The sequence below is a fragment of the Mycobacterium sp. E2699 genome (assembly GCF_001666745.1).
Classification (GTDB): domain Bacteria; phylum Actinomycetota; class Actinomycetes; order Mycobacteriales; family Mycobacteriaceae; genus Mycobacterium.
In genome coordinates this window covers 1-55,460 of the sequence record NZ_LZJH01000134.1, presented here as the reverse complement: position 1 = coordinate 55,460, position 55,460 = coordinate 1, and the positions used below count along the sequence as shown (strand labels likewise).

General features: G+C 69.9%; 55 protein-coding genes, 1 pseudogene and 2 riboswitches (1 of these 58 running past the window's edge). Of the genes and pseudogenes, 32 read left to right on the top strand and 24 right to left on the bottom strand.

Going from position 1 to position 55,460, the window contains the following annotated elements; all coding sequences use genetic code 11:
* The 3 genes in view from purT to A5696_RS22875 are tightly spaced (at most 7 nt apart) and all read left to right on the top strand, a layout consistent with a single transcriptional unit that may run on beyond the window.
* A protein-coding gene (purT, locus tag A5696_RS22885; protein ID WP_067883277.1) for a formate-dependent phosphoribosylglycinamide formyltransferase crosses the window boundary here: on the top strand, positions 1–422 show its final stretch. It extends 790 nt beyond the left edge of the window; 422 of the gene's 1,212 nt are visible here — the last part of the coding sequence; its start codon lies beyond the left edge, outside the window; the stop codon is at positions 420–422.
* Positions 419–835, top strand: a complete 417-nt coding sequence (locus A5696_RS22880) for a rhodanese-like domain-containing protein (RefSeq protein WP_067883276.1) — start codon at positions 419–421, stop codon at positions 833–835. Before purT ends, A5696_RS22880 begins: the two co-directional genes overlap by 4 nt.
* A 7-nt stretch (positions 836–842) precedes the next feature.
* A complete protein-coding gene (locus A5696_RS22875; protein WP_067883275.1) occupies positions 843–2,057 on the top strand; it encodes an O-succinylhomoserine sulfhydrylase in 1,215 nt (404 codons plus the stop codon).
* Here the strand turns inward: A5696_RS22875 and A5696_RS22870 are convergent.
* Positions 2,054–3,433, bottom strand: coding sequence for an NAD(P)/FAD-dependent oxidoreductase (locus A5696_RS22870; protein WP_067883274.1), 1,380 nt, complete (start codon positions 3,431–3,433; stop codon positions 2,054–2,056). The genes A5696_RS22875 and A5696_RS22870 overlap by 4 nt on opposite strands.
* Positions 3,434–3,444: 11 nt before the next feature.
* Here A5696_RS22870 and A5696_RS22865 point away from each other — a divergent pair, with 11 nt between their 5' ends.
* Positions 3,445–5,007 (top strand): HNH endonuclease signature motif containing protein, encoded by a 1,563-nt coding sequence (locus A5696_RS22865; protein ID WP_067883273.1) that lies wholly within the window; start codon positions 3,445–3,447, stop codon positions 5,005–5,007.
* On the opposite strand, the gene A5696_RS22860 is transcribed toward A5696_RS22865, so the two are convergent.
* Positions 5,004–5,258 (bottom strand): hypothetical protein, encoded by a 255-nt coding sequence (locus tag A5696_RS22860; RefSeq protein WP_067883272.1) that lies wholly within the window; start codon positions 5,256–5,258, stop codon positions 5,004–5,006. The two genes, A5696_RS22865 and A5696_RS22860, sit on opposite strands and share 4 nt — an antisense overlap.
* A 109-nt stretch (positions 5,259–5,367) precedes the next feature.
* Between A5696_RS22860 and A5696_RS22855 the strand changes: the two genes are divergently transcribed.
* The gene (locus A5696_RS22855; protein WP_067883271.1) at positions 5,368–5,658 is read left to right on the top strand and encodes a hypothetical protein; all 291 of its coding nucleotides are present in this window, start codon (positions 5,368–5,370) and stop codon (positions 5,656–5,658) included.
* Positions 5,659–5,746: 88 nt separating this feature from the next.
* A complete protein-coding gene (locus tag A5696_RS28545) occupies positions 5,747–6,154 on the top strand; it encodes a DUF4190 domain-containing protein (protein WP_067883270.1) in 408 nt (135 codons plus the stop codon).
* Here A5696_RS28545 and A5696_RS22845 read toward each other — a convergent pair.
* Positions 6,151–6,762 (bottom strand): hypothetical protein, encoded by a 612-nt coding sequence (locus tag A5696_RS22845; RefSeq protein WP_067883269.1) that lies wholly within the window; start codon positions 6,760–6,762, stop codon positions 6,151–6,153. The two genes, A5696_RS28545 and A5696_RS22845, sit on opposite strands and share 4 nt — an antisense overlap.
* A gap of 12 nt (positions 6,763–6,774) precedes the next feature.
* Positions 6,775–7,959, bottom strand: a complete 1,185-nt coding sequence (locus A5696_RS22840) for an acyl-CoA dehydrogenase (RefSeq protein ID WP_067883268.1) — start codon at positions 7,957–7,959, stop codon at positions 6,775–6,777.
* A gap of 35 nt (positions 7,960–7,994) precedes the next feature.
* Between A5696_RS22840 and A5696_RS22835 the strand changes: the two genes are divergently transcribed.
* From A5696_RS22835 to A5696_RS22805, 7 genes are all read left to right on the top strand, one after another.
* On the top strand, positions 7,995–8,366 hold the full coding sequence (locus A5696_RS22835; RefSeq protein WP_067883267.1) for a DUF3054 domain-containing protein: 372 nt from the start codon (positions 7,995–7,997) through the stop codon (positions 8,364–8,366).
* Between the two features lie 5 nt (positions 8,367–8,371).
* Positions 8,372–9,277 carry a class I SAM-dependent methyltransferase gene (locus tag A5696_RS22830; RefSeq protein WP_067883266.1) on the top strand — a complete coding sequence of 302 codons (906 nt, stop codon included), beginning with the start codon at positions 8,372–8,374 and terminating at the stop codon, positions 9,275–9,277.
* 154 nt (positions 9,278–9,431) lie between these two features.
* Entirely contained in the window at positions 9,432–10,022 is a 591-nt protein-coding gene (locus A5696_RS22825) for a fasciclin domain-containing protein (RefSeq protein ID WP_067883265.1), read from the top strand.
* Between the two features lie 53 nt (positions 10,023–10,075).
* Positions 10,076–10,564 carry a GNAT family N-acetyltransferase gene (locus A5696_RS22820; RefSeq protein ID WP_067883264.1) on the top strand — a complete coding sequence of 163 codons (489 nt, stop codon included), beginning with the start codon at positions 10,076–10,078 and terminating at the stop codon, positions 10,562–10,564.
* Complete coding sequence (locus A5696_RS22815; RefSeq protein WP_067883263.1) at positions 10,561–11,658, top strand: LLM class flavin-dependent oxidoreductase; 1,098 nt, start codon at positions 10,561–10,563, stop codon at positions 11,656–11,658. Before A5696_RS22820 ends, A5696_RS22815 begins: the two co-directional genes overlap by 4 nt.
* Entirely contained in the window at positions 11,655–12,776 is a 1,122-nt protein-coding gene (locus A5696_RS22810) for an LLM class flavin-dependent oxidoreductase (RefSeq protein WP_067883262.1), read from the top strand. The genes A5696_RS22815 and A5696_RS22810 overlap by 4 nt, the downstream gene beginning before the upstream one ends.
* Complete coding sequence (locus A5696_RS22805) at positions 12,758–14,113, top strand: NtaA/DmoA family FMN-dependent monooxygenase (protein ID WP_369803381.1); 1,356 nt, start codon at positions 12,758–12,760, stop codon at positions 14,111–14,113. Before A5696_RS22810 ends, A5696_RS22805 begins: the two co-directional genes overlap by 19 nt.
* Here the strand turns inward: A5696_RS22805 and A5696_RS22800 are convergent.
* Both A5696_RS22800 and A5696_RS22795 read right to left on the bottom strand, forming a co-directional pair.
* Positions 14,110–14,541: an SRPBCC domain-containing protein gene (locus tag A5696_RS22800; protein ID WP_255382826.1), complete on the bottom strand. Its 432-nt coding sequence runs from the start codon at positions 14,539–14,541 to the stop codon at positions 14,110–14,112. The two genes, A5696_RS22805 and A5696_RS22800, sit on opposite strands and share 4 nt — an antisense overlap.
* 17 nt (positions 14,542–14,558) lie before the next feature.
* Positions 14,559–15,305, bottom strand: coding sequence for an MBL fold metallo-hydrolase (locus A5696_RS22795; protein ID WP_231964563.1), 747 nt, complete (start codon positions 15,303–15,305; stop codon positions 14,559–14,561).
* A gap of 29 nt (positions 15,306–15,334) precedes the next feature.
* Here A5696_RS22795 and fgd point away from each other — a divergent pair, with 29 nt between their 5' ends.
* The 3 genes from fgd to A5696_RS22780 are packed head-to-tail and all read left to right on the top strand — an operon-like array spanning position 15,335 to position 19,569.
* Positions 15,335–16,345, top strand: a complete 1,011-nt coding sequence (fgd, locus tag A5696_RS22790; protein ID WP_067883258.1) for a glucose-6-phosphate dehydrogenase (coenzyme-F420) — start codon at positions 15,335–15,337, stop codon at positions 16,343–16,345.
* Positions 16,338–18,422, top strand: a complete 2,085-nt coding sequence (gene pta, locus A5696_RS22785; protein WP_067883257.1) for a phosphate acetyltransferase — start codon at positions 16,338–16,340, stop codon at positions 18,420–18,422. The genes fgd and pta overlap by 8 nt, the downstream gene beginning before the upstream one ends.
* Positions 18,412–19,569: an acetate kinase gene (locus A5696_RS22780; protein ID WP_067883256.1), complete on the top strand. Its 1,158-nt coding sequence runs from the start codon at positions 18,412–18,414 to the stop codon at positions 19,567–19,569. Before pta ends, A5696_RS22780 begins: the two co-directional genes overlap by 11 nt.
* On the opposite strand, the gene A5696_RS22775 is transcribed toward A5696_RS22780, so the two are convergent.
* On the bottom strand, positions 19,558–20,742 hold the full coding sequence (locus A5696_RS22775; RefSeq protein WP_067883255.1) for a DUF1501 domain-containing protein: 1,185 nt from the start codon (positions 20,740–20,742) through the stop codon (positions 19,558–19,560). The genes A5696_RS22780 and A5696_RS22775 overlap by 12 nt on opposite strands.
* 12 nt (positions 20,743–20,754) lie before the next feature.
* Positions 20,755–22,071, bottom strand: coding sequence for a DUF1800 domain-containing protein (locus A5696_RS22770; RefSeq protein ID WP_067883254.1), 1,317 nt, complete (start codon positions 22,069–22,071; stop codon positions 20,755–20,757).
* Between the two features lie 96 nt (positions 22,072–22,167).
* On the opposite strand from A5696_RS22770, the gene A5696_RS22765 reads away from it, so the two are divergent.
* Positions 22,168–23,019 (top strand): hypothetical protein, encoded by an 852-nt coding sequence (locus tag A5696_RS22765; protein ID WP_067883253.1) that lies wholly within the window; start codon positions 22,168–22,170, stop codon positions 23,017–23,019.
* A 334-nt stretch (positions 23,020–23,353) separates the two neighbouring features.
* Here the strand turns inward: A5696_RS22765 and A5696_RS22760 are convergent, their stop codons facing one another.
* Genes A5696_RS22760 through glnX form a run of 3 tightly spaced genes read right to left on the bottom strand, consistent with a single transcriptional unit; the run spans position 23,354 to position 27,899 of the window.
* Complete coding sequence (locus A5696_RS22760) at positions 23,354–25,612, bottom strand: serine/threonine-protein kinase PknG (RefSeq protein WP_067883252.1); 2,259 nt, start codon at positions 25,610–25,612, stop codon at positions 23,354–23,356.
* Positions 25,612–26,583, bottom strand: coding sequence for a glutamate ABC transporter substrate-binding protein (locus A5696_RS22755; protein WP_067883251.1), 972 nt, complete (start codon positions 26,581–26,583; stop codon positions 25,612–25,614). Before A5696_RS22755 ends, A5696_RS22760 begins: the two co-directional genes overlap by 1 nt.
* A complete protein-coding gene (glnX, locus tag A5696_RS22750) occupies positions 26,580–27,899 on the bottom strand; it encodes a protein kinase G-activating protein GlnX (RefSeq protein WP_067883250.1) in 1,320 nt (439 codons plus the stop codon). The genes A5696_RS22755 and glnX overlap by 4 nt, the downstream gene beginning before the upstream one ends.
* A 134-nt stretch (positions 27,900–28,033) precedes the next feature.
* On the opposite strand from glnX, the gene A5696_RS22745 reads away from it, so the two are divergent.
* Complete coding sequence (locus A5696_RS22745; protein WP_067883249.1) at positions 28,034–28,669, top strand: NUDIX hydrolase; 636 nt, start codon at positions 28,034–28,036, stop codon at positions 28,667–28,669.
* Here A5696_RS22745 and thiE read toward each other — a convergent pair.
* Positions 28,641–29,309 carry a thiamine phosphate synthase gene (thiE, locus tag A5696_RS22740; RefSeq protein ID WP_067883248.1) on the bottom strand — a complete coding sequence of 223 codons (669 nt, stop codon included), beginning with the start codon at positions 29,307–29,309 and terminating at the stop codon, positions 28,641–28,643. The two genes, A5696_RS22745 and thiE, sit on opposite strands and share 29 nt — an antisense overlap.
* A 28-nt stretch (positions 29,310–29,337) precedes the next feature.
* Positions 29,338–29,448, top strand: a riboswitch (TPP riboswitch).
* Between thiE and thiO the strand changes: the two genes are divergently transcribed.
* The 4 genes from thiO (at position 29,439) to A5696_RS22720 (ending at position 32,228) form a co-directional block, all read left to right on the top strand.
* Positions 29,439–30,446, top strand: a complete 1,008-nt coding sequence (thiO, locus tag A5696_RS22735) for a glycine oxidase ThiO (RefSeq protein WP_067883284.1) — start codon at positions 29,439–29,441, stop codon at positions 30,444–30,446. (Overlaps the previous riboswitch by 10 nt.)
* Positions 30,443–30,640 carry a sulfur carrier protein ThiS gene (gene thiS, locus A5696_RS22730; RefSeq protein WP_067883247.1) on the top strand — a complete coding sequence of 66 codons (198 nt, stop codon included), beginning with the start codon at positions 30,443–30,445 and terminating at the stop codon, positions 30,638–30,640. Before thiO ends, thiS begins: the two co-directional genes overlap by 4 nt.
* Positions 30,641–30,647: 7 nt before the next feature.
* Complete coding sequence (locus A5696_RS22725; protein ID WP_255382824.1) at positions 30,648–31,436, top strand: thiazole synthase; 789 nt, start codon at positions 30,648–30,650, stop codon at positions 31,434–31,436.
* Positions 31,437–31,469: 33 nt separating this feature from the next.
* Complete coding sequence (locus tag A5696_RS22720; protein WP_067883246.1) at positions 31,470–32,228, top strand: SGNH/GDSL hydrolase family protein; 759 nt, start codon at positions 31,470–31,472, stop codon at positions 32,226–32,228.
* 3 nt (positions 32,229–32,231) lie between these two features.
* Here the strand turns inward: A5696_RS22720 and A5696_RS22715 are convergent, their stop codons facing one another.
* Both A5696_RS22715 and A5696_RS22710 read right to left on the bottom strand, forming a co-directional pair.
* Positions 32,232–32,756, bottom strand: coding sequence for a serine/threonine protein kinase (locus tag A5696_RS22715; protein WP_067883245.1), 525 nt, complete (start codon positions 32,754–32,756; stop codon positions 32,232–32,234).
* A gap of 89 nt (positions 32,757–32,845) precedes the next feature.
* A complete protein-coding gene (locus A5696_RS22710; RefSeq protein WP_067883244.1) occupies positions 32,846–33,373 on the bottom strand; it encodes a serine/threonine protein kinase in 528 nt (175 codons plus the stop codon).
* Between the two features lie 270 nt (positions 33,374–33,643).
* On the opposite strand from A5696_RS22710, the gene A5696_RS22705 reads away from it, so the two are divergent.
* From A5696_RS22705 to A5696_RS22690, 4 genes are read left to right on the top strand one after another with little or no spacing between them, the layout of a single operon-like run.
* A complete protein-coding gene (locus A5696_RS22705; protein ID WP_067883243.1) occupies positions 33,644–33,973 on the top strand; it encodes a CD225/dispanin family protein in 330 nt (109 codons plus the stop codon).
* Between the two features lie 10 nt (positions 33,974–33,983).
* Positions 33,984–34,409, top strand: coding sequence for a DUF2752 domain-containing protein (locus A5696_RS22700; protein ID WP_067883242.1), 426 nt, complete (start codon positions 33,984–33,986; stop codon positions 34,407–34,409).
* 11 nt (positions 34,410–34,420) lie between these two features.
* The gene (locus tag A5696_RS22695) at positions 34,421–35,914 is read left to right on the top strand and encodes a M28 family metallopeptidase (protein WP_067883282.1); all 1,494 of its coding nucleotides are present in this window, start codon (positions 34,421–34,423) and stop codon (positions 35,912–35,914) included.
* A gap of 8 nt (positions 35,915–35,922) precedes the next feature.
* Positions 35,923–37,392 (top strand): M28 family peptidase, encoded by a 1,470-nt coding sequence (locus A5696_RS22690; protein ID WP_156738552.1) that lies wholly within the window; start codon positions 35,923–35,925, stop codon positions 37,390–37,392.
* 49 nt (positions 37,393–37,441) lie between these two features.
* Here A5696_RS22690 and A5696_RS22685 read toward each other — a convergent pair whose 3' ends face one another.
* Genes A5696_RS22685 through A5696_RS22675 form a run of 3 tightly spaced genes read right to left on the bottom strand, consistent with a single transcriptional unit; the run spans position 37,442 to position 39,607 of the window.
* Positions 37,442–38,653 (bottom strand): DUF6545 domain-containing protein, encoded by a 1,212-nt coding sequence (locus tag A5696_RS22685; RefSeq protein ID WP_067883240.1) that lies wholly within the window; start codon positions 38,651–38,653, stop codon positions 37,442–37,444.
* Positions 38,650–39,195, bottom strand: a complete 546-nt coding sequence (locus A5696_RS22680; RefSeq protein ID WP_231964562.1) for a hypothetical protein — start codon at positions 39,193–39,195, stop codon at positions 38,650–38,652. The genes A5696_RS22685 and A5696_RS22680 overlap by 4 nt, the downstream gene beginning before the upstream one ends.
* The gene (locus tag A5696_RS22675; protein WP_067883238.1) at positions 39,131–39,607 is read right to left on the bottom strand and encodes a helix-turn-helix domain-containing protein; all 477 of its coding nucleotides are present in this window, start codon (positions 39,605–39,607) and stop codon (positions 39,131–39,133) included. Before A5696_RS22675 ends, A5696_RS22680 begins: the two co-directional genes overlap by 65 nt.
* A 107-nt stretch (positions 39,608–39,714) precedes the next feature.
* On the opposite strand from A5696_RS22675, the gene A5696_RS22670 reads away from it, so the two are divergent.
* Positions 39,715–41,970, top strand: a complete 2,256-nt coding sequence (locus tag A5696_RS22670; RefSeq protein WP_067883237.1) for an MMPL family transporter — start codon at positions 39,715–39,717, stop codon at positions 41,968–41,970.
* A 200-nt stretch (positions 41,971–42,170) separates the two neighbouring features.
* Positions 42,171–43,628, top strand: a complete 1,458-nt coding sequence (locus A5696_RS22665) for a peptidase (protein ID WP_067883236.1) — start codon at positions 42,171–42,173, stop codon at positions 43,626–43,628.
* Between the two features lie 3 nt (positions 43,629–43,631).
* On the opposite strand, the gene A5696_RS22660 is transcribed toward A5696_RS22665, so the two are convergent.
* The 5 genes from A5696_RS22660 to thiC form a co-directional block, all read right to left on the bottom strand.
* Complete coding sequence (locus tag A5696_RS22660) at positions 43,632–44,501, bottom strand: LLM class F420-dependent oxidoreductase (RefSeq protein ID WP_067883235.1); 870 nt, start codon at positions 44,499–44,501, stop codon at positions 43,632–43,634.
* A gap of 19 nt (positions 44,502–44,520) precedes the next feature.
* A complete protein-coding gene (locus A5696_RS22655) occupies positions 44,521–44,955 on the bottom strand; it encodes a MarR family winged helix-turn-helix transcriptional regulator (RefSeq protein ID WP_067883234.1) in 435 nt (144 codons plus the stop codon).
* A 79-nt stretch (positions 44,956–45,034) separates the two neighbouring features.
* Positions 45,035–45,652, bottom strand: a complete 618-nt coding sequence (locus A5696_RS22650) for an alpha/beta family hydrolase (protein WP_067883233.1) — start codon at positions 45,650–45,652, stop codon at positions 45,035–45,037.
* Entirely contained in the window at positions 45,649–46,479 is an 831-nt protein-coding gene (gene thiD, locus A5696_RS22645; protein WP_067883232.1) for a bifunctional hydroxymethylpyrimidine kinase/phosphomethylpyrimidine kinase, read from the bottom strand. The genes A5696_RS22650 and thiD overlap by 4 nt, the downstream gene beginning before the upstream one ends.
* Positions 46,476–48,119 carry a phosphomethylpyrimidine synthase ThiC gene (thiC, locus tag A5696_RS22640; protein ID WP_067883231.1) on the bottom strand — a complete coding sequence of 548 codons (1,644 nt, stop codon included), beginning with the start codon at positions 48,117–48,119 and terminating at the stop codon, positions 46,476–46,478. The genes thiD and thiC overlap by 4 nt, the downstream gene beginning before the upstream one ends.
* A riboswitch (TPP riboswitch) is annotated at positions 48,112–48,222 on the bottom strand. (Overlaps the previous gene by 8 nt.)
* A 60-nt stretch (positions 48,223–48,282) precedes the next feature.
* Between thiC and A5696_RS22635 the strand changes: the two genes are divergently transcribed.
* From A5696_RS22635 to A5696_RS22625, 3 genes are all read left to right on the top strand, one after another.
* Positions 48,283–48,972 (top strand): PAS and ANTAR domain-containing protein, encoded by a 690-nt coding sequence (locus A5696_RS22635; RefSeq protein WP_067883230.1) that lies wholly within the window; start codon positions 48,283–48,285, stop codon positions 48,970–48,972.
* An 81-nt stretch (positions 48,973–49,053) separates the two neighbouring features.
* On the top strand, positions 49,054–49,416 hold the full coding sequence (locus A5696_RS22630) for an STAS domain-containing protein (RefSeq protein WP_067883229.1): 363 nt from the start codon (positions 49,054–49,056) through the stop codon (positions 49,414–49,416).
* A complete protein-coding gene (locus tag A5696_RS22625) occupies positions 49,413–53,237 on the top strand; it encodes a SpoIIE family protein phosphatase (RefSeq protein WP_067883228.1) in 3,825 nt (1,274 codons plus the stop codon). The genes A5696_RS22630 and A5696_RS22625 overlap by 4 nt, the downstream gene beginning before the upstream one ends.
* 13 nt (positions 53,238–53,250) lie before the next feature.
* Here the strand turns inward: A5696_RS22625 and A5696_RS22620 are convergent, their stop codons facing one another.
* Positions 53,251–53,526, bottom strand: a complete 276-nt coding sequence (locus A5696_RS22620) for a hypothetical protein (RefSeq protein WP_156738553.1) — start codon at positions 53,524–53,526, stop codon at positions 53,251–53,253.
* Positions 53,527–53,589: 63 nt separating this feature from the next.
* Here A5696_RS22620 and A5696_RS28745 point away from each other — a divergent pair, with 63 nt between their 5' ends.
* Positions 53,590–53,904: an Rv1535 domain-containing protein gene (locus A5696_RS28745; RefSeq protein WP_369803382.1), complete on the top strand. Its 315-nt coding sequence runs from the start codon at positions 53,590–53,592 to the stop codon at positions 53,902–53,904.
* On the opposite strand, the pseudogene A5696_RS22615 reads toward A5696_RS28745, so the two are convergent.
* Positions 53,876–55,441: pseudogene (locus A5696_RS22615) on the bottom strand (cation-translocating P-type ATPase); the annotation flags it as partial. The gene A5696_RS28745 and the pseudogene A5696_RS22615 overlap by 29 nt on opposite strands.
* Between the last annotated feature and the right edge of the window lie 19 nt (positions 55,442–55,460).

Sequence of the window (55,460 nt, the reverse complement as noted above, 5' to 3'; positions counted from 1 at the left end):
CGCGCATCATCAAGGCGCTCGGCGGGCGCGGCGTCTTCGGCGTCGAGTTGATGATCAAGGGCGACGAGGTGTATTTCGCCGACGTCACCGCCCACCCGCACCCCAGCGTCTGGGTGACCCTGCGCAGCCAGCGGCTCTCGGCGTTCGAGCTGCAGGCCCGGGCCGTCCTGGGCCTGCCGGTGGACACCATGATGATGTCGCCGGCCGCGGCCCACCTGGTCGCCGCCGACCCGGACGGCCGGTCGCCGGCCGTCGCCGCGCTGAACGGAGCCCTGCGGGTTCCGGAAAGCGATCTCCGCATCTTCGGCCCGAGGTCCACCAGGCTGGGGGTGGCACTGGCCACCGCCCCGGACGTGGCGGCCGCGCGCGACCGCGCCCGACAGGTGGCGAATGCCCTGACTGTGCGAGACTCACGCGGATGAGCTACGCAGGAGACATCACGCCCCTCGAGGCATGGAAGCTACTGAGCGACAACCCCAACGCCGTGCTGGTCGACGTGCGCACCGACGCCGAATGGCGCTTCGTCGGGGTGCCCGACCTGTCCAGCCTGGGCCGCGACGTGGTGTACATCGAATGGGTCACCGGCAACGGGATGCCGAACCCCAGCTTCGCCGACGAGTTGAAGGGCCGGGTCCCACCCGCCGACGAGGAGCGGCCCGTGATCTTCCTGTGCCGTTCGGGCAACCGCTCGATCGGCGCGGCCGAGGTGGCGACGGAGCTGGGCATCACGCCGGCCTACAACGTGCTGGACGGTTTCGAGGGCCAGCTCGATGCGAGCGGTCATCGCGGTGAAACCGGTTGGCGCGCAGTGGGATTGCCTTGGAAACAGGGCTGAAGCAGGGATGAGCGACTCGGTCCGTACGCCCAGGGCGTTGCCCGACGGCGTCAGCCAGGCCACCATCGGCGTGCGCGGCGGGCTGTTGCGCTCGGGTTTCGAAGAGACCGCCGAGGCGATGTTCTTGACGTCCGGCTACGTGTACTCGTCGGCGGCCGTCGCGGAGAAGTCTTTCACCGGGGAGCTGGACCATTTCGTCTACTCCCGGTACGGCAATCCGACCGTGACGATGTTCGAGGAGCGGCTGCGCCTGATCGAGGGGGCACCCGCGGCGTTCGCCACCGCGAGCGGCATGGCCGCGGTGTTCACCTCGCTGGGTGCGCTGTTGGCCGCCGGCGACCGGCTGGTCGCGGCTCGCAGCCTGTTCGGGTCGTGCTTCGTGGTGTGCAACGAGATCCTGCCGCGCTGGGGCGTGGAGACGGTGTTCGTCGACGGCGACGACCTCGCTCAGTGGGAGCAGGCGCTTTCCAAACCGACGCAGGCGGTGTTCTTCGAGACGCCGTCGAACCCGATGCAGTCCCTGGTGGACATCGCCGCGGTGACCGAGCTCGCCCACGGCGCCGGGGCGAAAGTGGTGCTGGACAACGTGTTTGCCACGCCGCTGCTGCAGCAGGGCTTTCCGCTGGGGGTTGACGTGGTGGTGTACTCGGCCACCAAGCACATCGACGGTCAGGGCCGCGTACTGGGCGGCGCCATCCTCGGCGACAAGGAGTACATCGACGGCCCGGTGCAGAAGCTGATGCGCCACACCGGCCCGGCGATGAGCGCGTTCAACGCCTGGGTGCTGCTGAAAGGTCTTGAGACGCTCGCCGTTCGGGTCGAGCACTGCAATTCCTCGGCGCACCGGATCGCGGAATTCCTGGAGGGCCACCCCGCGGTGAGCTGGGTGCGCTACCCCTTCCTGCCGTCGCACCCGCAGTACGACCTGGCCAAGCGCCAGATGGCCGGCGGCGGCACGGTGATCACCTTCGCGCTCGACTGCCCCGAAAGCGCTTCCAAGAAGCGGGCTTTCGAGGTGCTGGACAAATTGCGGCTGATCGACATCTCCAACAACCTCGGCGACGCCAAGTCGCTGGTGACCCATCCGGCGACCACCACCCACCGCGCGATGGGACCCGAGGGTCGCGCCGCGATCGGCCTGGGCGACAACGTGGTTCGCATCTCCGTCGGGCTGGAGGGCACCGACGACCTGATCGCCGATATCGACCAGGCTTTGAGTTAGCCGGCTTGCTTCTCGGCCGCTTCGATGCGTTCGACCGCCGCCAGCGTCCCCTCTTGCGCCTGCCGCTCCACCCAGTCCACCACCGGCCGGGCATACATCATCTGGCTGGTGATCGCCATCTGGCCGCGGGTGCGGCCCAGGAAGGAGATGCCCCAGGAGAACATGGCGGCAATGCGGTTGCGGAAGCCGACCAGATACAACAGGTGCAACAGCAGCCACGCCAGCCAGGCGATGAAGCCGCCGAACTCCAGCTTGCCGACCTTGGCGACGGCGCTGTACCGCGAGATCAGCGCCATGCTGCCCTTGTCGAAGTACGCGAACGGCTTGCGGTCGGCCGGATCGTCGCGGCCCTTCACGGCCTGCTTGATCAGGCCGGTGGCGTAGTGCGCCCCCTGGATCGCGCCCTGGGCCATGCCCGGGACGCCGGGCACCGACATCAGGTCGCCGACGACGAACACGTACGGGTGGCCCTTGACGGTGAGGTCGGGCTCGACGACCACCCGCCCGGCGCGGTCGGTTTCGGTGCCGTCGGACTGCTCGGCGATCATCCTGCCCAGCGGGCTGGCCTGCACGCCGGCCGCCCACACCTTGCAGGCGCATTCGATGCGGCGCTCGCTGCCGTCTTTGTCCTTGACCGTGATGCCCATGTAGTCGACCGTGGTCACCATGGCGTCGAGCTGGACCTCGACGCCCATCTTCTCCAGCCGCCGGTGGGCCTTCAGGCCCAGCTTTTCGCCCATGGGTGGCAGCACCGCGGGCGCCGCATCGAGCAGGATGACCCGGCATTCGCTGGGCGTGATGGTCCGAAACGCCCCGCCCAGGGTGCGCGCGGCCAGCTGGACGATCTCGCCGGCAAGCTCGACGCCCGTCGGCCCCGCGCCCACCACCACGAAGGTGAGCCGGCGTTTCCGTTCGGCGGGGGCGGTGGCGACCTCGGCCGCCTCGAACGCGCCGAGGATGCGGGCCCGCAGCTCCAGGGCGTCGTCGATGCTCTTCATGCCGGGCGCGAAGGCGGCGTACTCGTCGTGGCCGAAGTAGGACTGCTGGGCGCCGGCGGCCACGATCAGGCTGTCGTAGGGCGTCACGGTCTCCATGCCCATCAGGTGCGACGTGACCGTCCTCGCCTGCAGGTCGACCGCGCTGACCTCACCCCACAGCACCCGGACGTTCTTCTGCTTGCGCAGCACCAGCCGGGTGGTCGGGGCGATGTCGCCCTCGGCCAGGATGCCGGTGGCCACCTGGTACAGCAGCGGCTGGAACAGGTGGGTGGTCGTCTTCGATATCAGGGTGACGTCGACGTCCGCCCGTTTGAGTGACCGGGCGGCATTGAGTCCCCCGAACCCGCTCCCGATGATGACGACGCGATGGCGCGACATGCCTCCACCCTATGTTGTCGGTGGGCGATGGCATACTCGAACATGTGTTCGAATCAAAGCGATCGTCGCCGGAGGTCATCGCGCGGTTCGATGAGGAGATCGAGCGGTGCTATCCGTCGAAGACGGCCGAGTCGGCCGCCCTGGTCGAGGAGATCTGCGCATCATCGCGGCAGGAAAACCAGGCGGCGGCCGCGCAGCTGGCGGCGATCGGGCGGTTGTTTGGGTATCGGTTGTCGCGCTGCTCGGACACCGAGGACTGGGCCGTCGACACCGTGGAGGCAGTCGCCGCCGAGGTCGCCGCGGCGCTGCGGATCAGCCAGGGGTTGGCGGCGTCTCGAGTGCGCTACGCGCGCGCCATGCGTGAGCGGCTGCCCCAAGTCGCCGAGATGTTCAAATCAGGGGACATCGACTATCGGACGTTTCAGACGCTGGTGTATCGCACCGATCTGATTGAGGACCGTCAGGTGTTGGCGGCGGTGGACGCCGCCCTGGCGGCGAATGTGGGGCGCTGGCCGTCGATGAGCCGGGGCCGGTTGGCCGGGCAGGTGGACAAGATCGTGGCCAAAGCCGACGTGGATGCGGTGCGGCGGCGCGCCGAAGCGCGACGGGATCGCGAGGTCTGGATCGGTGATCGGGTCGAGGGCGGCATCTCGGAGATTCATGGCAGCCTGTTCACCCCGGACGCGCACGCGTTGGATAAACGACTCGATGCGTTGGCGGCCACGGTGTGTGCGCGCGACCCGCGCACTCGCGAGCAGCGCCGCGCCGATGCCCTCGGGGCGCTGGCCGCCGGGGCGGATCGGCTCGGGTGCCGGTGCGGGCGTCCGGATTGTGCGGCCGGGACACGGCCACCCGCGTCACCGGTGGTGATTCATGTGATCGCCGAGCAGGCCACCCTCGAGGGCACCGGCGGCGCGCCGGGGTCCGAAGTGGGCGCCGACGGGTTGATCCCGCCCGAACTGGTGGCCGAGTTGGCGGCCTCGGCCAAGCTGATGCCGCTGATCCACCCCGGCGACGCCCCGCCCGAGAACGGATACGTGCCCTCCAAGGCGCTGGCGGATTTCGTGCGCTCCCGCGATCTGACGTGCCGCTGGCCCGGCTGTGATCACCCCGCTATCGACTGCGACGTCGACCACACCATCCCCTACGCCCTGGGCGGGCTGACCCACGCGTCAAACCTCAAGTGCTACTGCAGAATCCACCACTTGATCAAGACGTTCCTGGGCTGGGCCGAACAACAGCTGGCCGATGGGACGCTCATCCTGACGTCACCGGCCGGGCAGACCCATGTGACCACCCCGGGTAGCGCGCTGCTGTTTCCCAGTTTGTGTCGAGCCGTCGGCGGGTTCTTCCCGGCCCCCGAAGCCGAGCCCCCGGCTGACTACTGCGCCGAACGCACCGCGATGATGCCCCGCCGCCGGCGCACCCGCGCCCAAGACCGCGCCTACCGCGTGGCCGCCGAACGCCGGCACAACCGCGAGGCCCGCGAAGCACGCACGACGACCCCGCCCGGGGACTACTGGTCCTACGGCGGACCCGCCCCACCCCCGACCGACGACGACCCACCCTTCTAATCGGGCGGAGCCGGGCACATGTACTTGTCCGGGAACGTCACACATGCCGGCGGCAGCGGTTGATCCGGGCCATAACCGCCGGCGCCCTTCGGGATGACCAGCAGCCACCCGCGGTCCTGGCAGAGGAGGACGGCGGCACCCGGGCCGGGCCGGACAGCGCCGTTGACACACGGGTCCGAGTGCGCCACCGCCGGGACGCTGACAAACACCGACATGATCGCGGAGCAGACCGCGATGACGACCGCTCTCATAACAGCTCCATGCTAGCCGCCGGCCCGCGTCCAGGGTGACCTGGATCACAGGGCCGCAGAGGCGGTAGCGTCGTTGCGAGGCCCCAGCGGCGACGTGACGGGAGGCAGCATGAAGCGGTGGATCGTCGGAGGGTTGGCCGCTCTGGTGGTTGCCTCGGGGCTGATCGCCTCTGCGCCGCCGGCCGGCGCCGGCTGCCTGTACGGGGGACCCGTACTCAGCAAGTGCGACGGACCCGTCCAGCCCGACGGCACCTGGCAACGCTGCGTGGCAGCTCCCCAGTTGGTTCCGCACGGCGCCAGTTCCTACCTGGTGCCCGAACGGCGCTGCGACGTGATGGGCCCCGACCAGCGGCCGCCGGATATGTCCTTCTCCGACCCGCCGACGCACATCGACGGCTGAGCGGCGACGCCCGCACGGCGCCCGAGCACCGCCCTTCTACCAGGGGAAACGCGGAGTAGAGTGTTGCCTCTCGATGTAGGAGGCTGCCGTGACGGACCAACCGCCCAGCTACCCACCCCCACCGCCGGGCGGTTACGGTTACCCGCCGCCCCCGCCGGCGGGCGGCTACGGCTACCCGCCGCCCGGGTACCCGCCGCCGCCGATGGTCGGCACCAACGGTTTCGCCGTCGCGTCGCTGGTGTGCTCCCTGTTCGGCTGGGTCTGCATGTTCATCGGGGCTTTCCTCGGCATCATCTTCGGTTTCGTCGCTTTGTCCCAGATCAAGCGAACCGGCCAGAAGGGCCGCGGCATGGCGATCGCCGGGATCGTGATCGGCGCGATCGCGCTCGTCGCCGGCGTCGCGCTTTGGACCCTGGCGGCCCTGTTGCCGCACACCCCGAGCACGGATTCGGGCGCGCCGGCCGTGGTGAAAATCGTTCGGCTACAAGCGGTTTAGAACGGCCAGGCGCCGGCGTTGGTCTTGTACTTCGCGTTGAGTGCGGTGCAGAAGTCGTCGGCCGTGCCGGCCAGGAAGATGTAATAGGCCTCGGCGCCGCTGTGGCGGCTGTCGAAGGAGTTGGGCGTGGTCCAGCCGCTGTTGCACATCGCGGTGTCGCTGCCCAGGGTCGGCCGCCGCCAGTTGGTCTTGGCGCACGCGGTCAGGGCGTCGACGTTCGGCGTCGCGCTCTTGGCGGCGACCAGCATCGCGCCTCCCCACTGCCCGTCGTTGCGCCGGTAGGCGCGCGCCCCGAAACCGGCGTTGTTGGTCTGGCACGCCAACGCCCGCTTGAGCAGTCCGAACGGGGCCGCGAGCTGTGGGTTGCTCACGGCCGCCGCGGCGTTGATGAACTGGGCCGCGTCCGCGCCGTCGACCTCTTGGACGTTCGGGTTGGAGAGGCCGATCAGTTGCTGCGAGATGCCGGCGTTGTTGCCGCCACCGATGATCGCGCCGCCGCCGCCCGACGTCATCGGCGGCAGGGTGACCGGGTCGGCGGCCGCCCCGGGCGCGGACATCAGCCCGCACACGGCGACCAGCGCACCGATCCGGTAGGCAACTGATTTCATGATTGACTCCTGTCAGCGGAACGCATCGCTACCGGTGAACGCCTGGCCGAGGACGAGCTGGTGCATCTCCGGCGTGCCCTCGTAGGTCAGCACCGACTCCAGGTTGACCATGTGCCGGATCACGGGGTACTCCAGCGATATTCCGTTGCCGCCCAGGATCGTTCGGGCGGTCCGGCAGATCTTGATCGCCTCGCGGGTGTTGTTGAGCTTGCCGAAGCTGACCTGCTCGGGGCGCAGGCCGACGCCGTCCTTCAGGCGACCGAGGTGCAGCGACAGCAGCTGCCCCTTGTGCAGCTCGACGGCCATGTCGACGAGTTTGGCCTGCGTCAGCTGGAATCCGGCGATCGGGCGGCCGAATTGGGTGCGCTGCGTGGCGTAGTCGAGGGCGGCCTGCCACGCCGACCGCGCCGCGCCCATCGAGCCCCAGATGATTCCGTAGCGCGCCTCCGACAGGCACGACAACGGGCCGCGCAGGCCCCGCGCCTCCGGCAGCATCGCGTCGGCGGGCACCCGCACGTCGTCGAGGACCAGCTCGCTGGTGATCGACGCGCGCAGCGACAGCTTGTGGTGAATCGTGTTGGCGCCGAAGCCGGGGGTCCTGGTGGGCACCACGAAGCCGCGAATCCCGTCGTCGGTGGCGGCCCAGACGATGGCGACGTCGGCGACCGAGCCGTTGGTGATCCACAGCTTGCGGCCGTTGATCACCCAGTCCGAACCGTCCCGCCGCGCCCGCGTTTTCATCGCGGCCGGGTCGGACCCTACGTCGGGTTCGGTCAGCCCGAAGCAGCCGAGCAGTTCGCCGGCGGCCATGCCGGGCAGCCACTGCTGCTTCTGCTCCTCGGAGCCGAACTTCCAGATCGCGAACATCGCCAGCGATCCCTGCACGGACACCATCGACCGGATGCCGGAGTCGGCGGCCTCCAGCTCCGTGCAGGCCAGCCCGTAGTGCACCGCCGACGCCCCGCCGCAGCCGTAGCCGTGCAGGTGCATGCCGAGCAGGCCGAGCTCGCCGAACTGCTTGGCCAGCTGGCGAACCGGCAGGTCACCGATCTCGAACCACTCGGCGACGTAGGGCAGCACGTGCTCGGCGCAGAACTGGCGGACGGTGTCGCGCACCGCCAGCTCGTCGCTGGACAGCGAGGCGTCCAGGCCCAGGGGGTCGTCGCGGTCGAAGGCGGGGGGCGCGTCGGTGCTCATAGGGCCAGCCTGCCACTAACCGGTACTCTCGCGTCATGCTCAGGCTCCAGCGGCTGGCGTATCTGTTCTTGGACGTCATCGCCGTGGTGGTGTTCTGCGCCGTCGGCCGCCGCAGCCACGACGAGGGGCTCGACATCGGCGGCGTCGCGGCGACGGCCTGGCCGTTCCTGACCGGCACCCTCGTCGGATGGCTGGCGTCGCGCGCCTGGCGGCAACCCACCGCGGTGGCGCCCACCGGCGTGATCGTCTGGCTGTGCACGGTCGCGATCGGCATGCTGCTGCGCAAGGCCAGTTCGGCGGGTGTGGCGGCGAGCTTCGTGGTGGTCGCCGCGTCGGTGACCGCGTTCCTGCTGCTCGGGTGGCGAGCGGTCGCCGGGCTCGCCCTGCGGCGCCGCATCGACGGCTGACGGCGATGGCGCGGGCGCACGGCGACGGCTGGGACCCGACCAGCGGCGCCGGCGCGACCGCGGCGTTCGGGGCACTGGCCAGGGCGGTGGCCACGAACAGGGGGCTGCTGAACGACGCCTTCGCCGAACCCCTGGTGCGGGCCACGGGGGCCGAGTACTTCATCCGGTTCGTCGACGACGACCTGTTCTCCGACGACGGCGGCGCCGATCCGACGATGACCGGCCTCATCGACATCCTCGCCGTCCACACCCGGCTGGTGGACGAGTTCATCGCCGACGCCGGCAGGGCGGGCATCCGCCAGGCCGTGATCCTGGGCTCCGGGCTGGACACCCGCCCGTATCGGCTGTGGTGGCCGCGGGGAACGACCGTGTACGAGATCGACCGTCCGCAGGTGCTCGACTTCAAGTCGGACGTGGTGCGCGCGCTGGGCGCCACCCTGGCGGCGAACCGGTGCGCGGTGGGCATCGACCTTCGCCAGGACTGGCTGGCCGGGTTGCGCCGGGTCGGTTTCGACCCCGCTCAACCGACCATCTGGATCGCCGAGCAACTGCTCGTGGGCTACCTGCCGCCCGATGCGCAGAATCGGTTGCTGCAGGACGTCACGGCGGTGAGCGCCGCGGGCAGCCGGTTCGCCGCCGACCACATGCCCACCTGGACACCGCTGCACGTCGAGGCGAGCCGGGCGTTCGTCGACGGCTGGCGACGACACGGCCTGGACGTCGACCTGGCCAGCCTGACCTACCCGGGTGAATACCGGTACGTGCCCGAGCATCTGGCGGCAGAGGGCTGGAAAACGGTCGAGCGCAACGTCATCGACCTGTTCTCTGGCATGGGGCTGGCCGAGCTGTGGCGCGGCAGCCCCGACGACCTTGCCGTCGTTCCGGGATTCGTCACCGCGACGCGACCGTAAGACGCCATCAGCGGCTCGTTAAGCCAGTTAAAGGTTCATTTACTTAAATTTTCTCGCGGTGCCCCCATCCACCCGCGCCGCCGCTCCGAATGACCTGTGTTCCACGAGAAGACGGCCACGCAGGGCCGCCTGTGACGAAGGAGTCGAAACGCAAATGATGAGCATTGGTGCGAAAACACTTGCCGCAGCGGGTCTGGCGGCCATCGCCGTCGCCGGGGTGCCGATGGCTACGGCCTCCGCCGACAACTCGAGTGACCTGATCGGGACGGGTTGCGCGGACTATGCCAAGCAGAATCCGAGCGGACCCGGGTCCGTGATGGGAATGTCGCGTGACCCGGTGGCGACGGCGGCGTCGAACAACCCGATGTTGACCACCCTGGCCTCGGCGCTGTCGGGGAAGCTGAATCCGAACGTGAACCTGGTCGCGACCCTCAACAACGGCCAGTACACGGTGTTCGCGCCCACCAACGCCGCATTCGACAAGCTGCCGGCGGGCACCGTCGACAAGCTGAAGGCGGACTCGCAGCTGCTGACGGGGATCCTGACGTATCACGTGGTCCAGGGTCAGTTGAGCCCGGCGGCGGTCGGCGGCGTACACCCCACGCTGCAGGGCGCGCCGGTGACCGTGGCCGGCCAGGGCAACGACCTGCGGGTCAACAATGCGGGCCTGGTCTGCGGCGGCGTGCGCACGTCCAACGCGACGGTGTACATGATCGACACGGTGCTGATGCCCCCGGGCCAGTAAGGCGGACCCGCCCGGGGTGGAATGGGTGGGCGTCGGAAACGTTAGATGATTACGTGACGCCCACCCGGCTCCGCTTCGTCGCGGCCACCCACGAGGACCCGCTGGCGCAGCCGCTGCTGGCCGAGCTGGCCGTCGAGTACGCGCAACGCTACGGCGGCACGCCCGACGCGCACCTGGCCTGGCTGCCGGTGCCGACGGACGAATTGGCCCCGCCCGACGGCGGATTGCTCGTCGGCGTGGTGGACGGCGCGCCGGTCACCGGCGGCGCGTTCCGGCGCTTCGACGCCGAAACCGCCGAGCTCAAACGGATCTGGACCGACAGCGCCCACCGGCGCCGCGGTTACGCGCGGGCGCTGCTGGCGGCGCTGGAGGCCGAGACCGCCGCGCGGGGCTACCGGCGGCTCTACCTGATCACCGGCAACCGCCAGCCCGAGGCCGAGGCGCTGTACGACGCGACGGGGTACTGCCGCATCGCCCCCGCGGAGCCGCTGCCGGATTGGGGGCCGTTTCGCCCGATCGCCTTCGAAAAGTGGCTGGTATGACCGGTCAGTTCCACCTGGGCGTCGCGCTCGACGGGTACGGCTGGCACCCGCAGGCGTGGCGCAGCACACCGGCCTCCGACCCGGGCGCCCCGTCGGTGCTCGGCGGCCGCTACTGGGCCGGGCTGGCGGCCACCGCCGAGCGCGGGCTGCTGGACTTCCTGACCATCGACGACAGCCTGATGCCGCAGATCGGGCGAAGCGCCCGGATCCATCCGGATCGTCTGACCGGCCGCGCCGACGCCGTGCTGGTTGCGGCCCGCGTCGCCCCCGCGACGCGACACATCGGGCTGATGCCCGTGGCCACGGTCACCCACACCGAGCCCTTTCACGTCTCCAAATCCATTGCGACCCTTGACTTTGTGTCGCATGGGCGGGCGGGCTGGCAGCCACGGGTGAGCGCCACCGCGCACGAGGCGGCCCTGTTCGGCCGCCGCGACGTCTCCGGATTACCCCTGTTTGACGAGGCCGCCGAGTTCGTCGAGGTGGCGCGCCGGTTGTGGGACAGCTGGGAGGACGACGCGATCATCCGCGACGTGACCACCGGGCGCTACGTCGACGTGGACAAGCTGCACTACATCGACTTCACCGGAAAGTACTTCTCCGTCAAGGGGCCCTCGATCACGCCGCGCCCACCGCAGGGCCAGCCGGTGGTGGCCGCGCTCGCGCACGTCGGCCCCGCCTATGAATTCGCCGCGGCCGCCGCCGACGTCGTGTTCATCACGCCCACCGACGACGCTTCGGTGCGTAGCATCCTCGGCCAGGTGCGCGCGGCGGGCGGCGCGCACCTGAAAGTGCTTGCCGACGTGGTGGTTTCGTTCCACGGCGACGGAGACTTCCGGTCGGACGCCCTGGTCTTCACCGGCGGCGCGACCGAATTGGTGGACCTGCTGTCGGGTTGGCATCGGCTGGGCGTCGACGGCGCACGGCTGCGGCCGGCCGTCAACGCCACCGACCTGCCGGCGATCGTCGACGAGGTGGTGCCGCTGCTGCAGCGGGCCGGGCGTTTTCGCACCGCCTATCTCGACGGTGAGACCCTGCGCGCCCGCCTGGGGCTGCCCGTGGCGCGCAACCGCTATGCGGCGGTGCGCCGATGACCCAGGTGCCGCTGTCGATCCTGGACCTCGCGCCGATCAGCGCCGGCGGCGACGCGGCGACGGCGTTGCGCAACACGATCGAGCTCGCCCAGCACGCCGAGCGGTGGGGCTTTCGCCGGTTCTGGGTCGCCGAGCACCACTTCGTCGCCGTCGCCAGCGCGGCGCCGGCGGTGCTGATCGGGCAGATCGCGGCCGCCACCGACACGATTCGGGTGGGCTCGGCGGCCGTGCAGCTCAGCCACACCACGGCCGCCGCGGTGGTGGAAAGCTTCGGCATGCTCGACGCGTTCTATCCCGGCCGCATCGACCTCGGCCTGGGCCGCTCCGCGCAGCGCCGGATCACCAAACCGAAAAGCCCGAAACCGCCCCGGCCCGAACCCTCCCGCGAATGGCGCGAGGTCGACGGCGTCGTCATCCCGCCGCCGTTCGACCTGCGCACGCTGCTGGGCGGCGGCCGGGTGCAGGCCACCCAGGCCATCCTGCAGCAGCCCGATGCCGTCGCACCCGACTTCGCCGAGCAACTCGCCGACATCATGGCGATGCTGGCCGGCACCTACGAGGTCGACGGGTTCGACGTGCACGCGGTCCCCGGCGAGGGTGCCACCCTGACGCCCTGGATCTTCGGCAGCAGCAAGGGCCGCAGCGCCCAGGTCGCCGGCGCCCGGGGGCTGCCGTTCGTGGCCAGCTATCACCTCACCCCGGCGACCGCCCTGGACGCCATCGACGCCTACCGCGACGCCTTCGTCCCGTCCGCGGCGCTGCCGCGGCCCTACGTGGTGGTCTCGGCCGACATCGTGGTCGCCGACGACACGGCCACCGCCAAACACCTGGCGTCCGGCTACGGCCACTGGGTGTATTCGATCCGGGCCGGCGGCGGCGCCGCCCCCTATCCCGACCCCGACGACTGCGTCCCGCTGACCGACGAGCAGCTGGCGGTCGTGATCGACCGCGTGGCAACCCAATTCGTCGGCGACCCCGACGAGGTCGCCGAGCGGCTGGCGAAGCTGCAACGCGCTACCGGCGCCGACGAACTCGTCATCACCTCGGTCACCCACGGGCAGTCCGACCGGCTGCGCTCGCACGAACTGATCGCCAAGCGATGGGGGTTGAAGGGTTGAGCGTTCGAGAGGGCAAGCGCCGCAAGCCGATTCACCTGGGCGCCCACTTCCCGGGCGTCAACAACACCACGGTGTGGACCGATCCCGCCGCGGGCAGCCAGATCGAGTTCGAGTCGTTCGTGCACCTGGCCCGCACCGCCGAACGCGGCCTGTTCGACTTCTTCTTCCTGGCCGAGGGGCTGCGCCTGCGCGAGCACCGCGGCCGCATCTACGACCTCGACGTGGTGGGCCGCCCGGACACCTTCACGGTGCTGGCCGCGCTGGCGGGCGTCACCGACCGGATCGGGCTGACGGGCACCATCAACACCACCTTCAACGAACCCTTCGAGGTGGCAAGGCAATTCGCGACGCTCGACCACCTGTCCGGCGGCCGCGCCGGGTGGAACATGGTGACCTCGTCGGACGCCTTCACCGGCGCCAACTTCCGCCGCGGCGGGTTCCTCGACCACGCCGACAGGTACACGCGCGCCGAGGAGTTCCTGTCGGTGGCCCGCCAATTCTGGGACAGCTGGGCGGACGATGCCGTGCTGGCCGATGTCGACGCCGGCGTCTACGTCGATCCCGACCGCGTCCGCAGCGTCGCGCACCGCGGCCCGCAGTTCGACGTGCGCGGCTTCGCGACGCTGCCCGCCGGCCCGCAGGGTCATCCGATCCTGCTGCAGGCCGGCGACTCCGCCGACGGCCGCGCGTTCGGCGCCCGCAACGCCGACGCCCTGTTCACCCTGCACTCGTCGCTGGAAGACGGCCAACGCTACTACGCCGACGTCAAGGGGCGTGCCGCGGCGTTCGGGCGAGACCCCAACCGGCTCAAGGTGTTTCCGGCCGCGACGTTCGTCATCGGCGACACCGATGCCGAGGCGCAGGACAGGGCGCACCACATCCGCTACCAGCAGGTCAGCGGCGCGACGGCGATCGCGATGCTCGAGCAGGTCTGGGGCCGCGACCTGTCGGGCTACGACCCCGACGGCCCGCTACCCGACGTCGACCCGCTGGTCGACAGCACCATCACGCAGGGGCGGGTGCGGCACGGCGACCCGCTCGCGGTCGCCCGGCGCTATCGCGAACGGGCCTCGGCCGAGAAGCTGTCCATCCGCGAGCTGGTGATCGCCGTGACGAGCCGCCAGCAGTTCGTCGGCACCCCGGTGAGCATCGCCGACGAGATCGACACGTACATCCAGGCCGACGCCTGCGACGGGTTCATCCTGGTGCCGCACCTGACGCCGCACGGGCTGGACGAGTTCGTCGACCGGGTGGTGCCGCTGCTGCAGGAGCGCGGCGCGTTCCGGACGGAGTACACGGGCGAGACGCTGCGGGATCATCTGGGGCTCGGCGACTAGCGCGACTCGACCAGGGCCGCGAGCTTGTCCAGCGCCATCTGGGTGCCAATCTCGTTGTCCGCGGCGGAAACTCCCGGCGGTAGGCCGTCGTGAACCATCACCACTCGGGTGCCGCCGTCGGCGTCCGTCAGCGTCGTGGTGATCCGCATCAGCCCCGCCAAGGCCGGATCGGTCGTCTCGAATTCCAGCTCCTCGACCACCCGCTTGCCGGGCACCAGCTCGACGAACCGGCCGTGGTAGGTGTCGGTGGCCGCGGCGGTCTTGCCGTGCCGATCCGGCGATTCGTACGTCAGCGAAACGCGGAACCGCCCTCCGGCCCTGGCGTCGAACTCGTGCACGACCGCCGTCATGCCGTCCGGAACGCGCCACTGTGCCACGGCATTCGCGTCGAGGAGCGCCCGGTACACCGACTCCCGCGGGGCGCGCACGCGCCGGCTTACGCGGGTCAACTCGCCCGCGCCAAAGCCGCGTCGGTCGCCTCGCGTATGGGCCCGCGCCACACGTCGCCGTGACCCGGCAGCAGGACCTCGGTGTCCAGCAGGGCCAGCGCACCGAGGCTGCGCAGGCAGCTCTTCTGGCTGTGGCTGAACACCGCCGGCAGCAGCTGTGGGCCGCCGCGACGCAGCAGCGGGTGGCCGGTGATCAGCGCGTCGCCGCTGGCCAGCACGCCGTCGACGACATACGAGCAGTGCCCGCTGGTGTGCCCCGGTGTGGCGACGGCCGTCGGGTGGCCGGGGAGACCGGCGGCCACCTCGGCGCTGAGCGGCCGTGCCGACGGGATGCCGTCGCGGATCAGGCCGCCGCTGCGCACCACGTGCACGCCCCACACCGCCCACCGCGGTCGCCAAATGCGAACCGCCACATCGAAAATCGACACCTGCTCCAAGTACTCCCGCTTGGCGTGACCGACTTCGTCGGCGTGGCAGTACACCGGGGTGCCGTGCTCGCGGGCGAACCAGATCGCCGAGCCCAGGTGGTCGACGTGCGCGTGGGTCAGCAGGATGGCGCGCACATCGCCCGCGTCGTAGCCGAGTTTGCGCAGCGAGCCCAGCACGTCCTCGCGATCCCCGGGATAACCGGCGTCGATCAACATCACACCCGTGCCGTCGACGACCAGGGTCCAGTTAACGGCGTGGCCCCGGGCGAGGTACACGGTGTCGGTGACCTGAACAAGAGTCGGTGCTGGGCCCACGCAAGTGAGCATAGGAGTAGAAATGAGCCGTGGCTGAACTGAAACTTGGATACAAGGCATCCGCCGAACAATTCGCACCGCGCGAGCTCGTCGAACTGGCCGTCGCCGCCGAGGGTCACGGCATGGACAGCGCAACCGTCAGCGACCACTTCCAGCCGTGGCGGCACGAGGGCGGTCATGCCCCGTTCTCGCTGGCCTGGATGACCGCCGTCGGCGAACGCACCCAACGCATCGTGCTGGGCACCTCCGTGCTCACCCCGACCTTCCGTTACAACCCGGCCGTCATCGCGCAGGCCTTCGCCACCATGGCGTGCCTGTACCCGAACCGGATCTTCCTCGGGGTGGGCACCGGCGAGGCGTTGAACGAGATCGCCACCGGATACGAGGGCGACTGGCCGGAGTTCAAGGAGCGCTTCGCCCGGCTGCGCGAGTCGGTGCGGTTGATGCGGGAGCTGTGGCGCGGCGACCGCGTCGACTTCCCCGGCGAGTACTACCGGCTCAAGGGCGCCTCGATCTACGACGTGCCCGAGGGCGGCGTCCCGATCTACATCGCCGCCGGCGGTCCGGCGGTGGCCAAATACGCCGGGCGCGCCGGTGACGGCTTCATCTGCACCTCCGGCAAGGGCGAGGAGCTCTATAAGGACAAGCTGATCCCGGCCGTCAAGGAGGGCGCCGCGGCCGCGGACCGCAACGTCGACGACATCGACAAGATGATCGAGATCAAGATCTCCTACGACCCCGACCCCGAGCTGGCGCTGGAGAACACCCGGTTCTGGGCGCCGCTGTCGCTGACCGCCGAGCAGAAGCACAGCATCGACGACCCGATCGAGATGGAGAAGGCCGCCGACGCCCTGCCGATCGAGCAGGTCGCCAAGCGCTGGATCGTGGCGTCGGACCCCGACGAGGCGGTCGAGAAGGTCAAGGACTACGTCGACTGGGGCCTCAACCACCTGGTGTTCCACGCGCCCGGCCAGGATCAGCGGCGGTTCCTCGAGCTCTTCGAAAAGGACCTGGCGCCCAGGCTGCGGCGACTTGGCTGAAATTTCGGCGATATACATCGCCGCGCCCGAACCGGAGACCGGCAAGTCGACGGTCGCCCTCGGGCTGCTGCACCGGCTGACCGCCACGGTCGCCAGGGTCGGCGTGTTCCGGCCCATCACGCGGCTCGGCGAAAAGCGTGACTACATCCTGGAACTGCTGCTGGAGCACACCACCGCGGGCCTGCCGTACGAGCGGTGCGTGGGCGTGACCTACCAGCAGTTGCACGCCGACACCGACGCCGCCATCGCCGCCGTCGTCGACGCGTATCACGCCATGGCGCAGGCCTGCGACGTCGTGGTCATCGTCGGCAGCGACTACACCGACGTGACCAGGCCCGCCGAGCTTTCGGTCAACGCGAGGATCGCGGCCAACCTCGGCGCGCCGGTGCTGCTGACCGTCAGCGGCAAGGGCCGCACTCCCGAGGAGGTCGCCGGCGTGGTCGAGGTGTGCCTGGCCGAGTTGACGGCTCAGCACGCCCACACCGCGGCGGTGGTGGCCAACCGCTGCGATCCGGCCCAACTGAGCGAGGTCCGCAAGTGTTTAGCGGCGCTTCCGCCGCCAGCCCAGCGCAGCTACGTGCTGCCCGAGGAGCCGCTGCTGTCGGCGCCGACGGTGGCCGAGCTGGAACGGGCCGTCAACGGGACGCCGGTCAGCGGCGAGGCGTCGCTGCGGGAACGCGAGGTGATGGCCGTGCTGGTCGCCGGGATGACCGCCGACCACGTGCTGGAACGGCTGAGCGACGGCATGGCCGTCATCACCCCCGGAGACCGCTCCGATGTGGTGCTCGCCGTCGCCAGCGCCCATGCGGCAGAAGGGTTTCCGTCGCTGTCGTGCCTGGTGCTCAACGGCGGTTTCGAGCTGCATCCCTCCATCGCGGCCCTGGTGAGCGGATTGCGGTTGCGGCTGCCCATCATCGCGACGGCGCTGGGCACCTACGACACGGCCAGCGCCGCCGCCGCCGCCCGCGGCCGGGTCACGGCAACCTCGCAGCGCAAGATCGACACCGCGCTGGCGCTGATGGACCGCCACGTCGACATCGCGGATCTCCTGAACCAGCTTGCCATTTCGATGCCCACCGTGATCACGCCGCAGATGTTCACCTACCAGCTGCAGCTGCGGGCCCGCTCGGATCGCAAACACATCGTCCTTCCCGAGGGCGACGACGACCGCATCCTGCGGTCCGCCGGCCGGCTGCTGCAGCGCGGCGTCGCCGACCTGACCGTCCTGGGCGACGAAGCCCGGATCCGGCTACGTTCGTCGGAGCTCGGCGTGAACCTGGACGGCGCGACGGTGATCGATCCGCTGAACAGCGCGCTGCGCGAGCAGTTCGCGGAACAGTACGCCGAGCTTCGCAAGGCGAAGGGGATCACCGTCGAGCACGCCCGCGAGATCATGCGCGACGGAACGTATTTCGGGACCATGCTGGTCTACAACGGCGCCGTCGACGGCATGGTGTCGGGCGCCGCGCACACCACCGCGCACACCGTCCGGCCGGCCTTCGAGATCATCAAGACCGTTCCCGATGTCTCCACCGTCTCCAGCGTGTTCTTCATGTGCCTGCCCGACCGGGTGCTGGTCTACGGCGACTGCGCGATCATCCCGAATCCGACGTCCGAGCAGCTCGCCGACATCGCGATCAGCTCCGCGCGCACCGCCGCACGCTTCGGCATCGAGCCGCGGGTTGCCATGCTGTCCTATTCGACCGGGGACTCCGGTGTGGGTGCCGACGTCGACAAGGTCAGGGCGGCAACGGATCTGGTGCGACGGCGCGACCCGAAGCTGCTGGTCGAAGGCCCGATCCAATACGACGCCGCCATCGAACCGTCCGTCGCGGCCACCAAACTCCGCGATTCGCAGGTGGCCGGCCGCGCCACGGTGCTGATCTTTCCCGACCTCAACACCGGCAACAACACCTACAAGGCGGTGCAGCGCAGCGCCGGGGCGATCGCGATCGGCCCGGTGCTGCAGGGGCTGCGCAAGCCGGTCAACGACCTGTCCCGCGGCGCGACGGTCGAGGACATCGTGAACACGGTTGCCATCACCGCGATTCAGGCGCAGGACGCCCATGGCCCGTGAAGCGCGCCTGGTGCTGGTGATCAACTCCGGCTCGTCGTCCCTGAAATACCAGCTGCTGCAGCCCGATTCGGGCGAGGCACGGGCTTCCGGCCACATCGAGCGGATCGGCGAGGACGCGTCGTCGGTTGCCGACCACGACGCGGCGCTGCACCGCGCTTTCGACGAATTGGCCCGGGCCGGCATCGACCTGAAGGCCTGCGGGCTGACGGCGGTCGGGCACCGGGTGGTGCACGGCGGCAATGAGTTCTATCGGCCGACGCTGATGGACGACGCGCGGATCGCCGCGCTCGAGAAGCTGTCCGAGTTGGCGCCGCTGCACAACCCGCCCGCGCTCAAGGGAATCGAGGTGGCCCGCAGGCTGCTGCCCGACGTGCCCCACGTGGCGGTGTTCGACACCGCCTTCTTCCACGACATGCCGCCCGCCGCGGCGACCTACGCGATCGACCGCGACGTGGCCGAGCGGTGGCAGATCCGTCGCTACGGGTTCCACGGCACGTCGCACCGTTACGTCAGCCAGCAGGCCGCCACCTTCCTGGACCGGCCGGTCGGCGGACTGAAACAGATTGTGCTGCACCTGGGCAACGGTTCCTCGGCGTCCGCGATCGCCGGCACCCGGGCGATCGACACGTCGATGGGCCTGACGCCGCTGGAAGGCCTGGTGATGGGCACTCGCAGCGGCGACATCGACCCCAGCATCGTCAGCTACCTGTGGCACCGGGCCAACATGGGTGTCGACGACGTCGAGGCGATGCTCAACGAGCGGTCCGGGGTCCTGGGCCTGTCCGGCGAGCGCGACTTCCGGCGGTTGCGGGAGATGATCGAATCCGGCGACGGCGCCGCGCAATTGGCCTACAGCGTGTTCATCCACCGGCTGCGCAAGTACATCGGCGCCTACCTGGCCGTGCTCGGGCACACCGACGTCATCACTTTCACCGCCGGGATCGGCGAAAACGACCCGGCGGTACGCCGCGACGCGGTCGCCGGCCTGGAGGAGATGGGCATCGTCCTCGACGGGCGCCGCAACCTCAGCGGGGGCCGGGGCGCGCGGCAGATATCCGCCGACGGATCACCGATCGTCGTGCTGGTGATCCCGACCAACGAGGAGCTGGCCATCGCCCGCGACTGTGTCAGCGCGTTAAGCGGTTAGGAATCCCAGGCTCTTGCGTCCCGCCCCCACCGACGGGGTGGGATCGGCACCGACGGTCCGGGCCAGCAGTTCGTGGTACACGTCGCGAAAGTCCGTGGTGTACTTCAGGTCTCCGTTGTCGAGGTCGGTCAGGCTGGGCTCGTCGCCGTAGAAGCCGCCGCGCACCGGCCCGCCGGCGACGAAGACCGGGCCGGCGGTGCCGTGGTCGGTGCCTTCGGAGGCGTTGGCGGGCACCCGGCGGCCGAACTCCGAGTACGCCATCACCACCACGTTGGGATCGGCCACCTGCTGCAGGAACGCGGTGACCGCCTCGTCGAACGTCTGCAGCAGGCGCTGCTGGGTTCCGCGTTCGTTGGCGTGGGTGTCGAAACCGCCCAACTGCACGGAGTAGACCCGCGTGGGAACACGCGCCCGCACCGCGGCGGCGACGACACCCAGTTGCGCCGCCAGCGGATTGTGTTGCTCACGAGCAGGTTTGAGCGACGCGAACGTGGTATCCGTGGTGCGCGCGGCGCGGTACGCCTTGCAGACCGCGGCCATCGCCGGGGTGTCGTTCGGGTCGTCGGCGCCCAGCGCGGTCATGACGGTGTCGAATTTCTCCGCCTTGCCCGGCGCGCCGCCCGGGGTCAGCGCCGCGGCAGTCTGCTTCTGCCCCACCGCCAACGGCGGCAGGACCGCCCCGATATTGACCGCGCGCAACGGGTCCTCGCCGGTGGCGTCGAGCCAGCGGCCGATCCAGCCCGTCGAGACGGGCTCGTCCGGCGACGCCGTCTGCCAGATGTCCATGGACCGGAAGTGGCTGTGGTCGGGCTTGGGGTAGCCGACGCCGCGCACGATGGCGAGCCGGGACTGACCCCACAGTTGGGCCAGTCCCTTCATCGCCGGGTTGAGCCCCAGTTGCTGGTCGAGGTGCAGGACATCGCCGGGGGCGTAGGCCAGTTCGGGCCGGGCATCGTGATAGGCGTTGTCGCCGTAGGGGATCAGAGTGTTGATCCCGTCGTTGCCGCCGTACAGCGACACGATCACCAGGACACCGGCTCCGGCCGGCAGTGGCCGATCCTGCGCCGCGCGCATCAGGTCGGGCCAACTGACCGCCACCGCCCCGGACAGCAGGCCGGCCGCGCCGACGCCCGCGCTGGCGATCAGGAATTTGCGGCGGTTGATCTCGGGCATGGGCAAATCCGCTCAGGAGGTCAGGTATTCGGGCGTGTTGACGGCGGCGGCGACCAGCTGCGGCGGTTGGCGCACCAGCGGCTGCAGCGCCTTGACGGTGCGGTCCGACCAATCGCCGATGCCGATCAGGTAGCCGACGGCGTCGATGCGATCGCCGGCCGGGGCGCTCTCGATGCCCGACAAGTCGCCGGCCAGCGCCAGTTCGGTCGCGGCGCGCAGGCGAACTCCGGCGCTGGCGGTGGACAACCAGACGGGTCCGCTGGGCCAGCCGCCGACGCTGGGCGGGAAGAACGGCCGCTGCCCCAGCCCGGCCAACGTCGCCTCCGCGAGCTTGCGGTGCGCCGGGTTGGCCGGCGACACGCGGAGTGTCCGCATGACGCCGACGAGCCATTCGACCGGGGTGTTCACCACGGTGGACCGGCCGCCGGTGAACTCGTCGTCGGTCAGGATCGCGCGGGTCAGCGCCCGCAGGTCGCGGCGCGGGCCGTACGCCGCGACCAGGCGGTCGAGCGCCTGCGGCGAAGGCGGCTCGTCCGAGGCCAGCTGCTGCCACAGGCGTCCCGCGACGTACTCCGCCGATTTGGGCTGGCTCAGCACGGCGTCGCAGAACCCCGCGGCGTCGAAGTTCTGGGTGCGGCCGAACAGCATCTTGGCCGTCGCGTCATGGCGTCGCGGCAGCACCGACGTCTGGCCGTCGGGGCGGATCACCCAGCCGGTCAGGGCGCGGGCCCCGTTGCGCACGTCGTCCTCGGTGTAGCCGTTGCCATGGCCCAGCGCGAAAAGTTCCATGAACTCGCGGGCGAGGTTTTCGTTGGGGGCCTTGGCCGTGTTGGTCTGGCCGTCCAGCCAGCGCAGCATCGCGGCGTCGGTCAGCATCGCGTAGGCCAGCGAGCGGAAGTCACCCAGCGATCCGGCGCGCAGCTTCTGGTTCTGCGCGGCCATGTACGCCGCCACCCGGACCTTCTGCGCGGAGGTGGCAAAGTGGTTGTGCCACAACAACGTCAGCTTCTCGTGGAGCGGCCGGCCGACGCTGACCATCCGGGTCAACCACCAGTCGGACAGCATGCGCTGCTGCTCGGACAGCTGACCGTTGTACTGCTTGCGGGCGGCCGGCGTCGCGCCCTTGCCGGGCGCGCGCGGTGCCGCGAGGGCGGGCATCGGCGTGGCGATCGCACCCGGGTCGGCGTCGGGGTTCGCGGCCAGCATGGCGTCGACGTGGCCGGGCCAGTCCCGGGTCATGGCCGCGTCGACCTCTGGTCCGGACACCCCGAACCCGGCCCGGCGCAAACCTCGCGCCGTGCTGATCCACTGCGTGGACTCCCCCGGCATGAGCTAACTGTGCGGCATGAACCTGTGTTTTCGCTATGTGTGCCCCTGTGGATAGCGGACGGCACGACCCGCGTCCGCTGTGCAACTCTGCGGCGCATGAGCGAACCGTTCGTCGGCAGTGCGGCACTGGCATCGGGTGCGTTGAGCCGGCATCAACTGAGAACGCGCTATCGACCGGTATTCCCGAACGTCTACGTGTCCAACGATGCCCGGCTGTCGTTGAAGCTGCGCATCGCCGCCGCCTGGCTGTGGTCGGGTGGGACGGCGACGATCGTGGGAGCGGCGGCCGCCGCCTTACACGGCGCCGAGTGGATTCCGGACGATGTTCCGATCGAACTGAATCACACCAACACCCGGCCGCCACCCGGCGTGCTGATACGGCGCGACGCATTGCTGGAGGGCGAGACGCAGGTCATGGACGGGCGCCCCGTCACCACGCCCGAGCGAACCGCCTTCGACATCGGCCGGCGCGGCGCCGTTCGCTCGGCAGTCGTTCGGCTCGATGCGCTCGCGCGGGCAACGGGATTCAAGGTCGATGACGTGCTGCGTGTCGTCAAGTGCCATCCCCACGCGCCCGGGCTGCGCCGACTGGAAGCCGCGCTGCAGCTGGTCGACCCCGGCGCGCAGTCGCCGCGCGAAAGCTACCTGCGGCTGCTTCTCATCGACGCCGGATTCCCGCAGCCGCAGACCCAGATCCCGGTGTTGGGCGCCGACGGTATACCCGTCGCCCACGTCGACGTGGGCTGGGAGCAGTACCTGGTGGGCGTTGAATACGACGGTGACCAACACCAGACCGACCGCCGGCGCTACGTCCACGACATTCAGCGCCTAGAGACGCTCGATCGAATGGGCTGGATCATCGTCCGAGTCGTCGCGGAGGACCACCGAGCCAATATCGTGCGCCGAGTGCGGGTGGCGCTGGTCGAACGCGGTTGGATCGCGGGTTGACGCGTTGATTGTGCGCCTACGGCTTTGACTGTGAAGCCTGGGCTTTGAGTGTGCGCGTACGGCTTTGGTTGTGCGCGTACGGCTTTGAGTGTGCGCGCAGGGCGGGATCCGGGCGGTTCTAGAGCCCAGGCTTCACACTCAAAGCCCAGGCTTCACACGCAAAGCCCACGATTCACACTCGACCCAAAAACGCCGCCCAGGCTTCACACTCAAAGCCCACGATTCACACTCGACCCGAAACGCCGCCCAGGCTTCACACTCAAAGCCCAGGATTCACACTCGACGCGAAAGCCAAAGCCCAGGATTCACACTCACATGGGCCGAAACCCGAGACCTAGAACGTGCTCGTCGGCCGCACCCGGTTGGCCATGTCCACCAGCGTGTAGCGGTGCCGCTGGGTGGGCGCGACGCGGGCCAGGCTGCGCAGCGACGCCTCGACGCCCAGCCGCAGGCCGTGCTCGGTGAACGGGAAGCCGAGGATGTGGTTGGTGCTGGCCTCGTTGTCCTGCAACCAGTCCATCGCGCCGCCCAGCACCAGGGCGCGGATCTGCAGCACGCGCGGCTCGGTGGGCGGCAAAGCCTCCACGCGCCGGGCAGCGTCGCGGATCTGCGCCTCGGTGATCTCGCTCGTGGACCGGCCGGACATCAGGGTCACCGCGCTGGTCAGCCGCGCGGTGGTGAAATGCCTTGAGGTGGGCGGAACCTCGTCCAGGGTGTTGACCGCGGCCTCCCGATCGCCCTCGGCCGAAAGGGATCTGGCCAGGCCGAAGGCCGCGGAGATCACGCCGTCGTTGGTCTTCCACACGGTCTGGTAGAACTTGTGCTCGTCGGTGTTGCCGGCCAGCTCGGCGGTGGCGGCCAGGGCCAGCTTGGGCCCGAGCTCGCCGGGGAAGGTGTCCAGCACCTCGGTGAAATGCTTTGTGGCGGACTCGTAGTCGCCGGTGAGCAGCTCGGCGACGGCCCGGTACCAGACCAACCGCCACCGCCAGCCGACGCGCTCGGCCAGGTCGTCGAGTTTGCGGGTGGCCTTGGCCACGTCGCCGAGGTCCAGCAGCGCGCGGACCTCCATCAGCGGCAGCTCGATCGACTCGGCCACCTCGATGCCGTCGGCGTCCAGCGAGCCGTGCCGGGCCGCACGCAACGAGTCCAGCGTCTGCACCGGCTGGGACAGCACCGTCGCCTGCAGCACGGGCGCGGCGACGTCGGTCGGGTCGACCAACGGCACCGGCAGCGCGGTCACGATCTCCCGGGCGGTCAGCTTCTCCGAGTGCACCTGCCCGTCCAGATACACGTCGGTGTGCGCGACGAGCAGGTCCACCCCGAACGTCGATCGGCTGGGCGAAAAGACCGTCGACAGACCGGGTCTCGGTATCCCGGTGTCGTGCGCGACCACCTCGCGCAGCACGCCCATCAACTGGGCGGACATCTCGTCCGCGGTGGAGAACCGGCGCCGCGGGTCGGGGTCGGTGGCGCGGCGCAGCAGCCGGCCGAACGAGTCGTAGTTCTTCAGCACCGGATCGTCGTCCGGCAGGCCGTCCACGTAGCGTCCGTTGCGGGTGCGCAGGTTCAGCGTCAGCGCCGCCAGCGTGCGACCCACCGTGTAGATGTCGGTGGCGATCGTCGGACCGGTCCGCACGATCTCCGGCGCCTGGAAACCCGGTGTGCCGTAGAGGTATCCGAACGAATTGATCCGCGACACCGCGCCCAGGTCGATGAGCTTGAGCTGCTCCTCGGTGAGCATGATGTTCTCCGGCTTCAGGTCGTTGTAGACCAGGCCGATGGAGTGCAGGTAGGTCAGCGCGGGCAGGATCTCCAGCAGGTAGGCGATCGCCTCGGCGACGGGTAGCTTCTCGGATTTGCGGTCCTTGAGGACCCGCTTGAGCGACTGGCCGCCGATGTACTCCATCACGATGTAGCCGACGGGGTCCCCGTGCGAATCGGTGTGCTCGACGAAATTGAAGATCTGCACGATCTGCGGGTGCACCACCTCGGCGAGGAACTGGCGCTCGGCCATCGCGATGGCCTGCGCCTCGGCGTCACCGGAATGCACCAGGCCCTTGAGCACCACCGGGCGGTCGTTGACGTTGTGGTCGAGCGCCAGGTACACCCAGCCCAGCCCGCCGTGCGCGATGCAGCCCTTGACCTCGTACTGGCCGGCGACGATGTCGCCCGTGTTCAGCTGCGGCAAAAAGGAATACGGGCTGCCGCAGGAGGGGCACCAGCCCTCGGACGCGCCCTTGTCGCCCTCCCCGGACCGGCCGACCGGTTTGCCGCAGTTCCAGCAGAAGCGCTTGGACTCCGGCACCACCGGGTTGGTCATCAGCGCCTCGAGCGGGTCGATGTCCCGCACCCGCGGGATCTCGACCAGGCCGCCGCCGAGTTGCCGGGTCGGCGGCAGCACTCGGGTGGCGACCGTCATCGGCGCGTCGGTGTCGATCCCGGGGATGAGGAAGTCGTCGTCATCGTCGTCGAAGTCGGGGCGGAACAGCGCCTGGGTGGCCTGGATTCGCCCCGTTACCGGACCGCCCTGCGTGTCCGGGGCTGCGGCGCCCTCGTCGGCGCCGGGCTGCTCGGTGTGATCCAGCTCGGCCATCAGTCCACGTACCTCGGCGTCGGCGGGGCGGGCGCGGGACCGAGAACCGTCAACCACTTGCGGTACAACGTGTTCCACGTGCCGTCCCGGCGGATGCGTTCCAGCGTGCCGTTGACGAACCGGACCAGGCCGGTGTTGTTCAGGTTGACGCCGATGCCGTACGGCTGGGTGGCCATATTCGGCCCGACGATGTGCAGATAGGGGTCCTCTTCGACCAGCCCGGCCAGGATCGAGTCGTCGGTGCTGACGGCGTCGATCTCCCGCTGCTGCATGGCCACCAGGCAGTCGGCCCAGTTCACCACCGACACGATGACCGGCGGCGGGTCGATCTGCTGGATGCGGTGCAGCGACGTGGTGCCCCTGGCCACGCAGACCCGCTTGCCGGACAGGTCGGCCACCTTGGCGATCGGCGAGTCCCGCGGGGCCAGGATGCGCTGATTGGCGTCGAGGTAGACGGTGGAGAAGTTCACCAGCTTGCGCCGCTCGCAGGTGATGGTCATGGTCTTGACCACGACGTCGACCTCGGAGCGCTGCAGCGCGGTGACCCGCTCCTCCGACGACAGGATCCGGTACTCGACATGCGACGGGGCGCCGAAGATGTCGCGCGCGATCTCGCCGGCGACGTCGACGTCGAAGCCGGTGATCTCGCCGGTGATCGGGTCGCGGAAGCTGAACAGGTTGCTGCCGATGTCGAGCCCGACGATCAGCCGGCCGCGGGCCCGGATGTCGGCGACGGCCGCGTCGGCCTCGGCCTTGGTGGGGAACGGGCGCAGGCTGGCGGTCGCGTTGCAGCCCTGGCCGGCGTCGTCCGGCGGCAGCGGCGGCTGCGGCGGCAGCTGCTCCATCCCGACCGGCGTGGGCGGCGGCAGCGTCGGCACGGTGGCCACGGTCAGCGATTCGGTGTGCCCGCAGCCCGCCAGCACCGTGCCGACCGCGGCCGCGGCGAGCCCCCGGCGCAGGGCCGTCATCATCGGTACTCCTTCAACCGCGGCCACAGCCCCAGCGCCACGGCGATCGCGGCCCCCAGGGACAGCACCACGCCGCCCACCTGGGCGCCGGACAGCCCGCTGCGCGCGTTGAGCACGTCGTTGCGCAGGTGCGTGCGGCTCTGGTCCATGGCCTTGCCCAGCAGGTCCTCGAGCTTGTCGAACGCCGGGGTGGAGTCGTCCTCGCCGCTGCCGAGGGCGACCTGGGTGGCGGCGCGGTAGTTGCCCACCGAGATGTAGGAGTTGATCCGGTCGTTGGCCTGCCGCCAGCGCAGCAGCAGCTGGTCGGCGCCCTGCAGGTCGGGCTTGTCGACGGCGTCGCTGCGCGACAGGTACTGGTCGAGCTGGGAGTGCATGGAGTCGATGCGGTCGTAGAACGACTGCTTGCGCATCTCCTCGTCGCCGCGGCGAATCAGCGACAGCGTCTCGTCGGCCCGCGCCTGCTGGGCGGTGATGGCGACGTTGGTGACGGTCCGCAGCGACTCCGCGGCGGTGTCCTTGGCGCTACGGCTCGCCGTCGTGGAGATGGTTAGCGCGGTCCCGACCCATACCACCATGACGAGGATACCGAGGGCGCCGACGACCAGCCCCGGGTTGATCCGGCGCCGGGTGCGCCGGGCCAGCCAGCGATGGGAGAACGCGCCGAACACCACCGTGCTGGCGACGACGAGGATCACCGGGGCGGGGAAGTGCGTGGACGCGGTGGTCTCGCTGTCCACCCGCTCCGACGTCGCCTGGTACAGCTGCGCGGCGTCCGGCAGGATCCTCGACTGCATCAGCCCCGAGGCCTCGGACAGGTACGACGACCCGACCGGGTTGCCCTCCCGGTTGTTGGTGCGCGCGATCTCGATCAGCCCGGTATAGACGGCCAGTTCGGCGTTGATCCGGCCCAGCAACTGCACCAGCGGTTCGTCGGTCAGCCCGCTCGACGCCCGGGTCACGGCCACCGCGGCGTCGGTGATGGCCTGCTCGTAGCGCAGCCGGACCGGACGCGGCTCGGCCTGGGCGATGAACGCGGTGGCCGCTGCCGCGTCGGCCACCGACAGCGTGGTGTACAGCCGCCCGGCGGCGAACGACAACGGCTCGGTGTGGTTGAGCACCGTGGACAGCACCTGCTGGCGGTGGTTGATCGTCGTCGAGGTGGCGAAGGCGCTGGAGACGCCGAGGGCGGCCAGCACGATCCCGATGCTGAGGATCCGGCCCGGCGTCGTGGAGATGAACCACCAGCGCGGATGCGCCGGTTCGGCCGGCGACCGCGACCCCTTCGGCTCGGTCGACGGGTGCGCCAGCTCAACCGTCACGTCTGCTCAGCCCTCATCCTTCGGCCTGGAAATTCGCCGCACGAACCCGAATAAGCGAATTCTAAGAGAATGTTGCGCCGGATGGGGGGATGCGACCCGATTGACCGGCCGGATGGCCTGCATATCCTGATCTCGTGCACGGCGACGGTGACGGATGGGTGGTATCCGACGGCGGCGCTCATTATTGGGGCCGGTACGGCGCGGCCGGCCTGCTGCTGCGGGCCCCCGCGGCCGACGGCACGCCCGCGGTGCTGCTGCAGCATCGGGCGGTGTGGAGCCACCAGGGTGGCACCTGGGGGCTGCCGGGAGGCGCCCGGGACAGCCACGAGACCCCGGAGCAGACCGCGGTCCGCGAGGCGCACGAGGAGGCCGGCCTGCCGGCGGACCTGGTCGCCGTCCGCGCCACGGTCGTCACCGCGGAGGTCTCCGGGATGGGCGGCACCCGCTGGAGCTACACCACCGTCGTCGCCGACGCGGCCGAGTTGCTGCAGACCGTGCCCAACCGGGAAAGCGCCGAGATGCGCTGGGTCGCCGAGAGCGAGGTGGCCGACCTGCCGCTGCACCCCGGTTTCGCGGCCAGCTGGCAGCGGCTGCGCGCCGCCCCGGCGCTGGTGCCGCTGGACCACGGCGACGAACGGCGCCGGCACCTGCCCCGCACGCTCGAGATCGAGGCCGGGGTATTCGTGTGGTGCATGCCGGGCGATCCCCTTCAGGCCGATGAGACGCCGACGCATCCCCGGATCAACTCGCTGCTGCAAGCGCTGACCTGAGCCGCCGCGCGGCGGCCCGCGGATCCTCGGCCCCGGTGATGGCCCGCACCACCACGACGCGTCGCGCCCCGGCGTCGAGCACCTCGGGCAGCCGGTCCGCATCGATGCCGCCGATCGCGAACCAGGGCTTGTCGGTGGCGAGCCCGGCGGCCAGCCGGACCAGCGGCAGGCCCGGCGCCCGGCGCCCGGGTTTCGTCGGGGTGGGCCAGCACGGGCCGACGCAGAAGTAGCCGGCCTGGCTCTCCGCGGCCGCGGCGGCCTGGTCGGCGTCGTGGCTGGACAGCCCGATCACCGTGTCCGGCCCGACGATCTCGCGCGCCACGGCCAAGGGCAGGTCGCCCTGGCCCAGGTGCAGCACGTCGGCGCCGGCCGCGCGGGCGATGTCGGCGCGGTCGTTGACCGCGAACAGGGCGCCGTGCCGGCGGGCCGCCTCGGCGAGGACCTCGCACGCGGCCAGCTCGTCACGCGCCTCGAGGGGGCCGAAGCGCTGCTCACCGGCCGACCCCTTGTCGCGCAGCTGGATGATGTCGACGCCGCCGGCCAGGGCGGCGTCGGCGAACTCGGCCAGGTCACCCCGCTCGCGGCGTGCGTCGGTACACAGGTACAGCCTCGCGGCGGCGAGACGGGCAGCGTGGTGCACAGCGCGACGGTATCGCGCTAGCGTGGACACCGAAGAACACGGGAGTCCCGGCGAGCGGGGACTGAGAGTGGGCGCGCGTGCCCTTACCGTCACACCTGATCCGGGTCATGCCGGCGAAGGGAGCACAGGATGCCCAACTCACTCGCCGTCATCGGCGGCGGCGTCATAGGGCTGTCGGTGGCGCGCCGGGCGGCGCAGGCCGGATGGTCGGTGCGCGTGCATCGCACCCGGGACGCGGGCGCGTCGTGGGTGGCGGGCGGCATGCTCGCCCCGCACAGCGAAGGCTGGCCGGGTGAGGAGAAGTTGCTGCGGCTGGGCCTGGAATCGCTACGGCTGTGGCGCGAGGGCGGCTATCTGGACGGGCTGACCCCGGGCGTGGTCACGGCGCGGGAGTCGCTGGTGGTGGCCGTCGACCGGGCCGACGTCGCGGACCTGCGCACCGTCGCCGACTGGTTGTCCGCGCAGGGGCACCCGGTGGTCTGGGAGTCGGCCGCACGGGATGTGGAGCCCCTGCTGGCGCAGGGTATCCGGCACGGCTTCCGGGCGCCCACCGAGCTCGCGGTGGACAACCGCGCGGTGCTCGACGCGCTGCGCGCCGCCTGCGAGCGCCTGGGCGTGAGCTGGGCCGGGCCGGTCACCGAGCTGGCCCGGGTGGGCGCCGACGCGGTGGTGATCGCCAACGGCATCGACGCGCCCGCGCTGTGGCCCGGGTTGCCGGTGCGCCCGGTGAAGGGCGAGGTGCTGCGGCTGCGCTGGCGAAAGGGGTGTATGCCATTGCTGCAGAGGGTGATTCGGGCCCGCGTGCACGGGCGGCAGGTGTACCTGGTGCCGCGCCCGGACGGCGTCGTCGTCGGCGCCACCCAATACGAACACGGACGCGACACGGCGCCGGTGGTGTCGGGGGTGCGCGACCTGCTAGACGACGCGTGTGCGGTGCTGCCCGCGCTGGGGGAGTACGAGGTGGCCGAGTGCGCCGCCGGGTTGCGGCCGATGACGCCCGACAATCTGCCCATCGTGCAACGCCTGGACGAGCGAACCCTCGTCGCCGCCGGCCACGGCCGGTCGGGATTCCTGCTGGCGCCGTGGACCGCCGAACAGATCGTGTCCGAACTCCTGCCGGTCGGAGCGCACCCATGATCGTCACGGTCAACGAGCGACGCGTCGAGGTCGACGAACGGACCACCGTCGCCGCGCTGCTGGAGTCGCTGGGCTTCCCCGACCGGGGTGTCGCGGTGGCGGTGGGCGACGCGGTCCTGCCCCGATCCGGCTGGACCGCAACGCTTTTCGACGGCGCGCGACTCGAGGTGGTGACGGCGGTGCAAGGTGGCTGAATCCGGACTGTCCCGTTCCTCGGAAACCAAACTGGCGATCGCCGATCGCAGCTTCGCCTCGCGGCTCATCATGGGCACCGGGGGTGCGTCGAACCTGGCGGTGCTCGAGGAGGCGCTGATCGCGTCGGGCACCGAGCTGACCACCGTCGCGATCCGGCGCGTCGACGCCGAGGGCGGGACCGGGCTGCTGGACCTGCTGGGCAGGCTGGGCATCACGCCGCTGCCCAACACCGCGGGGTGCCGCAGCGCGGCCGAGGCGGTGCTCACCGCGCAGCTGGCACGCGAGGCGCTGAACACCAACTGGGTCAAGCTCGAGGTGATCGCCGACGAGCGCACGCTGCTGCCCGACGGGGTGGAATTGGTCAGGGCGGCAGAGCAATTGGTCGACGACGGGTTCGTCGTCCTGCCCTACACCAACGACGATCCGGCGCTGGCCCGTCGGCTGGAAGACGCCGGCTGCGCGGCGGTGATGCCGCTGGGCGCCCCGATCGGCACCGGCCTGGGCATCACCAACCCGCACAACATCGAGATGATCGTCGCGCGCGCCGGGGTCCCGGTGGTGCTCGACGCCGGCATCGGCACCGCCAGCGACGCCGCGCTGGCGATGGAATTGGGTTGCGACGCCGTGCTGTTGGCCACCGCGGTGACCCGCGCCGCCGACCCCCCGGCGATGGCCGCCGCGATGGCCGCCGCCGTCACCGCGGGCCACCTGGCGCGGCGCGCCGGCCGGATCCCCAAGCGGTTCTGGGCGCAGGCCTCCAGCCCCGACCTGGCGACGACGCGGCCCGCGCGGTAGGCCGCTGAGGAGCCGGGCAATCAGGTACCGTCGATGAAACGCTATGTCGCGCTGGGCAGTTCGATGGCCGCCGGTCCCGGCATCCGGCCCCGGGTGGAGGGCGCCCCGCGGTGGTCGGGCCGCTCGGCCCGCAACTACCCCCACCTGGTGGCCCGGCGGCTGAACCTCGATCTGGTCGACGTCACCTTTTCCGGCGCCACCACCGCCCACGTGCTCTCCGATCGCCAGCACGGCAGGCCACCGCAGATCGCCGCGCTGGACGGCTCGGAGAGCCTGGTCACCGTGACCATCGGCGGCAACGACGTCGGCTACGTGCCGCTGTTGATGGCCGCCGCGCTGCCGCGGATCGCGCGCGGGCTGCCGCTGCTGGGTGGGCGGGTGGCCGAACTGCTGGACCGCGACGCGCGCGATCGGGCGCTGGCCGACGTCTTCGATGCGCTGTGCGCGGTCGGCACCGCGGTGCGCCGGCGTGCCGCGGGCGCCCGGGTGTTCTTCGTCGACTACCTGACGCTGCTGCCGCCCGCCGGTGTGCCCGCTCCGCCGCTCGCGGACGCCGACGCCGACCTGGGCCGGCACGTCGCCGCGACGCTGGAACGCCTCACCGCCGACGCGGCCGCGGCCACCGGGTGCGGAATCGTCGGCGCCGCGGAGGCCAGCCGGCAACACCACGCCTGGTCGGCGGAGCCGTGGACGACGAAACCCGGTGTGCCGCTGCCGGGTCGGCCGGCGCCGCTGCACCCCAACGGCGCCGGGATGCGCGCGGTCGCCGACCTGGTCGCGGCCCGGCTGTGATCGTCAGCCGTTGGTGCGCCACCACTGGTAAAGCGCGTTCACATCGGTGTTGGACGCGCGGACGTGGCTCAGCACGTTTTTGGCATCGGTGGTCCAGGTGATGACGGCGGCGTTCTTGTAGGTTCCGCACGCCACCTGTCCCGCCGTGGCGCCCGAACTGCCCTGGTGCCAGGTGCCCGGCGATTGACCGTTGTCACCGCACGCGCTCAGCGACACGCCGTTGATGCCGGAGGTGAAAGCGGCGGCCAGGTCGCTGCCGTTGCTGAAGAGTTGGTAGACGCCGGCGGCCGGCCCGTTGGAATCGGGGTTTTGCCCGCAATCCAGTTCGGCCAGAAGGGGACCCGACAGCGGCGCGGCCTGGCAATTGTTGAGGCCGTAGCCCTTCGACAGCGCGCCCGCCAGGGTGTTGATGTCCGCCGAGCTGCCGGTGCCGGGGTCCGCGGTCGCCGTGGCCGCGCCGACGAGGGCGGAACCGCCCATGAGCGCCAGGGCCGTCGCGGCTCGCAGCGCCTTGGAGAGAGGGGACATTCTGAACTCCTTTGTTGTGGGGAAATTCGAGGAATCCGAGCATCTTTCGGGCCGCGGCGACGGAATGCGTTGCGGCCCGGGCGTTGACGTCAGCCGTTCGCGCGCCACCACTGGTAGAGCGCCGCGACGTCGGAGTTGGCTCCGCGGACGAGGCCCAACACGTTCTTGGAATCCGTGGTCCAGATGACCTCCGCGGCATTCTGGTAGGTGCCGCACGCCACGGATCCGGAGTTGGCGTTGTTGCTGCCCTGGTGCCAGGTCGTGGGCGACTGGCCGCTGTCCCCGCACGCGGTCAACACGTCGTCCTTGATGCTGGCCTTGAACGAGCCGGCCAGGCTGTCGGCGTTGTTCAACAGGATGTACCTCGCCTGGACCGGGCCGCTGGGGTCGGGGTTCTGCCCGCAGGTGAGCACGGCCAATTCGCCCGCATCAATGTTGCCGGCGGTGCAGTTGTTGAGGCCGTAGCCCTTGGACAGCGAGGCGGCCAGCGTGTTGATGTCGGCCGAGTTACCGGTGTTGGTGGGGTCCGCGGTCGCAGCGGCGGCACCGGCGAACGCGAAACCGCCCGCGAGCGCGGTGGCCGTCGCGGCCCGCAGCGCCTTGCTGAGATGAGGCATCCTTGACTCCTAACGGTTGCGGCGCTCGCCGGAAACAATGTTTCCGCTAAGGGGATCGTAGGGGTATGTCCTGTCCATGCAACACATTCCGCCGGAAATTGTCTGTTTGGGCATCTTTTCGGCCGGAACCGCACGGCCATTACCGCACAGCAAAGCGGTTAACGGCCAGCGGTTTTCGGGCGATTTTCATCGAGATGGTGCCGTCATCGCGTCCCTCGGGTAGGGTAATCACCGCCTCATGCCAGTTAACTGCTCCCGACCGGAGAATCCATGACACAGCCACCGCCGTCGCCGGGATACCCGCCGCAGCAACCCGCCGGGCGAGCGCCGAATAACTACTTGGTGTGGGCGATTTTGGCGACGATATTCTGCTTTCCCATCACCGGGATCGTCGCGATCGTGAAAGCCGCCCAGGTGAACGGAATGTGGGCGCAGGGTTTGCACGCCGAGGCGCAGGCGTCCGCCGCCAGCGCCCGCAAGTGGGTCATCTGGTCCGTCGTCATCTGGGTCATCTGGGTGGTCGTCGCCATCGTCTACACGGTGACGGTGGGCATGAACGCCGACAACACGAGCGCCGCGATGATCGCCGCGATGTTCTAGGCGCACGCTCGTGGTTACCCGCCAACGGCCGGTTCGGTTCGCCCTGGGCGCGCCGCTCCTGGTGGCGGCGTCCGCCACGTTGGTGTGCGCCGCCACCTGGGTGGGTGATCCCACCACGCCGGGCGGTCCACTGCCGGTCTGTCCCACCAAGGCGCTGCTGGGCATCGACTGCCCGGGATGCGGCAGCGCGCGGATGTTGTATTCGCTGATGCACGGCAACGTGGCGGCGGCCGCCCGCTTCAACGCGCTGGGCCTGGTGGCGTTGGTCCTGTTGGTGTGGGCGTATGGGGCGTGGACCTACGGCCGGGTGACGGGCCGGCGGATCAGGGGCTGGCAGCACCAGCGCTGGGCTGCGATGGTGACGCTGCTCTTGGTGGCGGTTTGGTTTGTGGTGCGCAACATTCCTTTTGCCCCATTCAGCGCGCTGTATGTCTAACCTTGGGCGCGATGGTAAAAAAGTCGCGGACGATCCCGGCGGTCGTGGCCGTCGTCGCTCTGACCGCCTTCCCGGCCGGCTGCTCGCAGCGCTGCGCCAACCCGGGGCAGGCGAGCGGTAACCCCGCCGCCGCCGAGTTCGCCACCGCCCTGCACAACAAGGTCACGACCGACGCGATGATGGCGCACCTGTCGAAACTGCAGGACATCGCGAACGCCAACAACGGCACCCGCGCCGTGGGCACCCCCGGCTACGAGGCCAGCGTCGATTATGTGGCTAACACGTTGCGCAACAGCGGTTTCGACGTCCAGACGCCGGAGTTCTCGGCCCGGGTGTTCCACGGCGACAAGCCGGCGGTGACGGTCGGCGGCACGGCTGTGGAGGCGCGCCCGCTGGAGTTCAGCCTCGGCACCCCGCCCGACGGGGTGAGCGGGCCACTGGTGCCGGTAGCCATTGGCGACGGGTGTCAGCCCGCCGATTACGACGGGCCACGGGTGCAGGGCGCGGTGGTGCTGGTGGAACGCGGGACCTGCCCGTTCGCCCAGAAGGAGAACGCCGCCGCGCAGCGCGGCGCCGTCGCGATGATCGTCACCGACAACGTCGACGAGCAGCAGATGGGCGGCACCCTTGGGCCCGACACCGACGTGAAGATCCCGGTATTAAGCGTCACCAAATCCCTCGGGATTCAGCTGCGCGCGCAACCGGGGCCCACCACCATCAAGCTCAACGCGAGCGTCCAAAACGTCAAGGCCCGCAACGTCATCGCGCAGACCAAGACCGGGTCGCCCACCGACGTGGTGATGGCGGGTGCCCACCTGGACAGCGTGCCCGAGGGGCCGGGCATCAACGACAACGGGTCTGGGGTGGCCGCCGTCCTGGAAACCGCTGTGCAGCTGGGCAGTTCGCCGCCGGTGCACAACGCGGTGCGGTTCGCGTTCTGGGGCGCCGAGGAGCTCGGCCTGATCGGATCGCGCAACTACGTGGAATCGCTGAACCTCGACGCGCTCAAAGACCTTGCGCTGTACCTGAACTTCGACATGCTCGCGTCGCCCAACCCCGGTTACTTCACCTATGACGGCGACCAGTCGCTGCCTGCGGACGCGCGGGGCCAGCCGGTGGTGCCGGAGGGCTCGGCCGGCATCGAGCGCACGCTGGTCGCCTACCTGAACTCGGCCGGCAAAACCGCGCAGGACACCTCGTTCGACGGGCGTTCGGACTACGACGGATTCACGCTGGCCGGCATCCCGGCGGGCGGCCTGTTCTCGGGCGCGGAAGTCAAGAAGTCCGCCGAGCAGGCCAAGCTGTGGGGCGGGGCAGCCGACCAGCCGTTCGACCCCAACTATCACCAGAAGACCGACACCCTCGACCATATCGACCGCACCTCGCTGGGCGTCAACGGCGCCGGTGTCGCCTACGCGGTGGCCCTGTACGCGCAGGACCTCGGCGGCCGCAACGGGGTTCCGGTGCTGGCGGATCGCACGCGCCACGTGCTCACCAAGCCATGATGGGGGCCGTGAACCGCCGGCTCGGGTCCGCATTGGTGCTGATGGCTCTGGTGGCGGGGTGCTCAGGGCCCCGTCCCGCACCGCCGGCTTCCGCACCGGACCTCGCTCGGGGACTGGCCGCGAAGGTCACCGCCGACCGGATGGTAGCCCACCTGCGTGCGCTGCAGGATATCGCCAACGCCAACCGCGGCAACCGCGCGGACGGCACCCCGGGCTACGACGCCAGCGTCGACTATGTGGCCAACGCGTTGCGGGCCAGGGGTTTCAACGTGTCGACACCGCAGTTCGACCGGCTCTACAACGTTTCGCCCGGTAAGCCCGCCCTCACGGTGACCGGCCGCACCTTTCAGGTCGACCAGGCGTCGATGCTCGTCCGAACGCCGCCCGGCGGGCTGACCGGGCAGCCGGTCCACCCGGCGCGACCGGCGGGCTGCGCCGTCGGCGATTACCCGGCCGCGATGCCCAAGGGCGCGATCGCCGTCGTCGACGATTCGGGCTGCTCGGTGGTCGACAAGCAGAACAGCGCGGTGGCCCGGGGCGCGGCGGCGCTCATCGTGGTCAGCGGGCCCAGCAGCCAGGGCGCTCCGCCGGGCCTCTTCGTCCCCGGTTACTTCAAGCAACTGACGGTGCCGGTCGCCGTCGTCGGCGCCGACGGTGCCGCCGCGCTCGAGCGGGACACCGCGCCTGTTCGCCTGGTGCTCGACGCCGAGAACATCAAGATCACCTCGCGAAACGTGTTGGCGCAGACCGAAACCGGATCGCCGCATGAGGCGGTCGTGGTCGGTGCGCACCTCGACGGCCCGCGCGACGGTCCCGGCATCAACGACAACGCGACCGGCGTGGCCGCGGTGCTGGAGACGGCGCTGCAACTGGGCCCGTTGGCCCCCGTGAACGACGCGGTGCGGTTCGCGTTCTGGGGCGCCGACGAGGACGGGCTCAACGGTGTCACGGATTACGTGTTCGGCATGGAGCGGGATCAGCTCAACGACATCGCGATGTACCTGGACTTCACCATGCTCGGGTCACCGAATGCCGGCTTCTTCACCGACGACGGCGACCAGTCCGGTCCGCCCACGCCCGGAATCGCCGCCGGCGACGTGCCCGAGGGCTCCGCCGGCATCGAGCGCACGCTGGGCGGCAACCTGAACCTGGCCGGGAAGCGGCCCGCCGACATGCCCTTGGGCGCCAGGACCGACTACCACCCCTTCATGATCGCGGGTGTGCCGGTCGGGGGCATGACGGCCGGCGCCTCGCAGCTGAAGACGACCGTGCAGGCGCGCCTGTGGGGCGGCCAGGCGGGCGTCCCGTTCGACCCCGATTTCCAGGGTCCCCGCGACACCGTCGAGGCCGTCAACCGGGATGCCTTGGCCGTCATGGGTTCCGGCGTGGCGTTCGCGGTGGGCACCTATGCGGAGTCGATCGGCGGGGTCAACGGCGTCCCGCCGCACGACAAGCGGCACCGCAAGCGGATGCCGTAGGGGCCCGAGCGGTTGTTGCCGACGTGACGGGTGGGCCGAGTGCCTGCGGTCATCCTTGCGAGTGCAGTTGCGCCTCGGGGGTCACCGGGGCGGACTGGTCGGTGGCTGCGCAGGCGGGCGTCCACCATTTCGCCAGTGACAGGAGATCGGCGGCCTCTTCGTCCAGGCTTGTCGATCGTGAGCGCACGATCAGGGCCAGATCGGGTGATTCCGGTTGAGCGCCTGTGGTTTTGGCTCGGACGGCATTGGCCAGCTGAAACGCGTAGGTGGCGGCGCCGCGTTCGTCGGCCGGCACGGAGTGTGCCTCGAGCAAGCCGGCGAGCGTGTCTGGGGCGATGTCCCGGAAATACGGTCGCAGCTGCAGGATCGCGTCGCGGATTTCGATCACGGTTTGGTGCAGCTGCAGGCTTGTCTTCTGAAATCGATGGTCGCCGTGATCGGGGTTGAATCTGCTTTCTGGGACCGCGGTTATCATGCTGAGCCGCAGCGGCTCCAATTTTTTCCAGGCTCGACTGGTGGGATCCAGCCCGAGGTAACACAGCAGTCTCGTTGCGAGTGGAACCGCGCCGAACAGGTAGACGACGACCGCGACCCAGAAGAACTCGAAGCCGTGGAACCACAGGCGGAACTTCAGCGTGTCGGTCCAGCCGATCTGGTCGGTCACGGCCAAGACCAGCGCCTCCAGGCAGCCCGCCGCGGTCACGACACCGAGCAACAGCCCGCCGACGGCGAGCAGGAACTCACGGTTGCGGGTGCTCGTGCTCAGTTCGGCGGCGAACATCCAACTTGCCTGAGCCGCCAGAACCAGAATCAGGGCCACATAACAGCTCCACGCCAGGATCGCGTCCCAGCCACCGGAGACTTCAAGCGTTTGACCCGCGACGCGAGCGCGGGTGGCCGCGACCAGGAATGCCACGCTCAAGGCGACGGCCGTCAAACGGTAATAGCGGTGACCTCGGCGGGTTTCAGCCGGCGAGAGCCGCCGCCACAGCAAAGTGAACCCGATCAGTTCGACGCAGGCTAAAATCATTGCCACGCAAGACAATTGCTGGGCCATGGTGACGGTCATCAGGGCGCTTCTGGACGACACGACTTCGACGTCGCGCTCACGCAAGAGCTGGGCCAGCATGAGCCATGCCATCAGATTGCCGTAGTAGATGTCGTAGAGGTTGGTCCTGCACCACCGCAAACGCGCCGCGAGAAGGATCGCCATCAACGTGATCACGGGCCAGGCGACGATCCCCGGGATCGTGGACGTCATCGGCGGAAGAAGGCGCTACGCATCATCACCGAGGAGCGTTCGTTGACCTCGGCGGCGGCGATCATCAGCAGGGAGGCGAACATCTCGGCATCGCGTTCCTGATCGCTGCCATAGTCGGTGCGGCCCAATACGGCGCGCACCGTGTCAGGATCGATGTCGGGCAACGCCTGGCGGCACAGCATCCGTGCGCGCGCATCGTCGACACCGCGAGCGCCGCTTCGACCATGGCCCAGCAGGATGTGCCCGATCTCGTGGCCCACGATCTGGTCGATGTGGTAGGCGGTGGTTCCGACCTCATGCAGGATCAGGTCCTCGTCGTCGCAAGCCAGCCAGAGTCCGCACGGGCTCTCCGCCAGGGTCGCGGTGTCCGTCGGGATCAGCCTGATCGCCCGACCGCGCATTTTTGCCACGTTGTCGACGAAGACGCCGCGATTCCACGGCACCGGGATCGGGAGCCCGCGCGTCAGCGCGAGCAGGTCAGCGTTCGATACTGCCATCGGATTGGTCGTCTCCCTGGGGGGCAATTGGGGGCAGGTGCTCAAGTTCGCGAAGATGGTCGATGATCGCTGCCAGGCTGTTGAGCGCCTGGGGAGTCAGCCCGGATGCGCGCGTTGCCAAGTCCCGCACGCCGCTGTCCCGCAATGCTTGCAGGAGATCGAGTTGCGCGTCGATCCGCGGGTTCGGGTCGCGGTCGATGAGATAGCTCGCCGGCACCCCGAAATACTCGGCGATGGCGCGCAGATGCTGGACCGTGGGGTTGTCCTTGAGGCCGTTTCTCAGCTGCCACAGGTAGGCCGGGCTGATCGAGACGCCGGTTTGATCGGTGATCGCGGCCGCGGCCGCGGCGTTCGACAGCGGCGGCGTATTCGGTCGGCGGATGACCTCGAACAGCTTGTTCAGCCGGCCCGCCAGGTCGCCCGTCTCCGCAGCTTTAGCCGTCACGTCACCGCCCATTTGTACTCTCGTTTCACGTTGCTGCCAGCGGTGTGTACTCATGTTACTGCACCGACTAGGGTGCGTCATTGGGCCATGTCTTTGCGACAACCTCGGAGGGACACTACATGCTGCACCGGATCGCGATGATGGCCATCGCGGCCCCACGGCGGGTCATCGCGGTGGCCGTGCTGATCTTCGTCGGGGCGTCGGTGTTCGGCATTCCGGTCGCCCAAAGCCTTTCCGCGGGGGGATTTCGGGATCCGCGCTCGGAGTCGGCGCGGGCCGGTGAGCTGTTGGCGGATAGGTTCGGTCAAAGCGATCAGCAGATGCTGATCGTGGTGACCGCGCCCGCGGGTGCCCGCAGCGAGCAGGCTCATCGGGTCGGCGCCGATATCGTTGACCACCTGCAGCGGTCCCCCCACGTTTACAGCGTGGCCTCGGCGTGGACGTCGGCGCCGCAGGTGGCGGCGGGGCTGGTGAGCAAGGACGGCAAGTCCGGCTTGATCGTGGCGAACCTCGAAGGCGGGGAAAACAGCGCGCAGAAGTACGCCAGAACACTGTCCGGCGAGGTGGTGCGCGACCGGGACGGCGTCAGCGTGCGTGCCGGCGGCATCGCGGTGACCTACGCGCAGGTCAACGATCAGATCCAACGCGACATGGTGCTGATGGAATCCATTGCCGTCCCGCTCAGCTTCTTGGCGCTGGTGTGGGTGTTCGGCGGGGTGCTGGCGGCGGGTTTGCCGATTGCCGTGGGGCTGTTCGCCATCGTGGGCTCGATGTCGATCCTGCGCCTGATCACCTTCGGCACCGAGGTGTCGATTTTCGCGCTCAACCTGACCACCGCGTTGGGCCTGGCGCTGGCGATCGACTACACGCTGCTGATCGTCAGCCGCTACCGCGACGAGCTGACCGTGGGCGCCGCCCCCCGCGAGGCGCTGATCCGGACGATGGCCACCGCCGGGCGCACCGTGTTGTTTTCCGGCACGACGGTCGCGCTGTCGATGGCGGTGATGGTGTTGTTCCCGATGTCCTTCCTGAGATCGTTCGCCTACGCCGGAGTCGCCACCGTCGCGTTCGCCGGTATCGCGGCGATCGTGATAACCCCGGCGGCCATCACGCTGCTGGGCCCGCGGTTGGACTCCGTGGATGTTCGCCGGCTGGTACGACGGGTGCTGCACCGGCCCGACCCGGTGCCCAAACCGCCGGAGCAGCTGTTGTGGTACCGGGCAACCATCCTGGTGATGCGCCGAGCTGTGCCCATCGGTCTGGTTGTGACGGCCGTGCTGGTGCTGCTCGGGGTTCCATTTCTGCGAATCCAGTGGGGTTTTTCCGACGACCGGATGCTGCCGCGCTCCGCGTCCGCGCATCAGGTGGGCGATCAGCTGCGCAATGATTTCGCCAACGACTCCGCTGCCGCGATACCCGTCGTCATCCGGGATGCTCCCGACCGGGCCGATCTGGACCGCTACGCCGCCGACCTGTCGCGGGTGCCCGATGTCTCGGCCGTGGCCGCCCCGACCGGCACCTTCAGCGGCGGCGATAAAGTCGGACCACCCGCGGCGCCCACCGGCGTGGCCGGCGGCAGTGCGTATCTGACCGTCGTCAGCACCGCGCCGCTGAACTCGCCGGCATCGGACGTCCAGCTCGACCGGCTGCACGATGTGCCGGCTCCGGCCGGCCGGCCGGTCCTGTTCGGCGGGCTCGCGCAAGCCAATCGAGACAGCGTCGAGGCCATCACCTCGCGGCTGGGGCTGGTGCTCGGATTGATGGCTGTCATCACCTTCCTGCTGCTGTTTCTTCTCACCGGCAGCGTGGTTCTGCCGCTAAAAGCGTTGATCCTCAACGTGTTATCGCTGACGGCGACGTTCGGCGCGATGGTTTGGATTTTCCAGGAGGGTCACCTTGGCGCCTTGGGAACCACACCGACCGGAACGTTGATCGCCAACACGCCGGTCCTGATGTTCTGCGTCGCATTCGGCTTGTCGATGGACTATGAGGTGTTCGTGGTATCCCGGATCCGCGAGTATTGGCTCGCGTCCTCACGCACCCGCCGAGCCAATGACGAGAGTGTGGCGCTGGGCGTTGCTCGCACCGGGCGCGTGATCACCGCCGCCGCGCTGGTGATGGCAATTTCGTTCGCCGCACTGACGGCATCGCAGGTGTCATTCATGAGGATGTTCGGGGTCGGTCTCACGCTTGCGGTGCTGATGGATGCGACCCTGGTGCGCACGGTGCTGTTGCCGGCATTCATGCATGTGCTTGGCCGGCTCAACTGGTGGGCCCCAAAACCACTCGCCTGGGTGCACGATCGGGTGGGAATCAGCGAATCCTTCAGCCACGGCAGGCACGCGGCCCACGGTTACGCGATCGGGGACGACTAGTAGGAGCCGGCCCGCGAGGGGCCGCCCCGCGAGACTCGGCACCCGTCGTTTGCAGTCCGAATGGCAGCCCGCCCGTTGACGTTTCGCAATGGATAACCGGCGCAAACCGCAAGTTTGATTCGGGCTGTCAGAGTTAGCCGCGGGATTTACAATGGGATCCCTTTGATGCTGCCTTGCAGCCCGGTCGGGATGAGGTCGTCATGAGCGTGCGCCGGCGGAGTCGACGTCTGAGGGCGGCAATCGCCTGCGCCGGGGCGGTACTCGTGGTGGCGGGATGCACCAGCTTCGTCGACGGGCGCGCTCTTTCGATGCTCAACGACCCGTTCCGGGTGGGCGGCCTGCCGGCGACCAACGGGCCCAGCGGAATCCGGTCGAACGCGCCCAGCCCCACCGGCACGGTGGTCAACACGGACAACGGGCCGATCGACAAGCTGTCGTTGCTCTCGGTCAACGATATCGAGGAGTATTGGCAGTCGGTGTACAGCCAATCGCTGAAGGGAACCTTCGTGCCGGTCGGCAAGCTGGTGTCCTACGACTCCGAGAATCCGAGCAGTCCGATCGTTTGCCACAGCGAGACCTATCAGCTCGTCAACGCCTTCTTCACCGCCCGCTGCAACCTGATCGCCTGGGATCGCGGGGTTTTCATGCCGGTCGCGCAGCGCTACTTCGGCGACATGTCCGTCACCGGTGTGCTCGCGCACGAATTCGGGCACGCCTTGCAGCAGATGGCCAAACTCGTGACCAGAAGGGACCCGACCATCGTTCGCGAGCAGCAGGCCGATTGCTTCGCGGGCGTCTACCTGTACTGGGTCGCCGACGGCAAGTCGCCGCGCTTCACATTGAGCACCGCCGACGGGCTCGACCACGTGCTGGCCGGCATCATCACCACCCGCGACCCGGTGATGGACGCCGACACCACCAACGACGACGAACACGGGTCGGCGCTGGACCGGATCAGCGCGTTCCAGATGGGCTTCCTCACGGGCGCCCCGGCATGCGCGACCATCAACAAGCAGGAGATCGCGCAGCGCCGCGGCGACCTGCCCACCACCATGCAGGCCGACCCGAACCGGGACCCGGGCACGGGCGGGGTCGCGATCGACGAAGACACGCTGTCGACCCTCATGGAACTCCTGGGAAAGATCTTCTCCCCGAAGAGCCCGCCGACGCTGTCCTACCAGCCCGCCGATTGCCCGGACGCCAAGCCCAGCCCGCCGGCGTCCTACTGTCCGGCGACCAACACCATCGTGATCGACCTTCCCGCGCTCGCGAAGGTGGGCCAGGCCGCCGCCGAGAACGAGCACACGCTGCCACAAGGCGATGACACCGCGCTGTCGATCGTCATGTCGAGGTACGCGCTGGCGGTGCAGCACGAGCGCGGCCTGCCCATGCAAAGCCCCTGGACCGCCTTGCGGACCGCGTGCCTGACCGGTGTGGTGCATCGCAAGATGGCCGAACCGATCGACACGCCGTCGCAGAAGCAGCTCATCCTGACCGCCGGCGACCTCGACGAAGCCGTCTCCGGCCTGCTCACCAACCACCTGGTCGCCAGCGACGCCGACGGCGTCAGCGTGCCCGCCGGGTTCACCCGTATCGCCGCCTTCCGCGGCGGCGTCGCCGGCAACATGGACGCCTGCTATTCGCGCTATCCCGGATAGCCGTCAGGCGATGTCGGCGATCCTGGGAACCACCTCGTCGCCGAGGCGGCGGATGAAGCCGACGGGATCGGGGTTTCCGGGGAAGGGACCCAGGTTGATCAACTCCACGCCCAGCTCGGCGTGGCGTTGCACCGTCTTCAGGAACCCTGCGGTGTCCGCGAACGGGTCGACGAAAAGTCCTACCGTCTTGCGGATTTCGCGCGGATCCCGGCCCACCGCGTCGCAGTGCCTGTTCAGGACGTCGATCTTGTGCTCGAGTTCGGCGACGTCGCTCGTCGTGCTGTTCCAGACGTCGGCATACTGCGCCACCAGTCGCAGCGTCTTCTTCTCGCCGTCGCCGCCGAGCAGGATCGGCGGTCGCCGGATCGGCTGCGGCACACAGATCGTCTCGGCCAGCTGGTAGTGCTTGCCGCGGTACGGCCCGTCGTCGTCGCTCCACATCTGCCGGCAGATCTGCAGCGTCTCCTCCAGCATTTCGAACCGCGCACCAAGGGGCGGGTACGGAACGCCCAGGGCGAGATGCTCGCGGTCGTACCACGCGGCACCGAGCCCCAGCATCGACCGGCCCTGCGACAACACGTCGAGCGTGGTGACCGTTTTGGCCAGCACGCCCGGAAAGCGGTAGGTGACCCCGGTGACCAGCAGGGTCAACTCGATCGTCGTGGTCTGCGCGGCCAGAAAACCCAGCGACGTGTAGCCCTCCAGGAACGGATCCTCCGCTCGCCCAACGTTTTCCATCTGGAAGAAGTGGTCGGCCAGCGTGAACATGGTGGCGCCGCCCTGCTCTGCCGCCCTGGCGGACTCGGCCAGCGTCGGACCCAGCCTCGCCGGATCCCCGGGGAGAAAATCGATGAAGTGCACACCCAATTCCATTGCAGCGGTTCCCCTCTCGTCACTCGGTGAGACGCTCGAGCAGCGACAGCGCCTCGAGGATGATGCGGCGTTCCCGTTCGGAATACCGCTCCTGGATGGCGCGTGCCAGCCACTCCTCCCGCACCTGCCGATTGCTCTCGGCGCGCCGCCGCCCTGAGGCGGTCAGCGAAACGACCTGGCGGCGGCCGTCTTCGGGGTCGGGAGCGCGGGCGATGAGCCCACGTTGCTCGAGCGCGGCCACGATGGTGGCCATCGACTGCGGGCGCACCCCTTCGGCACCGGCCAGCGCGCTGGCCGATGACGCCCCCTCCTTCCAGAGGCGGGTGAGCACCGCGGTCTGGGACGGCGTCAGGTCGTCGTCGACCCGCAGACTCCGCAACCGGCGTCGCAGCCGGCTGAACAACACCCGCAGGTCGCGGGCGGCCGTCACGGCTGAGTCACCGATGCCGTCCATGAACCCAGGCTAGATTAGACAGTTGAAACTGTCCAGTTTCAGCTGTCTAATTCGAGCCGTGCCGACGTGCGCGGTCCGGTCAGCCAAGCAGCCGCAGCGCCGCGTCGACCGCGAGCGCGGGCACGTCCAGGGTCTTCGAGCGCAGATCGTGCCGCGCGCCGGCGATCTCGACGACCTCGGTGGGCGCGGCGATCATCGCCGCGGCGCCGCGCACCTCGTCGGGCGTGCCGAACGGATCCGACGTGCCGTGGGTGAACACGGTGGGCACCCGGATGCCGGGCAGGTGCTCGGTGCGGGGGCGCTCCGGCTTGCCCGGTGGGTGGACCGGGTAGGAGAACAGCGTCAGCGCGTCCACCGGCGCCTCCCCGGCGGCGACCACCATGGACGTCTGCCGGCCGCCGTAGGAATGCCCGCCGGCGATCAGCGGGCCGCCGGACAGGCCGCGGCACACGGCGATCGCCTCGACGATTCCCGCGCGGTCGGCGGCCGCGGACCCCGATGGCGGACCTTTGGGCCGGCGCCGGCGGTAGGGCAGGTTGTACCGCACCGCGAGCCAGCCGCGCCGGGCCCATTCGTCGCAAATCTGCTGCAGGAGAACCGAATCCCGGTCCCCGCCGGCGCCGTGGGTCAGCACCACCACGCCCGACGACGCGCCCTCGGGTTCGTGCGCGACGCCCGCGATGTCCTCGAGATTCATGCGAGCCTGAACAGGGGGGACACGGGCCCGTGTCCGCGGCCCAGGGGATAGGCGGCGCGCAGACACTCGGTGACCCAACGCTTTCCGAAACCGACCGCGTCCGGCACGGTGAGGCCGTGCGCCAGCGCGCACGCGACCGCGGATGCGAGCGTGTCGCCGCCGCCGTGGTCGTTGCCGCCCGGCAGCCGCTCGGCGTCGAACTCGTAGTAGGAGTCGCCGTCATAGAGCAGGTCGCAACTGCGATCGGAGGACCGCAGGTGACCGCCCTTGACCAGGGCCCACCGCGGGCCCAGCGCGTGCAGCGCCTTGGCCGCCGCGCGCTGCGAGGCCGGGTCGACGACGTCGATATTGACCAGCAGGCGCACCTCGTCGAGGTTCGGCGTCACCAACGTGGCCAGCGGAAACAGTTGGTCGCGAAGGGAATCCAGGGCGGACGTCGCCAGCAGGGCGTCGCCGTGCATGGACGCGCACACCGGATCGACGACCAGCGGCGTGCCCGTCAGACCCAGCCGGCGCCAGGTGGCGGCCACCGCGCCGATGATGTCCGACGACGCCAGCATCCCGGTCTTGGCGGCGTGAATGCCGATGTCGGTGACCACCGCCTCGATCTGGGCGGCGACGACATCGGCAGGCACCGCGTGAAAGTCCTTCACGCCCACGGTGTTCTGCACCGTCACCGCGGTGACCGCGACGCAGGCGTGCACGCCGAGCAGCGCCATGGTCCGCATGTCGGCCTGGATGCCGGCCCCGCCGCCCGAGTCCGATCCGGCGATGGTCAGCACCCGCAACGGCGTGCTGCCCGCCGGGGCCAGCGGCAGGTAGCTCACTGGGTGATGGGCAGGTACACCCGATTGCCGTGCTCGGCGAACTCGCGCGACTTCTCGGCCATCCCCTCGCTCAGCATGGCCTCGATGTCCTCTTCGGTCTCCAGCCCGTGCTTGGCGGCGAAGTCGCGCACGTCCTGGGTGATCCGCATCGAGCAGAACTTCGGCCCGCACATCGAGCAGAAGTGCGCGGTCTTGGCGGGCTCGGCGGGCAGCGTCTCGTCGTGGTACTCCCGCGCGGTGTCGGGGTCGAGTGACAGCGCGAACTGGTCGTTCCAGCGGAATTCGAAGCGGGCCGTCGACAGCGCGTCGTCGCGCTCCTGCGCGCGCGGATGCCCCTTGGCCAGATCGGCCGAGTGCGCGGCGATCTTGTAGGCGATCACCCCGTCCTTGACGTCCTTACGGTCGGGCAGACCCAGGTGCTCCTTCGGGGTCACGTAGCACAGCATCGCCGTGCCGGCCTGGGCGATGATCGCCGCGCCGATCGCCGAGGTGATGTGGTCGTAGGCCGGCGCGATGTCGGTCGCCAGCGGGCCCAGCGTGTAGAACGGGGCCTCCTCGCACAGCTCCTCTTCCAGCCGCACGTTCTCGACGATCTTGTGCATCGGGATGTGCCCGGGGCCCTCGATCATCACCTGCGCGCCATGGGCTTTCGCGATCTTGGTCAGCTCGCCCAGGGTGCGCAGCTCGGCGAATTGCGCGGCGTCGTTGGCGTCGGCGATCGATCCCGGTCGAAGCCCGTCGCCGAGGGAGAACGTCACGTCGTAGCGCGCGAAGATGTCGGCGAGCTCATCGAAATGCGTGTAGAGGAACGACTCCCGGTGATGTGCCAGGCACCAGGCCGCCATGATCGACCCGCCGCGGGACACGATCCCGGTGACCCGCTTGGCCGTCAGCGGCACGTACCGCAGCAGCACGCCGGCGTGCACGGTCATGTAGTCCACGCCCTGCTCGCACTGCTCGATCACGGTGTCGCGGTAGATCTCCCACGTCAACTCGGTGGGGTCACCCTTGACCTTCTCGAGCGCCTGGTAGATCGGCACCGTGCCGACCGGCACCGGGGAGTTGCGCAGGATCCACTCGCGGGTTTCGTGGATGTTCTTGCCGGTGGACAGGTCCATGATGGTGTCGGCGCCCCAGCGGGTGGCCCACACCATCTTGTCGACCTCCTCGGCGATCGACGACGTCACCGCCGAGTTGCCGATGTTGGCGTTGACCTTGACCGCGAACGCCTTGCCGATGATCATCGGCTCGCTCTCGGGATGGTTGTGGTTGGCCGGGATCACCGCTCGGCCGCGGGCGACCTCGTCGCGCACCAGCTCGGCGGGCAGTTCCTCGCGGGCGGCGATGTATGCCATCTCGGCGGTGATCTCGCCGGCGCGGGCGCGCTGCAGCTGGGTGCCGCTGTCGCGCACCACCCCGGGACGCGCCGGCAACCCCGCCGTCAGGTCGATGACGGCGTCCGGATCGGTGTAGGGCCCGGACGTGTCGTAGAGATCGAAGTGGTCCCCGGTCGACAGGTGGACCCGCCGGAACGGAACGCGCGCGCCGGGTACGCCCTCCAGTTCGCGGTAGGCCTTCGTGCTGCCGGCGATGGGGCCGGTGGTGACGCTCGGTGCAGCGCTCGACAGGGTTTCGGTCATTTTCTCATCTCCCTACGCCGGCATTACCCGGTCAGGTTCGTACGGTCGACGGCCCCGAGCCGTCCTCTCAGCGCACTCGGCGTGCGCTCCCGCGTTGTGTGGATGGTCCGCACGCGACGTTACCCCCTGCAGCGGTAGCCCGGGATACCCGCCGGGTGGAAGGATGCTAACCGTGCAACCAGCGGGGACCCCCGACCAGCCGGCGAGCGCGCTCGAGGCGGACGCGCGGTATTTGAACGTCGGCGCCTTCCGGTTCTGGTTCGTCGGCCAGCGCTGGGAATGGTCCGACGAGGTCGCCAGGATGCACGGCTACGAACCGGGGACCGTCGAGCCGACGACGAAACTGCTGCTATCGCACAAGCATCCCGACGACCGCGCGCACGTCCAGGAATTGCTCGACTACGCCCTGCAGTCGGCGGAATCATTCTCCAGCCGGCACCGGTTCATCGACACCGGGGGCACCGTGCACGACGCGATCGTGGTCGCCGACCGGATGCTGGACGAGTCGGGCGCGGTGGTGGGGACCGCGGGCTATTACATCGACCTCACCGACACCTTCGACGAGGCGCGGCAGGAGGTGCTCGACGCGGCTCTGCCCGATCTGTTCGAGAACCGTGCGGCCATCGAGCAGGCCAAGGGCGTGCTGATGTACGTCTACCGGGTCAGCGCCGAGCAAGCCTTTCGCGTGCTGCAGTGGCGCTCGCAGGAAACCAACGTGAAGCTGCGTGCCCTGGCGAAGCAACTGCTCGCCGAGGTGACGACGCTGATCGCCCCCGCGCCCGCGGTGCAGAGTCAGTTCGACCACTTGTTGCTGACGGTGCACGAGAGGATTCCCGACGAGCCCATTGGGTAACCAGCGCACTATGCGAACGCACCGGGTCGGGCACGGGTTAATCTTCAAAATCTGGACGGCACATGCTGTAGGGCGAAAGGCATGGATTTGTTGGCGGTCGACCACGAGGCCAATGAGGATGCGGTAGTCGTGCGCGTCAAGGGCGACGTCGATTCCAGCAACGTCGACGAGCTCGCCACCCACCTCATCGCCGCGCTCCAGGTGGCCGCGACCCACCCGCGGCGGCTGGTCGTCATCGACATGCAAGCGGTCAGCTTCTTCGGAAGCGCGGCGCTGAACGCCGTCCTCGAGTGCCACGAGGAGGGGAAGGCAGCCGGTACGTCGGTCCGTCTGGTGGCCGACCACGACCTGGTGCTCAGGCCGATCCAGGTGACCGAGCTGGACCGCATCCTCGACATCTCTCCGACGCTGGCCGACGCGTTGCACCGCGACCACCGGCAATGAACCCCGGGCTGCCGGCTGATCTGGCGGCTGCGGTCGCGTTGGGCGGCGAGATGGGTCGCCGTTTCGCCGAGTGCGACTGGGCCGCACACCCGTTGGGTCCGCCGGATCACTGGTCGGCCGAGGCGCGGGTGGCCGTGGCGGTGGCGTTGACGTCGCGGTTTCCCATCGTCCTGTGGTTGGGCCCGACGGATCTGTACCTCGTGTACAACGACGCCTACGCGCAGATCCTGGGCAACAAGCACCCGGCGGCCCTGGGCCGCCCGGCGGAGCAGGTGTGGTGGGAGATCTGGGACCAGATTCACCCGATGCTCACCAGCGTCCTCGACACCGGAAAAGCGACCTGGTCCGACGACCTGATGCTGTCGCTGATTACCGGCGACCAGCCCGAGGAGCGGTACTTCACCTTCAGCTACAGCCCGCTGATCGGCAGTGCGGGAGACGTTTACGGGATCTTCTGCGCCGTCCGGGAAACCACCGAGCGGGTGTTGAGCGAACGCCGGCTGCATCTGCTCAATGCGGTGGCGACCGCCCTGATGGACGTCCACGCCGTCGACGACGCCGTGCACAGCGCCGTTGCGGTGTGCGGCGCGCAGCCGCTGGACCTGCCGTTCATCGCGGTGTACCTCGGCGGCACGCTGCGCGGCGCGACGCCCTCGGTCCTGGGGCTGCTGCCGGGCTCCCTGACCGAGCTCACGGGCCGGGACCCGGCACCGCATTCGCGGGCCGCACACACCATCGACGCGCTCGAACAGACGATCCCGGGCATCGCGGGCGTTCTCGGCGAGAACTGCCCGCGGCAGGCCGTGGTGTTGCCGCTGGGCGAGGGCGCGGACGCCGGGGCGCTGGTGATCGGGGCCAGCCCGCGCCGCCCCCTCGACGCGATGTACCGCGGCTTCTGCCAGCTGCTCGCCGACCAGTTGTCGTCGGCGCTGGCCTCCGTGGTCTCCTATGAGGAGCAGCGGCGGCGAGCGGACGCGCTCGCCGAGCTGGATCGGGCCAAGACGGCGTTTCTGGCCAACGTCAGCCACGAATTCCGCACGCCGCTAACGCTTTTGCTGGGACCGCTCGACGACGCGCTGTCCGACGCCCCGCCGGAAAGCGTCCTGGCGGATCGGCTGAGCGCCGCGGGACGCAACGCGCGGCGCCTGCAGCGCCTGGTCGACTCGCTGCTCGATTTCTCCCGCATCGAGGCCGGCCGCGCGAACGCGAAGCTGGTGTGCACCGACGTGGGCGCGCTGACCGCCCACATCGCGTCGTCGTTCACCGAGCTGTGCCAACGGGCGGGGTTGGACCTCGTGCTGGACTGCGGCCCGGCGCTGGCCGACGTCGATCCGGGCATGTGGGAGACGATCGTCCTCAACCTGCTGTCCAACGCCGTCAAATACACCCTGCGGGGCTCCATTTCGGTCCGGGTCCGCGCCGAGTCCGCACAGTGCCGGATCACGATGGCCGACACCGGGGTCGGGATCGCCCCCGAGGACCTGGACCGCCTGTTCGAACGCTTCTACCGGGCCGACAACGTGCGCGGGCGCAGCGTGGAGGGCACCGGCATCGGACTGGCGCTGGTGCGCGGCCTGGTCGACCTGCAACGCGGAACGGTGGAGATCGACAGCGAACTGGATCGCGGAACGACGGTCACCATCCGGCTGCCGCGGTCGGTCGCGGGCGAGGCGGTCGAGCAGGTCCCCGCGGGAGCGCCGGATGAAAGCAACCCGTACGTGGCCGAGGCGCGTCAGTGGCTGCCGCCGGCCGCCGAGCCCGCCGCCGTGCCGACCGCCCACCGGGCGCCCGGCGGCGCCCGCCAGCTGGTGCTGATCGCCGACGACAACGCCGACATGCGCGCGCACCTGGACCGGGTGCTGTCCGCCCACTGGGACACGGTTCTGGCCGCCGACGGCGAGTCGGCCCTGGCCGCCACCAAAGAGCTGCACCCGGACGCGATCGTGACCGATGTCATGATGCCCGGCCTCAACGGCTTCGAGCTGGTTGCGGCGATCCGCGCGGATCCCGCGCTGGCGGCCACGCCGGTCCTGATGCTGTCGGCCCGGGCCGGCGCGGAGGCCGTCGACGAGGGCTTCGCCGGCGGGGCCGACGACTACCTGCCGAAACCGTTCCGCTCCCAGGAGCTGGTCGACAGGGTGGCGTCGCGGTTGTCGGCGGTCGCCCGCGAGCGCGACCGCCAGCGCCGCGAGGCGCGGCTCGACCTGGTGCACCTCGACTCCGCCCTGCAGGCCACCGACTCGGTCGCCGGGATCCTGGACGCGCTGATCGGCCACGCATCCGGGTCGGGCGATCCCGCCGCGGTGACCATCGGCGTGCTCGACGGGGAGCACCACGTCCGCTTCGAGTACGCCGGGGACCTGCCGGTGGAAGTGCGGGATCGCTACCACGTGGCCGCGCTCGACGCGCCGTTGATCGGCGCCGACGTCATCAGCAGCGGCGAGCCGATGATCGTCCCCGACACGTTCGGCCTGCCGCAGCGCTATCAGCACGCCGTGCGCGACACGGCGGACAGCGTGCGCGCCTGCGTCGCGCAACCGTTGCGCGACAACACCGGTCGCGTCGTCGGCGCGCTGGCGTTGCTGTGGCCCACGCCGCGCCAGTTCGAGCCCGCCGAGCTCGCCACGTTCGGCCGGATCGCCGAGCTGACCCAGTCCGCCCTGGACCGGGTCCGGGCGATGGCGCAGGAACACCGGATCGCCGTCGACTTCCAAGAGCACCTGCTGGACCTGGATCGCGGCTCGACCGCCGCGGTCGTGGCGGCCGTCTACCAGCCGGCCGGCGAAGCGATGCGGGTGGGCGGCGACTGGTACTCGGTCACCCCGCTCGGCCGCGCCGGCCTGATCGGGATCTCGGTCGGCGACGTCGTCGGGCACGGCCTGGCCGCCGCGATCGTGATGAGCCGGCTGCGCGCCGCCGTGGCCGCCTCGGCGCTCACCGCCGCCGAACCGCCCGCGGTGCTGGCCGCCCTGGACAGGTACGCGGCCAGCGTCACCGGCGCTCGCTGTGCGACGGTGGCCTACGCCCTGGTCGACACCGGGGCGGGCGCGGGCGGCGCCACCGTGAGCTACAGCTGCGCCGGGCATCCCTACCCGTTACTGGTCCCGTCCGACGGTGACCCGGTCTTCCTCGAGTCGGGGCGCCGCCCCCCGGTGGCCGTCGAGGACGGCCAGCCGGCCGGCGCCGCCGCGACGGTCGAGCTGGCGCCCGGAAGCATGATCCTGCTGTACACCGACGGGCTCATCGAGCGGGCCGGCGAGACGCTCGACGACGGATTCGCCCGGCTGAGGGCCGCCGCCGCCGAGTGCGCCGTTCTGCCGGTCGAATCCGTCTGCACCGAACTGCTCGCGCGGATGACGCCGCCCAAGGGCTACCGCGACGACGTCGTGGTGCTGGCGCTGCGGCCGAGCCACTCGGCGGCGCGCAGCTTCGCCACGGTGCTGCCGGCCGCGCCGCCGCAGATTCCCGTCGCGCGCAAGCAGTTGCGGGCCTGGCTGGACAGCATCGCCGTGGATCCCGGCCGCGAGGAGGACATCCTGCTGGCGACCGGGGAAGCGGTGACCAACGCGATCGAGCACGGCAGCCAGAGCCAGCCACGCAAAACCGTGTCCGTCGAGGCCTTCCTGCACGACGAGACCGTCGCGATCACCGTCAGCGACAGCGGGCGCTGGGTCGGTGATTCGTCGGCCAGCCTGCGCAGCAGGCGGCGCGGCCGCGGGCTGACCCTGATCGGTGGGCTCGCCGACCGCGTCGACACCGTCCGGACCCCCGGGGGCACCCGGGTCACGCTGACCTTCGAGCGAGCCGTCGCCGTCACGTGAGCGGCCGGGAAGCCTAGGCCTCTTCCATCGCCTCGCCGAGCTCCTCCAGGATCTTGTTGTGGTGGTTGCTGGCCAGTAGGTGCCCCGCCGCGATGACCAGGGCGACCGGCCAGTCGATGAGCTCAAGCGCGGCCAGGGCGGCCAGGCCTCCGAAGTAGGCCAACTGCTCCGGGCGCGGTATCTCCACTTGCCCCACCACCGGCACGTTCACCACGAACGTCTCGCCCTCGCGGATCTTCTCTACCGCTTCGCGCTGCGAGGTCCCCCTGCGGGTCTTCTTTTCCGCCATCATTTGCCTTCCGGTAACTATAGGTTTGCCGCCCCGCCGGGTACTGAGGCCACCGTCGGAGCTATGTCGACGATGACCGACCCCGGCGGCGATCCGCTGGTTTCGTCGATTGCTCTGGTGCTGCGGGTGCCGTTACTGGAACTCTATGCGCTGTTGTGGCGGGTCGGGATTGTGGAGATTCGTCATCCCGGTCGCCGGGCTCAACGTTCGGCCGGGGCGCGCCAGGTCCGGGTGGCAGCGTGTGCGATGGGCTCGGCCTGCCCCAACCTTCCGCGACACGATTCAGAACGGCCACCCCGACGGTCGCCCCGGCGGCGGCTCCCAGAGCCTGCCCCCAGCCGACCGGACCCAGCGGTGTACAGCCGAGCAACTGGCTGACCACCGGGATGCTGATCAGCGTCCCCATCGCACCCAGCGACCCGACCGCCGTGAGCACCACCAGCGGGGCGCGGGAATCCAGCAGCGTCTGACCTAATTCGGCCCCGACCAGCGCGACCAGCGCGACGGTGGACGCCCGCTGCGGGCGTCCGGTGACGCCCGCCATCGCCCACGCCGCCGTCGTCGCCGCGGCCGTGGTGACCCCGCGGATCGCCACGGCCCGCCACAGCGCGGGACGGTCCGGGCCGCGCAGGCCGGGGTCGATCTGGCCGCTGGGCTTGCTGACCGCCAGGGCGGCCGCCGGCAGCGCGTCGGTCATCATGTTCACCAGCAGCAGCTGCCGGGTGTTCAGCGGCGACGTGCCGGTGATCGCGCTGCCGATGATGGCGAACAGCACCTCGCCGGCGTTGCCGCCGAGCAGCACCGACACCGCCGCCTGCACCCGCTGCCACAGTTGGCGGCCTTCCGCGATGGCCTCCACCAGCGCCTCGATGCGGGCGTCGACCAGGACGACGTCGGCGGCCAGGTGGGCCGGGTCGCTGCCCCCCGCCACCACCCCGATGCCGACGGTGGCGGCCCGGATGGCGGCGGCGTCGTTGGAGCCGTCGCCGACCATCGCGCACAGCACGCCGGCGCCCTCGAGGGTCTGCACGACCTGCACTTTGTTCTCGGGCGTCATCCGCGCGAAGATCACCCGCTCGGTCACCACCCGCGCCTGGTCCTTGCGCGACAGCGAGTCCCACTCGACCCCACTGATCACCTGCTCGTCGGTCACCGACAGGCCCAGCTCGCGGGCGATGGCCAGCGCGGTGATGGGGTGGTCACCGGTGATCAGCTTCACGCCCACGCCCTGCCGGCGCAGGTCGGCGAGCAGCCCGACGGCCTCGGGGCGCGGGGTGTCGGACAGGCCGAGGAACCCCGTCAGCGTCAGCCCGTCGGTGCAGAACTCCGCGATGTCGTCCGGGTCGTCCCGGATCGCGCGGGCCTGTTGCGGCGTCAGCTCGCGCCGGGCCACCGCGATCACCCGCAGCCCGTCGGTGGCCAGCTCGGAGACCGTCGCGTCGATCTTCGGGTCGACGTTCCCGCACGCGGCCAGCACCACCTCGGGCGCACCCTTGACGGTCAGCTCGGTTCCGGTGACGGAGGCCGAGAACGACCTGCCGGAGCGGAAGGGCAGATGGGCGTCCGACTCGGTGTCCGGTGTGGAGCCGTTGAGCGAACGCCTGGCCGCCTCGACGATCGCGACATCGGTGGCGTGCACGTGTGGGTTGCCGTTGGCGGCCGGTGCGGCGTGCGCGGCGTGGCGCAGAACTTCCTCGGGCGAGCAACCCGGCGCCGTGCGGACCTGCGCCACCCGCAGGCGGTTTTGGCTGAGCGTTCCCGTCTTGTCGAAGCAGACCACGTCGATGCGGCCGAGCGCCTCCACCGAGCGCGGCACGCGGACCAGCGCGCCGAACCTGGTGAGCCGCCGCGCCGACGCCGATTGCGCCAGGCGGTGTCCAGCGGCATGCCCTCGCCGCCGCGACGGCGATGGCATGCCGCTGGTGGCGACGCTG

Bases quoted from the DNA above. Each gene is read 5' to 3' on its own strand.
- A5696_RS22675 (WP_067883238.1), bottom strand. From the start codon at position 39,607: ATGGGCGGTGACGTGACGGCTAAAGCTGCGGAGACGGGCGACCTGGCG.
- A5696_RS22775 (WP_067883255.1), bottom strand. From the start codon at position 20,742: ATGCCCGAGATCAACCGCCGCAAATTCCTGATCGCCAGCGCGGGCGTC.
- A5696_RS22630 (WP_067883229.1), top strand. From the start codon at position 49,054: ATGGATTTGTTGGCGGTCGACCACGAGGCCAATGAGGATGCGGTAGTC.
- A5696_RS22855 (WP_067883271.1), top strand. From the start codon at position 5,368: ATGAAGCGGTGGATCGTCGGAGGGTTGGCCGCTCTGGTGGTTGCCTCG.
- A5696_RS22705 (WP_067883243.1), top strand. From the start codon at position 33,644: ATGACACAGCCACCGCCGTCGCCGGGATACCCGCCGCAGCAACCCGCC.
- A5696_RS28745 (WP_369803382.1), top strand. From the start codon at position 53,590: ATGTCGACGATGACCGACCCCGGCGGCGATCCGCTGGTTTCGTCGATT.
- A5696_RS22665 (WP_067883236.1), top strand. From the start codon at position 42,171: ATGAGCGTGCGCCGGCGGAGTCGACGTCTGAGGGCGGCAATCGCCTGC.
- A5696_RS22880 (WP_067883276.1), top strand. From the start codon at position 419: ATGAGCTACGCAGGAGACATCACGCCCCTCGAGGCATGGAAGCTACTG.
- A5696_RS22650 (WP_067883233.1), bottom strand. From the start codon at position 45,652: ATGAATCTCGAGGACATCGCGGGCGTCGCGCACGAACCCGAGGGCGCG.
- A5696_RS22830 (WP_067883266.1), top strand. From the start codon at position 8,372: ATGGCGCGGGCGCACGGCGACGGCTGGGACCCGACCAGCGGCGCCGGC.
- A5696_RS22755 (WP_067883251.1), bottom strand. From the start codon at position 26,583: ATGATGACGGCCCTGCGCCGGGGGCTCGCCGCGGCCGCGGTCGGCACG.
- A5696_RS22845 (WP_067883269.1), bottom strand. From the start codon at position 6,762: ATGAAATCAGTTGCCTACCGGATCGGTGCGCTGGTCGCCGTGTGCGGG.
- thiS (WP_067883247.1), top strand. From the start codon at position 30,443: ATGATCGTCACGGTCAACGAGCGACGCGTCGAGGTCGACGAACGGACC.
- A5696_RS22620 (WP_156738553.1), bottom strand. From the start codon at position 53,526: ATGGCGGAAAAGAAGACCCGCAGGGGGACCTCGCAGCGCGAAGCGGTA.
- A5696_RS22720 (WP_067883246.1), top strand. From the start codon at position 31,470: ATGAAACGCTATGTCGCGCTGGGCAGTTCGATGGCCGCCGGTCCCGGC.
- A5696_RS22860 (WP_067883272.1), bottom strand. From the start codon at position 5,258: ATGAGAGCGGTCGTCATCGCGGTCTGCTCCGCGATCATGTCGGTGTTT.
- A5696_RS22865 (WP_067883273.1), top strand. From the start codon at position 3,445: ATGTTGTCGGTGGGCGATGGCATACTCGAACATGTGTTCGAATCAAAG.
- A5696_RS22670 (WP_067883237.1), top strand. From the start codon at position 39,715: ATGCTGCACCGGATCGCGATGATGGCCATCGCGGCCCCACGGCGGGTC.
- A5696_RS22635 (WP_067883230.1), top strand. From the start codon at position 48,283: ATGCTAACCGTGCAACCAGCGGGGACCCCCGACCAGCCGGCGAGCGCG.
- A5696_RS22815 (WP_067883263.1), top strand. From the start codon at position 10,561: ATGACCGGTCAGTTCCACCTGGGCGTCGCGCTCGACGGGTACGGCTGG.
- thiO (WP_067883284.1), top strand. From the start codon at position 29,439: ATGCCCAACTCACTCGCCGTCATCGGCGGCGGCGTCATAGGGCTGTCG.
- A5696_RS22710 (WP_067883244.1), bottom strand. From the start codon at position 33,373: ATGCCTCATCTCAGCAAGGCGCTGCGGGCCGCGACGGCCACCGCGCTC.
- A5696_RS22805 (WP_369803381.1), top strand. From the start codon at position 12,758: ATGGGGGTTGAAGGGTTGAGCGTTCGAGAGGGCAAGCGCCGCAAGCCG.
- A5696_RS22685 (WP_067883240.1), bottom strand. From the start codon at position 38,653: ATGACGTCCACGATCCCGGGGATCGTCGCCTGGCCCGTGATCACGTTG.
- A5696_RS22695 (WP_067883282.1), top strand. From the start codon at position 34,421: ATGGTAAAAAAGTCGCGGACGATCCCGGCGGTCGTGGCCGTCGTCGCT.
- A5696_RS22810 (WP_067883262.1), top strand. From the start codon at position 11,655: ATGACCCAGGTGCCGCTGTCGATCCTGGACCTCGCGCCGATCAGCGCC.
- A5696_RS22715 (WP_067883245.1), bottom strand. From the start codon at position 32,756: ATGTCCCCTCTCTCCAAGGCGCTGCGAGCCGCGACGGCCCTGGCGCTC.
- A5696_RS22780 (WP_067883256.1), top strand. From the start codon at position 18,412: ATGGCCCGTGAAGCGCGCCTGGTGCTGGTGATCAACTCCGGCTCGTCG.
- A5696_RS22765 (WP_067883253.1), top strand. From the start codon at position 22,168: ATGAGCGAACCGTTCGTCGGCAGTGCGGCACTGGCATCGGGTGCGTTG.
- A5696_RS22760 (WP_067883252.1), bottom strand. From the start codon at position 25,612: ATGGCCGAGCTGGATCACACCGAGCAGCCCGGCGCCGACGAGGGCGCC.
- thiC (WP_067883231.1), bottom strand. From the start codon at position 48,119: ATGACCGAAACCCTGTCGAGCGCTGCACCGAGCGTCACCACCGGCCCC.
- A5696_RS22770 (WP_067883254.1), bottom strand. From the start codon at position 22,071: ATGCCGGGGGAGTCCACGCAGTGGATCAGCACGGCGCGAGGTTTGCGC.
- A5696_RS22625 (WP_067883228.1), top strand. From the start codon at position 49,413: ATGAACCCCGGGCTGCCGGCTGATCTGGCGGCTGCGGTCGCGTTGGGC.
- A5696_RS22655 (WP_067883234.1), bottom strand. From the start codon at position 44,955: ATGGACGGCATCGGTGACTCAGCCGTGACGGCCGCCCGCGACCTGCGG.
- A5696_RS22840 (WP_067883268.1), bottom strand. From the start codon at position 7,959: ATGAGCACCGACGCGCCCCCCGCCTTCGACCGCGACGACCCCCTGGGC.
- A5696_RS22870 (WP_067883274.1), bottom strand. From the start codon at position 3,433: ATGTCGCGCCATCGCGTCGTCATCATCGGGAGCGGGTTCGGGGGACTC.
- A5696_RS22835 (WP_067883267.1), top strand. From the start codon at position 7,995: ATGCTCAGGCTCCAGCGGCTGGCGTATCTGTTCTTGGACGTCATCGCC.
- A5696_RS22875 (WP_067883275.1), top strand. From the start codon at position 843: ATGAGCGACTCGGTCCGTACGCCCAGGGCGTTGCCCGACGGCGTCAGC.
- A5696_RS22660 (WP_067883235.1), bottom strand. From the start codon at position 44,501: ATGGAATTGGGTGTGCACTTCATCGATTTTCTCCCCGGGGATCCGGCG.
- A5696_RS22825 (WP_067883265.1), top strand. From the start codon at position 9,432: ATGATGAGCATTGGTGCGAAAACACTTGCCGCAGCGGGTCTGGCGGCC.